56 protein-coding genes and 1 tRNA gene (1 of these 57 running past the window's edge) are annotated in these 57340 nt (G+C 56.5%); 21 read left to right on the top strand and 36 right to left on the bottom strand.

What is annotated here, in order from left to right:
* Positions 1 to 43: 43 nt before the first annotated feature.
* Positions 44 to 742: a glutathione S-transferase family protein gene (locus PH7735_RS19525; protein WP_058313114.1), complete on the top strand. Its 699-nt coding sequence runs from the start codon at positions 44 to 46 to the stop codon at positions 740 to 742.
* A gap of 21 nt (positions 743 to 763) precedes the next feature.
* Here PH7735_RS19525 and PH7735_RS19520 read toward each other — a convergent pair whose 3' ends face one another.
* The 4 genes from PH7735_RS19520 to pheT form a co-directional block, all read right to left on the bottom strand.
* Positions 764 to 1213 carry a YtoQ family protein gene (locus PH7735_RS19520; protein WP_058313113.1) on the bottom strand — a complete coding sequence of 150 codons (450 nt, stop codon included), beginning with the start codon at positions 1211 to 1213 and terminating at the stop codon, positions 764 to 766.
* A 94-nt stretch (positions 1214 to 1307) separates the two neighbouring features.
* On the bottom strand, positions 1308 to 1943 hold the full coding sequence (locus PH7735_RS19515; protein ID WP_058313112.1) for a class I SAM-dependent methyltransferase: 636 nt from the start codon (positions 1941 to 1943) through the stop codon (positions 1308 to 1310).
* Between the two features lie 103 nt (positions 1944 to 2046).
* A complete protein-coding gene (locus PH7735_RS19510) occupies positions 2047 to 2496 on the bottom strand; it encodes a GNAT family N-acetyltransferase (protein ID WP_145865384.1) in 450 nt (149 codons plus the stop codon).
* On the bottom strand, positions 2489 to 4888 hold the full coding sequence (gene pheT / locus PH7735_RS19505; RefSeq protein ID WP_058313110.1) for a phenylalanine--tRNA ligase subunit beta: 2400 nt from the start codon (positions 4886 to 4888) through the stop codon (positions 2489 to 2491). Before pheT ends, PH7735_RS19510 begins: the two co-directional genes overlap by 8 nt.
* A 267-nt stretch (positions 4889 to 5155) precedes the next feature.
* Between pheT and PH7735_RS19500 the strand changes: the two genes are divergently transcribed.
* On the top strand, positions 5156 to 6286 hold the full coding sequence (locus PH7735_RS19500) for a DUF2652 domain-containing protein (RefSeq protein ID WP_058313109.1): 1131 nt from the start codon (positions 5156 to 5158) through the stop codon (positions 6284 to 6286).
* 2 nt (positions 6287 to 6288) lie between these two features.
* On the opposite strand, the gene PH7735_RS19495 is transcribed toward PH7735_RS19500, so the two are convergent.
* From PH7735_RS19495 to pyk, 9 genes are all read right to left on the bottom strand, one after another.
* Complete coding sequence (locus tag PH7735_RS19495; protein ID WP_058313108.1) at positions 6289 to 7212, bottom strand: dimethylarginine dimethylaminohydrolase family protein; 924 nt, start codon at positions 7210 to 7212, stop codon at positions 6289 to 6291.
* A gap of 51 nt (positions 7213 to 7263) precedes the next feature.
* Positions 7264 to 8043, bottom strand: a complete 780-nt coding sequence (locus PH7735_RS19490) for a type 1 glutamine amidotransferase (RefSeq protein WP_058313107.1) — start codon at positions 8041 to 8043, stop codon at positions 7264 to 7266.
* Positions 8044 to 8118: 75 nt separating this feature from the next.
* Positions 8119 to 8820, bottom strand: coding sequence for a hypothetical protein (locus PH7735_RS19485; protein ID WP_145865383.1), 702 nt, complete (start codon positions 8818 to 8820; stop codon positions 8119 to 8121).
* Positions 8821 to 8837: 17 nt separating this feature from the next.
* Complete coding sequence (gene pheS, locus PH7735_RS19480) at positions 8838 to 9908, bottom strand: phenylalanine--tRNA ligase subunit alpha (RefSeq protein ID WP_058313105.1); 1071 nt, start codon at positions 9906 to 9908, stop codon at positions 8838 to 8840.
* Between the two features lie 71 nt (positions 9909 to 9979).
* The gene (locus PH7735_RS19475) at positions 9980 to 11050 is read right to left on the bottom strand and encodes a Hint domain-containing protein (RefSeq protein ID WP_058313104.1); all 1071 of its coding nucleotides are present in this window, start codon (positions 11048 to 11050) and stop codon (positions 9980 to 9982) included.
* Positions 11051 to 11285: 235 nt separating this feature from the next.
* Positions 11286 to 11651 (bottom strand): 50S ribosomal protein L20, encoded by a 366-nt coding sequence (rplT, locus tag PH7735_RS19470; RefSeq protein ID WP_058313103.1) that lies wholly within the window; start codon positions 11649 to 11651, stop codon positions 11286 to 11288.
* A gap of 14 nt (positions 11652 to 11665) precedes the next feature.
* A complete protein-coding gene (gene rpmI, locus PH7735_RS19465; protein ID WP_054000659.1) occupies positions 11666 to 11866 on the bottom strand; it encodes a 50S ribosomal protein L35 in 201 nt (66 codons plus the stop codon).
* A 107-nt stretch (positions 11867 to 11973) separates the two neighbouring features.
* Complete coding sequence (locus PH7735_RS19460) at positions 11974 to 12198, bottom strand: hypothetical protein (RefSeq protein WP_058313102.1); 225 nt, start codon at positions 12196 to 12198, stop codon at positions 11974 to 11976.
* A 29-nt stretch (positions 12199 to 12227) separates the two neighbouring features.
* On the bottom strand, positions 12228 to 13673 hold the full coding sequence (pyk, locus tag PH7735_RS19455) for a pyruvate kinase (protein WP_058313101.1): 1446 nt from the start codon (positions 13671 to 13673) through the stop codon (positions 12228 to 12230).
* 120 nt (positions 13674 to 13793) lie between these two features.
* Here pyk and PH7735_RS19450 point away from each other — a divergent pair, with 120 nt between their 5' ends.
* The 5 genes from PH7735_RS19450 (at position 13794) to PH7735_RS19430 (ending at position 16582) form a co-directional block, all read left to right on the top strand.
* On the top strand, positions 13794 to 14543 hold the full coding sequence (locus tag PH7735_RS19450) for an N-formylglutamate amidohydrolase (RefSeq protein WP_058313100.1): 750 nt from the start codon (positions 13794 to 13796) through the stop codon (positions 14541 to 14543).
* Between the two features lie 3 nt (positions 14544 to 14546).
* Positions 14547 to 14894, top strand: coding sequence for a 5-carboxymethyl-2-hydroxymuconate Delta-isomerase (locus PH7735_RS19445; protein WP_058313099.1), 348 nt, complete (start codon positions 14547 to 14549; stop codon positions 14892 to 14894).
* A gap of 120 nt (positions 14895 to 15014) precedes the next feature.
* Positions 15015 to 15257 carry a DUF6868 family protein gene (locus PH7735_RS19440; RefSeq protein WP_058313098.1) on the top strand — a complete coding sequence of 81 codons (243 nt, stop codon included), beginning with the start codon at positions 15015 to 15017 and terminating at the stop codon, positions 15255 to 15257.
* Between the two features lie 96 nt (positions 15258 to 15353).
* Complete coding sequence (locus PH7735_RS19435; RefSeq protein ID WP_058313202.1) at positions 15354 to 15671, top strand: DUF1244 domain-containing protein; 318 nt, start codon at positions 15354 to 15356, stop codon at positions 15669 to 15671.
* Positions 15672 to 15787: 116 nt separating this feature from the next.
* The gene (locus PH7735_RS19430) at positions 15788 to 16582 is read left to right on the top strand and encodes a DODA-type extradiol aromatic ring-opening family dioxygenase (RefSeq protein ID WP_058313097.1); all 795 of its coding nucleotides are present in this window, start codon (positions 15788 to 15790) and stop codon (positions 16580 to 16582) included.
* A gap of 51 nt (positions 16583 to 16633) precedes the next feature.
* Here the strand turns inward: PH7735_RS19430 and PH7735_RS19425 are convergent, their stop codons facing one another.
* The 4 genes from PH7735_RS19425 to dgcN all read right to left on the bottom strand — a co-directional run bounded on the left by PH7735_RS19425 (position 16634) and on the right by dgcN (position 20523).
* Positions 16634 to 17494, bottom strand: a complete 861-nt coding sequence (locus PH7735_RS19425) for a D-amino-acid transaminase (RefSeq protein WP_058313096.1) — start codon at positions 17492 to 17494, stop codon at positions 16634 to 16636.
* A gap of 64 nt (positions 17495 to 17558) precedes the next feature.
* Positions 17559 to 18386, bottom strand: coding sequence for a hypothetical protein (locus tag PH7735_RS19420; protein WP_145865382.1), 828 nt, complete (start codon positions 18384 to 18386; stop codon positions 17559 to 17561).
* Positions 18387 to 18478: 92 nt separating this feature from the next.
* Complete coding sequence (dgcA, locus tag PH7735_RS19415) at positions 18479 to 19444, bottom strand: N-acetyl-D-Glu racemase DgcA (RefSeq protein WP_058313094.1); 966 nt, start codon at positions 19442 to 19444, stop codon at positions 18479 to 18481.
* Between the two features lie 77 nt (positions 19445 to 19521).
* A complete protein-coding gene (gene dgcN / locus PH7735_RS19410; RefSeq protein WP_058313093.1) occupies positions 19522 to 20523 on the bottom strand; it encodes an N-acetyltransferase DgcN in 1002 nt (333 codons plus the stop codon).
* 514 nt (positions 20524 to 21037) lie between these two features.
* Here dgcN and PH7735_RS19405 point away from each other — a divergent pair.
* Together PH7735_RS19405 and PH7735_RS19400 are read left to right on the top strand one after the other, a co-directional pair.
* Positions 21038 to 22000, top strand: a complete 963-nt coding sequence (locus PH7735_RS19405) for an L-malyl-CoA/beta-methylmalyl-CoA lyase (RefSeq protein WP_058313092.1) — start codon at positions 21038 to 21040, stop codon at positions 21998 to 22000.
* 83 nt (positions 22001 to 22083) lie between these two features.
* The gene (locus tag PH7735_RS19400; protein WP_058313201.1) at positions 22084 to 22701 is read left to right on the top strand and encodes a hypothetical protein; all 618 of its coding nucleotides are present in this window, start codon (positions 22084 to 22086) and stop codon (positions 22699 to 22701) included.
* Positions 22702 to 22717: 16 nt separating this feature from the next.
* On the opposite strand, the gene PH7735_RS19395 is transcribed toward PH7735_RS19400, so the two are convergent.
* Positions 22718 to 23170: an Lrp/AsnC family transcriptional regulator gene (locus tag PH7735_RS19395; RefSeq protein WP_058313091.1), complete on the bottom strand. Its 453-nt coding sequence runs from the start codon at positions 23168 to 23170 to the stop codon at positions 22718 to 22720.
* Between the two features lie 73 nt (positions 23171 to 23243).
* On the opposite strand from PH7735_RS19395, the gene PH7735_RS19390 reads away from it, so the two are divergent.
* Positions 23244 to 23837 (top strand): LysE family translocator, encoded by a 594-nt coding sequence (locus tag PH7735_RS19390; protein WP_058313090.1) that lies wholly within the window; start codon positions 23244 to 23246, stop codon positions 23835 to 23837.
* Here the strand turns inward: PH7735_RS19390 and PH7735_RS19385 are convergent.
* On the bottom strand, positions 23816 to 24451 hold the full coding sequence (locus PH7735_RS19385) for a GyrI-like domain-containing protein (protein ID WP_058313089.1): 636 nt from the start codon (positions 24449 to 24451) through the stop codon (positions 23816 to 23818). The genes PH7735_RS19390 and PH7735_RS19385 overlap by 22 nt on opposite strands.
* Before the next feature lie 7 nt (positions 24452 to 24458).
* Positions 24459 to 25301, bottom strand: a complete 843-nt coding sequence (locus PH7735_RS19380; protein ID WP_306341236.1) for an AraC family transcriptional regulator — start codon at positions 25299 to 25301, stop codon at positions 24459 to 24461.
* A 153-nt stretch (positions 25302 to 25454) separates the two neighbouring features.
* On the opposite strand from PH7735_RS19380, the gene PH7735_RS19375 reads away from it, so the two are divergent.
* On the top strand, positions 25455 to 26417 hold the full coding sequence (locus PH7735_RS19375) for an acetyl-CoA carboxylase carboxyltransferase subunit alpha (RefSeq protein WP_058313088.1): 963 nt from the start codon (positions 25455 to 25457) through the stop codon (positions 26415 to 26417).
* Positions 26418 to 26528: 111 nt separating this feature from the next.
* Here PH7735_RS19375 and PH7735_RS19370 read toward each other — a convergent pair whose 3' ends face one another.
* Complete coding sequence (locus PH7735_RS19370) at positions 26529 to 27179, bottom strand: GntR family transcriptional regulator (RefSeq protein ID WP_058313087.1); 651 nt, start codon at positions 27177 to 27179, stop codon at positions 26529 to 26531.
* 30 nt (positions 27180 to 27209) lie between these two features.
* Complete coding sequence (locus PH7735_RS19365; RefSeq protein WP_058313086.1) at positions 27210 to 27902, bottom strand: M48 family metallopeptidase; 693 nt, start codon at positions 27900 to 27902, stop codon at positions 27210 to 27212.
* 109 nt (positions 27903 to 28011) lie between these two features.
* Here PH7735_RS19365 and PH7735_RS19360 point away from each other — a divergent pair, with 109 nt between their 5' ends.
* The 4 genes from PH7735_RS19360 (at position 28012) to PH7735_RS19350 (ending at position 30152) form a co-directional block, all read left to right on the top strand.
* Positions 28012 to 28338 carry a TIGR02300 family protein gene (locus tag PH7735_RS19360; protein WP_058313085.1) on the top strand — a complete coding sequence of 109 codons (327 nt, stop codon included), beginning with the start codon at positions 28012 to 28014 and terminating at the stop codon, positions 28336 to 28338.
* Between the two features lie 85 nt (positions 28339 to 28423).
* A tRNA-Ala gene (locus PH7735_RS19355) sits at positions 28424 to 28499 on the top strand.
* A 168-nt stretch (positions 28500 to 28667) separates the two neighbouring features.
* The gene (locus PH7735_RS20755; protein ID WP_158503275.1) at positions 28668 to 28811 is read left to right on the top strand and encodes a hypothetical protein; all 144 of its coding nucleotides are present in this window, start codon (positions 28668 to 28670) and stop codon (positions 28809 to 28811) included.
* Positions 28812 to 28829: 18 nt separating this feature from the next.
* Complete coding sequence (locus PH7735_RS19350; RefSeq protein WP_058313084.1) at positions 28830 to 30152, top strand: calcium-binding protein; 1323 nt, start codon at positions 28830 to 28832, stop codon at positions 30150 to 30152.
* Between the two features lie 12 nt (positions 30153 to 30164).
* On the opposite strand, the gene PH7735_RS19345 is transcribed toward PH7735_RS19350, so the two are convergent.
* From PH7735_RS19345 to PH7735_RS19310, 8 genes are all read right to left on the bottom strand, one after another.
* Positions 30165 to 30662: an RNA pyrophosphohydrolase gene (locus PH7735_RS19345; RefSeq protein ID WP_058313083.1), complete on the bottom strand. Its 498-nt coding sequence runs from the start codon at positions 30660 to 30662 to the stop codon at positions 30165 to 30167.
* A gap of 153 nt (positions 30663 to 30815) precedes the next feature.
* Positions 30816 to 32156, bottom strand: a complete 1341-nt coding sequence (locus PH7735_RS19340; RefSeq protein ID WP_058313082.1) for a S41 family peptidase — start codon at positions 32154 to 32156, stop codon at positions 30816 to 30818.
* 13 nt (positions 32157 to 32169) lie between these two features.
* Positions 32170 to 33297, bottom strand: coding sequence for a murein hydrolase activator EnvC family protein (locus tag PH7735_RS19335; RefSeq protein ID WP_058313081.1), 1128 nt, complete (start codon positions 33295 to 33297; stop codon positions 32170 to 32172).
* Positions 33294 to 34814 carry a 2,3-bisphosphoglycerate-independent phosphoglycerate mutase gene (gene gpmI / locus PH7735_RS19330; RefSeq protein ID WP_058313080.1) on the bottom strand — a complete coding sequence of 507 codons (1521 nt, stop codon included), beginning with the start codon at positions 34812 to 34814 and terminating at the stop codon, positions 33294 to 33296. The genes PH7735_RS19335 and gpmI overlap by 4 nt, the downstream gene beginning before the upstream one ends.
* Positions 34815 to 34967: 153 nt before the next feature.
* Positions 34968 to 37013 (bottom strand): hypothetical protein, encoded by a 2046-nt coding sequence (locus tag PH7735_RS19325; RefSeq protein ID WP_058313079.1) that lies wholly within the window; start codon positions 37011 to 37013, stop codon positions 34968 to 34970.
* Complete coding sequence (locus PH7735_RS19320; RefSeq protein WP_267885819.1) at positions 37010 to 39754, bottom strand: DUF4159 domain-containing protein; 2745 nt, start codon at positions 39752 to 39754, stop codon at positions 37010 to 37012. Before PH7735_RS19320 ends, PH7735_RS19325 begins: the two co-directional genes overlap by 4 nt.
* Positions 39751 to 40623, bottom strand: a complete 873-nt coding sequence (locus tag PH7735_RS19315; RefSeq protein WP_058313077.1) for a DUF58 domain-containing protein — start codon at positions 40621 to 40623, stop codon at positions 39751 to 39753. The genes PH7735_RS19320 and PH7735_RS19315 overlap by 4 nt, the downstream gene beginning before the upstream one ends.
* Positions 40620 to 41627 carry an AAA family ATPase gene (locus tag PH7735_RS19310; protein ID WP_058313076.1) on the bottom strand — a complete coding sequence of 336 codons (1008 nt, stop codon included), beginning with the start codon at positions 41625 to 41627 and terminating at the stop codon, positions 40620 to 40622. Before PH7735_RS19310 ends, PH7735_RS19315 begins: the two co-directional genes overlap by 4 nt.
* 68 nt (positions 41628 to 41695) lie before the next feature.
* On the opposite strand from PH7735_RS19310, the gene PH7735_RS19305 reads away from it, so the two are divergent.
* Both PH7735_RS19305 and PH7735_RS19300 read left to right on the top strand, forming a co-directional pair.
* On the top strand, positions 41696 to 42286 hold the full coding sequence (locus PH7735_RS19305; protein ID WP_058313075.1) for a DUF1285 domain-containing protein: 591 nt from the start codon (positions 41696 to 41698) through the stop codon (positions 42284 to 42286).
* Between the two features lie 131 nt (positions 42287 to 42417).
* Positions 42418 to 43176, top strand: a complete 759-nt coding sequence (locus PH7735_RS19300; RefSeq protein WP_058313074.1) for a hydroxypyruvate isomerase family protein — start codon at positions 42418 to 42420, stop codon at positions 43174 to 43176.
* Between the two features lie 27 nt (positions 43177 to 43203).
* Here PH7735_RS19300 and polA read toward each other — a convergent pair whose 3' ends face one another.
* The 3 genes from polA to deoC form a co-directional block, all read right to left on the bottom strand.
* The gene (gene polA / locus PH7735_RS19295; RefSeq protein ID WP_058313073.1) at positions 43204 to 46011 is read right to left on the bottom strand and encodes a DNA polymerase I; all 2808 of its coding nucleotides are present in this window, start codon (positions 46009 to 46011) and stop codon (positions 43204 to 43206) included.
* 86 nt (positions 46012 to 46097) lie between these two features.
* A complete protein-coding gene (locus PH7735_RS19290; protein WP_058313072.1) occupies positions 46098 to 48434 on the bottom strand; it encodes an aldehyde dehydrogenase family protein in 2337 nt (778 codons plus the stop codon).
* 13 nt (positions 48435 to 48447) lie between these two features.
* Complete coding sequence (deoC, locus tag PH7735_RS19285; protein WP_370737394.1) at positions 48448 to 49443, bottom strand: deoxyribose-phosphate aldolase; 996 nt, start codon at positions 49441 to 49443, stop codon at positions 48448 to 48450.
* Between the two features lie 184 nt (positions 49444 to 49627).
* Here deoC and PH7735_RS19280 point away from each other — a divergent pair, with 184 nt between their 5' ends.
* The 4 genes from PH7735_RS19280 to PH7735_RS19265 are packed head-to-tail and all read left to right on the top strand — an operon-like array spanning position 49628 to position 53548.
* On the top strand, positions 49628 to 50590 hold the full coding sequence (locus PH7735_RS19280) for a metal ABC transporter solute-binding protein, Zn/Mn family (protein WP_058313198.1): 963 nt from the start codon (positions 49628 to 49630) through the stop codon (positions 50588 to 50590).
* A gap of 10 nt (positions 50591 to 50600) precedes the next feature.
* On the top strand, positions 50601 to 51407 hold the full coding sequence (locus tag PH7735_RS19275; RefSeq protein WP_058313071.1) for a metal ABC transporter ATP-binding protein: 807 nt from the start codon (positions 50601 to 50603) through the stop codon (positions 51405 to 51407).
* Positions 51408 to 51419: 12 nt separating this feature from the next.
* Positions 51420 to 52625 carry a metal ABC transporter permease gene (locus PH7735_RS19270; protein WP_058313070.1) on the top strand — a complete coding sequence of 402 codons (1206 nt, stop codon included), beginning with the start codon at positions 51420 to 51422 and terminating at the stop codon, positions 52623 to 52625.
* Positions 52622 to 53548, top strand: a complete 927-nt coding sequence (locus tag PH7735_RS19265; RefSeq protein WP_058313069.1) for a metal ABC transporter permease — start codon at positions 52622 to 52624, stop codon at positions 53546 to 53548. Before PH7735_RS19270 ends, PH7735_RS19265 begins: the two co-directional genes overlap by 4 nt.
* 28 nt (positions 53549 to 53576) lie before the next feature.
* Here PH7735_RS19265 and PH7735_RS19260 read toward each other — a convergent pair whose 3' ends face one another.
* The 3 genes from PH7735_RS19260 to PH7735_RS19250 all read right to left on the bottom strand — a co-directional run.
* Complete coding sequence (locus tag PH7735_RS19260; protein WP_058313068.1) at positions 53577 to 55331, bottom strand: SulP family inorganic anion transporter; 1755 nt, start codon at positions 55329 to 55331, stop codon at positions 53577 to 53579.
* 227 nt (positions 55332 to 55558) lie between these two features.
* A complete protein-coding gene (locus PH7735_RS19255; RefSeq protein ID WP_058313067.1) occupies positions 55559 to 57232 on the bottom strand; it encodes a bifunctional protein tyrosine phosphatase family protein/NAD(P)/FAD-dependent oxidoreductase in 1674 nt (557 codons plus the stop codon).
* A 24-nt stretch (positions 57233 to 57256) separates the two neighbouring features.
* Positions 57257 to 57340, bottom strand: partial view of a YgaP family membrane protein gene (locus PH7735_RS19250; RefSeq protein ID WP_058313066.1) — the 3' portion only. Its footprint extends 129 nt past the window's final position; the window shows 84 of its 213 coding nt (coding positions 130-213); the start codon falls outside the window, past its right edge; it ends in the stop codon at positions 57257 to 57259.

The following is a 57340-nucleotide window of genomic DNA, read 5'->3' as shown; positions in this document are numbered from 1 at the left end:
AAAAAGTCTTAACTATCCCCTCAGACGCGATAGGAGATCAGCGATGAAGTCTGTAACAGAGCACCCCATCAATGGCCGTTGGCCCGCAGCGAACCCAGAGGTTCTGCAGCTCTATTCTTTCCCCACACCAAACGGGATCAAAGTGTCGATCATGCTGGAAGAAATCGGGTTGCCCTATGAGGCACACAAGGTGGGTTTGTCAGACGCGGATGTGAAAAGTCCGGAGTTCCTGTCCCTGAATCCTAACAACAAAATCCCCGCCATTTTCGACCCGAACGGCCCGGATGGATCACCTGTGGCGCTGTTCGAAAGTGGCGCGATCCTGCTTTATCTGGGGGAAAAGACCGGCAAGCTTGTTGGCTCTTCGGCTTCTGAAAAGGCAGTGATCACCCAATGGCTCATGTTCCAGATGGGCGGCGTGGGGCCGATGTTTGGACAGATGGGATTTTTCACCAAATTCGCGGGTTCCGAGATCGAAGATCCGCGTCCCCGAGAACGCTATATCGCGGAATCCAAGCGGCTTCTTGCGGTGATCGAAAAGCAGCTGGAAGGACAGGACTGGATCGCAGGCGAGTATTCCATTGCCGATATTGCAATCGCCCCGTGGCTCAAGGCGCTCGCGTTTTATGAAGCGGAAGAATTGCTTGGCCTGGACAGTTTGCCAAATGTCCAAGCCTATATCGCGCGTTTTTCGGCACGACCCGCTGTTCAAAAAGGGGCATCCATTCCCCCCAGAGACTAGGACCGACGGTCCGGCGCGTTTCTATTTCGGCAGCGCGCCGGTCAACACATATTGCAAGATTTCAACAACTTGTTGGGGTGTTTCCGTCACGGCCAAAGCGGCAGCATCGACTTCTTTCAAAGCGTGCTGATGATCGGCGCCATGCATAATGATCAAGGATTTGCCGAGCGCGGCGGCGTATCCCGCATCAAACGCAGCATTCCATTGTTTATACTTTTCGCCGAAACGCACCACGACCACATCCGCATCTGCCAAGCCCTTGCGGGTCCGGATCGCGTTCAGCTTGGCACCTTTGTTGTCATGCCAGAACTTGTCTGGTTCATCGCCCATGATCCGCACGCCGCAATCATCGCTGGACGCGTGATCTGTGACCGCGCTGTCAAACTGGACATCCAGATCTTTGGCGCCTGAGATGATCTGATCCCGCCAGTCGGTGTGAATTTCGCCGGAAAGATAAACCTTGAGTGTCATGATGTCGTTCCTTGTCCCTGTCGTCTTGTTGTAGCGGGTCGGGCCAGGCGTTCCAAGCCGCCCCGCCCAGTCCCGGCATTTGGATCAAATGGTTTTAGATTTTGCGCGCCACCAAATAGGATCGTGGCACGGTGCCACCAACATTGTCCGTCTCGAGAATTTCGAAACCCGCGTCGACAACGGCCTTCTCGACCTCTTCGATCCGCACGAAATCGACAAATGGTGCCTTTTTGAAAGCCTGCATGACGCGCACGGCGGCCCGCAAGGCCACCCGTTTGAAAAACGCGGTGCTGCCAAGGCTGGGCGTTTTTGCGATCAGAAGGCCACCCGGCTTGAGCAAATCGTGGCTGCGTCGAAACCCGGCCCCCATGTCATCCAGAAGGTGATAGAAATTCAGGCCCATCACCACATCATAGGTTTCAGTGGTCAGTTGAGGATCAAAGGGATCAATGCCCAGAAACGAGACGTTTTCGATCCCTTCTTCCGCGGCCTTGCGGTTGGCAATTCCGATCATCGCTGTCGAGAAATCCGTCGCGGTAATCTGCTGGACATTCTGGGCCAGCAACAAGGCGGTTGATCCTGTGCCGCATCCCAATTCAAGCACATGGTCGGTTGGCTTTAGATACCCGCGGGTGCGATCAAGAGATGCCTGATACCCCTCCATGTCGCGGATTGGAGACTTGGCATATTTTTCTGCGATGCCGTCCCAAAATTTTGCGTCGGGCTCCATCGGTTTCTCCTGAACTTGAACAAATTAAACTGTGCACGTGACGTTTGACATAGGCACGTGACAGCGGATGCACAATCGCGGCCCAGACAGATAGTTTTGCGGATCAAACGCAGGGGCGCGACATCCGGATGCGCAGGCCGTCCTGCCCCGTTATCTGCCAGCCAAATTTCTCATAAAGCGCAACGTTTTCTGGCATGCCCGTATGTGTTGCCAAAACGATGTTCTGACAGGCGGAGGCACGTGCAAGGTCAATCGCATGGCGGATCAGCGCCCCGCCGATCCCGCGACCACGGGCACTCTGCGCAACAGCCACGTTCATCAAATGTGCGGTTGGCGGGCGGGTGGACACAACAAGCACTCCCAGCAGGCCGGACGTGTCTTCCGCGATCCAGACATGCGCAGCAGCGATATCTTCCGAAAGGCCCGCGCTTACATCGGGCAGATCAAGACCGGCTTCCACAAAAGGGCGGTAGGCCGCATTGATCACTGCGGCCATCGCGGAAACGTCTTGCGCCGCCCCCCGACGCAAGACCCAATCCAGTGTTTTAGCCACGCAGCGTGCCGCCGGTTGCCTTGGTGACTTTTTCGACGATCTTGGCCGCGACCGCTTCGATGTCTGCTTCCTTCAAAGTCTTGTCCGTAGGTTGCAGACGCACGGTAAAGGCAATCGATTTTTTGTCTTCACCCAAGGACCCGCCGATGAATTCGTCAAAGACGCGCACGGCTTCGACAAGCGTTTTGTCAGCCCCGGAGGCGGCATTGACCAGGGTCAGCGCCTCGACGTTTTTGTCGATAACAAAGGCAAAGTCACGCTCGACCGCTTGCAGGTCACGCAGTTTCAATGCGGCACGGGTCGCATTCTTCTTGCGTGGCATCGGGATGTCTTCTGGATAGAGGGTAAAGGCAACCGCAGGTCCCTTGACGCCAAGCTGGTCAAGAACCTTGGGGTGCAACTCGCCAAAGACGCCCAGAACCTTTTTGGGGCCCAGACAGATTTTGCCGTGACGTCCCGGATGCCACCATCCTTCAGCGCCGCGCAGGATCTGGACCTTGGCAGGTGCACCAATCGCGGCCAGTACGGCCTCGGCATCCGCTTTCGCGTCATAAAGATCAACGCCGCGGCTTTCGCCATGCACGTCTTTCTCTACGGTTTTGCCAACCAGCAATCCGCTTACCTGCAAACGCTGTTCGCCCGGCTCGCCGCCCTGAAAGGCAGCGCCGCATTCGAACAGGGCCATATCCATGAACCCGCGTGCCTGATTGCGGGCAGCAGCCTGCAACAGACCTGGCAACAGGTCTGGGCGCATATGGCTCATCTCTGAGGAAATCGGGTTTTCCAGCATGGTTGCGTCGGACCCACCGTCGAACAATACGGCCGCGGCCTTGTCGATGAAGCTATAGGTGACGCATTCGTTATAGCCCAGCGACGCGGTGGTGCGGCGGGCGATCTGTTCGCGCTTTTGCATTGGCGACAGGATCATCTCGGGCAAACCGGCCTGAACACGTTCCATGGGTCGGCCTTGCAGTTTTGTCAGGGACGCAACGCGGGCCACTTCTTCGACCAGATCAGCCTCGCCCTGAACGTCCGGACGCCAGCTTGGCACCTGTGCCATATCGCCGTCCATGACAAAGCCAAGATCGGTCAGTGTCTTGATCTGTTGCTCGGCAGGAATCTCCATACCAACCAGCGACTGCACACGGTCGGTGTCGAGTTTGTAGGCGCGGCTGACGTCGGGGACTGTGCCTGCGACAACCACCTCGGATGGCTCGCCACCGCACAGGTCGATGATCATCTGGGTCGCCAGATCAACGGCTTCCATGTTGAAACTGGGATCAATGCCGCGCTCGTTGCGATAGCGCGCATCAGAGTTGATTTTCAGCGCACGGCCCGTGAACGCGATCTGGATATGATCCCAGACAGCGGCCTCGAGGAAGACATTGGTGGTCTCTTCGGTACAACCGGTGGCCAAGCCGCCCATGATGCCCGCAATGGATTCGATGTTTTCATCGTCCGAAATCACAACCTGTCCGTCCGAGAAGGTGTATTCCTTTTCGTCCAGACCAACGAGGGTTTCGCCACCTTTGGCGCGGTGTACACGCAGGTTGCCTTTGACCTTATCGGCATCAAAGACGTGCAGCGGGCGGTTGCGGTCGAAAGTGAAGAAGTTGGTGATGTCCACCAGCGCCGAAATCGGGCGCAGGCCAATGGCGCGCAAACGGTCTTGCAGCCACTCGGGGCTCGGGCCATTCTTGACGCCCTTGATCAGACGTCCGGCAAAGACGTGACAGCCTTTTTCAAGGGTGTCTTCGTCAATGGTCACCGAAATCGGGCTTGGGAAAGTCCCTTCAACCGAGGCGGTTTTGGCAGGCTTCATCGTGCCCAGGCCGCGCGCGGCCAGATCCAACGCAACCCCACGCACGCCCAGCGCATCAGGGCGGTTCGGTGTGATGGCGATATCAATGACAGCATCAACCTTGGCAGGATCGTTTTCGGCCAGCCAATCGACAAAACGGTCGCCAACCTCGCCAGAAGGCAATTCGATGATACCGTCATGTTCGTCCGACAGTTCCATCTCACGTTCCGACGCCATCATGCCATAGCTTTCGATGCCACGAATTTTGCCAACGCCAATGGTCGTGTCGATCCCGGGCACATAGACGCCCGGTTTTGCGACAACAACGGTGATGCCTTCGCGGGCATTGGGCGCGCCACAGATGATCTGCATCTCGCCTTCGTCCGTTGCCACCTTGCAAACGCGCAGTTTATCGGCATCGGGGTGCTTTTCCGCGTGCAACACTTTGCCAATGGTAAAGTCTTTGAGACGCTCGGCCGGATTGCTCACTTCTTCGACTTCGAGACCAAGGTCCGTCAGTGCGTAAAGGATCTCATCAAGGGTCGCCTCTGTTTCGAGGTGATCTTTCAGCCAGGACAGCGTGAATTTCATCGGTAGATTCCATCGGTCAAAATTCGGGTCATCAGGGCTTTAACGGATATGACACGAGGGGGAAAGACCGCATCATCGATTCCGCAGGTCTGTTGCCACGTTGAATACGCGTTATTCCCGACAGCGAAACGGCGGAAATGCCATTCGGTCACTGATATTTCTGGCAGCGCCGCAAAGTCCAAGCTTCCCTGAGGTAAACAAAAGGTTCGGTAAATCACAAAAACTGGTGTCTACTCGTTCCATTACGGGGGAGAGGGAGGACAAGACATGTCTGGTTCAGATATCAAGACTGCGTTTTTCGTTATTGCAGATATTTCCGGTTACACAGAGTTTATGTCAAAAACCGCGATTGAGCACGCCAAGGGCATACTTGAGGGGCTGTTTGGTGATCTTGTGCCCGCCATCCGCTCGCCGCTTGCGATTTCGGGATTACAGGGCGATGCGGTGTTTGCCTATGCCTTTGAAAGCGAAGTCATGAGCAAACAGTTCATTCTCGATTTTGCCGAACAGCTTTATTGCGTGTTCGCACGCAGCAAGGAAAAAATGGTGGTGAACACAGGGTGTACCTGTGATGCCTGCTCGAACATCAAGGCGCTTGAGTTAAAGATTGTTGTGCACCACGGCCAATGCGTGATGCAGGAAACCGGTGGTCGCGAAGAGCTTGCCGGACAGGACGTGATCACCGCATTCCGTCTTTTGAAAAACAGCGTAAAGGCCGACACCGGTCTGACGGCATATACACTCATCACCTGCGACGCGCTCAAGGCGATGGACATGGTCGATTACTTTGACGACTCGGAATTCTATACCGAAGATATCGAGCATATTGGTGCAGTCGAATACGTGGTGCGCGACATGCGGGCCGCATGGAACCGCCGTCGGAGCTCTCAACGCACATTTGTTGAAGCCTCGCAGAAACTGTTGATTGACGAGTGGATCATCCCCCTGCCCGTGTCCCCGGATGTGGCATTTACCATCTGCACTCGTCCCGACTTACGCGCCAGCTGGCTTGGGGCGGACCATGTTGAAATGTTCAACACCAACAACGGCAAGCTTGAGCCGGGATCGCTGTATCATTGCCATCACGGGGACGATATTTTCCCGTTTGAAATCGTCGACTGGAACCCCGGAGAGTACGCGACGGGGCTTTATAACCTGCCGATGGGCATCACCATGCATGAAACGGACGAGTTGGTGCAGGTCGGCGACGGAACAATGGTCAAAATCCGCTTTAGCATGCCGACCTCGCCCAAAATCATGGGCAAGCTCATGACCGGTGCGGTCAAGAAAAAGCTGTGCTCGATCATTCTTCCGGACAAGGAAAACCGCATCCGCAGAATGACCGAGCTGGCTCATAAAATGATCGCAAGCGATGCGACTCTGGATCTGGCCAGCTAAGATTAACCCGGGTCGCGGATCAGGCTTTGACACATACAGTGCACGCCTCCGCCGCCTTGGGTGATCATGTCCAGTTCGGGATCATAGATCGTGAAACCCAGCGCCTTGAGCTTTTCTTTCAGGGTCTTTGAGGCGGCGGGCAGCAACACGCGATCTTCGCCAAGGGCAACAACGTTACAGCCCAGCGCCATGGTTTCCTGAAACGGCACTTCGATGATTTCGATGTTCTTGGATTTGAGCCAATCCACGACTTTGGGATCGGTGCATTCGATACACACTGCGGCCAGTTTCGGGGCCAGCATCACCACCATCAGGTCGATGTGGACATAATAAGGGTCGATGTCCATCAACATCACTTCCCAGCCCTCGGCCTCCATCCAGGCACCGATCTGTTTGGCACCTTCCTCAGACGAACGCCCCTCGGGACCTTCCCAGCCTATTAGCACCGCGCCGGGTTCGATCACATTGAAATCGCCGCCTTCAAAGGTGCCAGCAGTCACATAATCGTAAATCGGGATACCGAGATCATGATAGGTTTCGATCGCGCGGAAGTTTTCTCCACGGCGCCACGGCTGTGCCATGTGGGTGATGATCGCGCCCATCGGGGTCATCACCGAACTGTCGCGGGCATAGACCTGATAGGGCAGATGCGGATCGGGTTTGTGGAAATTGACCTCGACATCCGCGGACCGGTAGGCGTCGACCATCTCGGCGTGCTGGGCCTGGGCCACCTTGGGGTCAAACTGTACCCCGCGACGCAGGGATTTTTTCGACAAGCTCGACGTCTTCAGCCATTTGTAATTCTCGATCGGTCCCAACAGAACAGACCGCAGCGTGCCATAGTCACTGTTGGCGCCCCAGTTGTTCAGAATCGGGGTGCCGCCACCTTCGCGACGCGCATTCAACGAAAATCCTTGTTCACCCATGTCATGCTCCCTTGGCTCTTTTCGTCACGGTCGGGGGGACCGGACCAAGTGTCAAGCGCAGTCTGCCCGCGTTTTGACGTGTTGGACCCAGTTGATCAGTTCACGGGCACGTTCCGGTGTTGTCAGCCCTTTGGGCGATGTTCCCAAACGTGCAGCGGCGTCCGAATCTGTCTCGGCAATCTCGAGGTCGGCAACCAGCGCATCTGTTTCTGCACCACGCCCGCGCAACCAATCGGCCATATCGCGGCTGTCGCATTCGGGGTGATACTGTACCCCCCAAAAATCAACACCGTCCTTGGCATAGGCAAAAGCCTGCACCGGAGAGTGGTCATTTCCCGCCAACAGAACCGCCCCTTCCGGCAGGTCTTGCACCTCGTCACGATGCACGCAGGGAGAAACAAAGCCAGATGCTTTTCCGGCCATCATTGGATGCGCAGCGCCGGCATCAGTCAGCTGAATATCGTGGGCCACGCCAACTTCAGACCCTTTGAGCGAAGCCCCCACCCTGCCGCCAAGGACGACGGCCGCCAATTGCATCCCGTTGCAAGACCCCCAAACCGGCAGCCCCGTCTCAAACACGATACGCATGGCCGCACGCAAGGGTTCCGCCTCGGGTTCTGCTGTGGACCACGCCACGCCAGAGCCGGTGAACACGACGCCGTCCACACCCTTCAGGTCATCCAGCGTGATATCGCGGGCATAAGGGTTGGCGACCCGCAACGACAACGACGGATCGACCGACATAAAGCATTTGGCAAATGGCAAAGCATCGGATTTGCCCGCCTCTACAAGCGCGGTCGCATTGCCTTCGAGAATGAGAAGAGTGGTCATAAGCGCGGCTCCTTTTCAGGGAAAAGGTTAGGCGCTCTCAGATCAGAAAACCAACATTTCGCGACATGGATTAGCTTAATTCGTCGCTTCGTCTGCCTTTACATTTTCGTCGGAAGGTAAAAGCCCTTGCGCTTCTAGTTCGTCCCTTACTTCTTTTCGGCGCTTTTTCTTTTCTTCCCTATCAGTAATCAAGGTCAGCCAAATAAATACAGCAACAAAAACAACAATTCCGAGTGCAACCCAAATTGCCGACAGAGAAACATGCTTTTTGCCGTCTGTCTTCTCTAAGTGTGACTTAAAGGTTTGGTCGATTTTTGAGCCATTGAACGAAACAATTGCTTCTCTCGAACCTGCTCCAACTACGATAACTACCACTTGCTCCCCAGCTTCAACTGAAGACAAAACTAACCGAGACAAATTTCCGGTTTCTTCTTCATGAAACTCTTTGGGAACATCAGTCTGCGCCAACACATTAAGTGGTTGTTTAGGGAAGAGTAGCGTAACGTCTTTTGCAGGTAGACTACCCTTATTCCCAACTAGATACAGACTCTGGTAAGCTGAATTAAACCTATCTTTAGTTTCCTTTTCGTAGTTCTCGGACTCAATATCGACTTCAAACGCATCTCGATACTTTTCGGGCAACTCATATGATGCCAACTCAAACCAATAGATCTCCGGTTCTTTCTCCAAAAACTGGATAAAGAACCATAGTAAAAGTCCTCCAAGCACTGTTGCTATTAGCCCAGCCAGCAAACCAGAAGCGAAAGAGTTATTCACAGACAAAAGCCTTTCCGCTACCTAGCCAAGCCGCCATGCAGGGTCGGCTGGTCCAGCGAGGCAAAGCCGTAGTGGCGCAGCCAGCGCAGGTCGCTGTCAAAGAAGGCGCGCAGGTCGGGGATGCCGTATTTCAGCATCGCCAGACGGTCGATGCCGATGCCAAAGGCGAAACCCTGATATTCGTTGGGATCGATGCCACCGGCCTCGAGCACTTTGGGGTGCACCATGCCGGACCCGAGAACCTCGAGCCAGTCATTGCCTTCACCAACCTTGACCTGTCCATCTTCCCAGCTGCACTGGATATCGACTTCGGCCGATGGTTCCGTGAACGGGAAGTGCGACGCGCGGAAACGGGTTTCCACATGCGTGCCAAAGAAGGCCGAGAAGAATTCTTCAAGAACCCATTTCAGGTTGGCCATGGAAATGTCTTTGCCAAGGGCCAGACCTTCGACCTGATGGAACATCGGTGTGTGTGTCTGGTCATAGTCGGCGCGATAGACGCGACCGGGGCAAATGATGCGAATCGGGGCGCCGGTTTTCTCCATCGTGCGGATTTGTACCGGCGACGTGTGCGTCCGCAGAACGTGGGGCGGGCGATTGTCGCCCTCTGCGCGATGGGTATAAAACGTGTCCATCTCGGCGCGAGCCGGGTGGTGGCCCGGAATGTTCAGGGCGTCAAAGTTGTACCAGTCCGTTTCGATCTGCGGGCCTTCGGCCACGGCAAACCCCATATCGGCAAAAATGGCGGTGACTTCTTCGGTCACCTGGCTGATTGGATGGATCGAGCCCTGACGACGCGTGCGGGACGGCAAGGTCACGTCGAGCCATTCTGTTTTCAACCGCGCATCAAGAGCAGCATCCGCCAAAGCGGCCTTTTTCGCAGCCAGCGCCGAGTTGATCTCGTCTTTCAACGCGTTCAGCTTGGGGCCCATCACCTGACGCTCTTCAGGGGTCATTTTGCCCAGTTCGCGCATTTTGAGGCTGATTTCGCCCTTTTTACCGACCGCTTGCACGCGCAATTCTTCCAGTGCGGCCTCGTCAGCGGCCCCTGATACGAGTTCAAGATACTTGTTGCGCAGATCTTCCATAGCGGACCCATTCCCGGCGTTCAGTTCGTTGCCAGTCTGCTAACGGTCAAGGGCCGCGATTGCAAGGTGCCTCAGACCAAAGCCGCGAGCGCGGTGCCTTCCTGCACTGTCATGGCGGGCCTGGCCATGTCGCCAAAGTCGGGACGCCCGCAGGCCAGTTCGGGGAAAAGGGCCAAAACCTCGTCACAGGTTTCTTTGGCAAAGCCTTTCATGCCTTGGTCGCCGGGATAGAAGCTTTCACTCTCTACACCATCGGCGGTGATGACCTGATGCTGGTCAAAGAGAAGATGGAAATAGGTAACGCTGGAGCGTGGCGCGACCGTAACAGCCCCGGAAGCCACCAGTGCCTTTGCGGGCACAAGCACCTCGTCTTCGCCAAACAGAAGTTCGGCTTGCCAGCCTGTGATCAGCATTCGGTGTTGCTGTGAAACATAGTGGTCTTGGGTTGCGCCCATCACGCCTTTTTCCACGCGGACCGGCGCAAACACGCCCTGCCCCTTGACTGTGCGATGGCCAATCCAGCGAATGGGCTGCGGGCCGTGATCGCGTGTGATGACCTGATCCCCTTCTTGCAGCAATTCGATCCTGCGCGGGCCACTGGGGGTGTTCACCATCGCGCCTTTGACAAAACACGCCAGCCCCGTGTCACCGGGACCTACCGTGCCATAGGTGAGCTCGAACGGGTCCGGCTGATTGAACTGAAGGGTTGTGGTGGTTGAATTCGGCCCCACCAAAACCGCGAGGTTGTCCGAAATTGCGCCTGCTGCTGCACCGTCAACCGCCACGATGTTCTGCGTCCCGCCACCGATGTCGTAAAAATCGATCACGTCATTCGTTGTGGTGTTGGTCAGCGCGTAGGCTTCGTAGTTGGTTGATCCACCGCCATCCGGATCAGTCAGCAGGATGTCGAAATCATCTGCCGAAATGACGTAGACCGTTTCGCCGTTATCGGGATCAACGCTTACCTGAATGTCGGGATGCGTCAGCGAAAGCTCGAGCCCGACCGTTCCATTGCTCTGATAAAAAGAAACAGTGAAATCGGCCGGGTCGTCCGAGGACGACAAAGCCACCTCGAGGAATTCATTTACCCCAGAGCTATTCGCATAGGCATTAGAATAATGAAGCTCACTTATTCGCGCCATTGAAGGCTCCAACTACTCGTTACGACAGGGGATGCATCACACACCAACTACTCACATCCCATTCAGGTACGGCATGAGTTCATCAAAAAAATGGAGAAAATTTGGCTTTTTGTACCCGCTGGTCTTTTGCGCGCCACAAACGCGGACACAATGCCCGGGTCAGGCGGGGTATATACGCAAAAACGCCGCCGATCTTGCGATCAGCGGCGCTTCATTTCCCAGTAAAGGGAATAGCTTAGGCGGCCAGCGCGCCTTTTGCTTGATCAACGATCGCAGCAAAAGCTTCTGGCTCGTGTACGGCCAGATCGGCCAACACTTTACGGTCCACTTCGATACCAGCCAGGTTCAGGCCGTTGATGAAGCGCGAATATGTCAGAGCCTCGTCGTGCGAACGCACAGCAGCGTTGATACGCTGGATCCACAGGGCACGGAAGTTACGCTTGCGCTGCTTCCGGTCACGTGTTGCGTACTGGTTCGCCTTGTCGACGGCCTGCGACGCTACCTTGAAGGTATTCTTGCGACGACCGTAGTAGCCTTTAGCGGCCTTAACGACTTTTTTGTGACGGGCGTGGGTGACTACACCACTTTTTACTCGGGACATCTCTCAAACTCCTCTTAGCGGTCGTAGGGCATGAAGCCCTTGACGATCTTTGCGTCGGGGGCCGACAGCGTGGTGGTTCCGCGAGCGTTGCGAATGAATTTGCGAGTACGTTTGATCATGCCGTGGCGTTTACCGGCCTGACCAGCCAGCACTTTACCAGTGGCAGTCACTTTAAAGCGCTTTTTAGCACTCGACTTTGTCTTCATCTTGGGCATTTCCGTCTCCTTAGATGATCGGTTCGAAACGCGACTCGGCATGCCTCTCGGGCCGGTCGCGCGCACAGAGGGGCCATATACGGCGCAATCCTCAGCAGAGCAAGGGGTTATTTGATGATATCTGCGATCACCGACACCACGACATTGGGAATATCCGCAGCATCGTATCCGCCCGGATGGCTCGCATAGGCATAAGCCATCAGTGCCATCGCCAGAATGAAGGCCGCCATTGAAAACCTTGGCGGCCGCAAATCAGCATAGGCCGACAACATGGCCGGGATGGAAAACAAACCAATTAACATTCCAATCGTCAACAAATAGTCGGTGTTCATGACCGCACGTCTCCCTGCTGACGGGGAAACTACTCTGTTTCCATGTTATAAATCAAACGCTCATCACACGGTGCGACACGAAGTATGTTCGTTGTGCCCGGAACATTGAACGGCAAGCCCGCTGTAACGACGATCTGGTCTTCGGGTCCTGCGTATCCATGTGCCGTTGCAGCCCGTGCAGCCGCGACCACGGCCCCTTTGAAGCGGTCCAGTTCGCTTGTCATGACGCAGTTCGTTCCCCATGACAAAGACAGGCGGCGTGCCGTGCCGCGCAGGGATGTCATCGCGATGATGGGCACACGCGGCCGTTCCCGCGCAATTTTCAGGGCTGTCGTACCCGATTCGGTAAAGCAGCAAATCGCTTTGACCTCGGTCGTTTCCGCAACTTCGCGCGCCGCGGCAACAATCGCATCGGCAACGCTTGAGCGTGGCGCAGTCCGCGAGGCTTCGATGATTTCGCGATAGGTCGGATCACTTTCGACCTCTTCCGCCACCGCGTTCATCGTCGAAATCGCCTCGATCGGGTAATGGCCCGCAGCAGATTCGGCAGACAGCATAATCGCATCCGCCCCTTCGTAGATCGCGTTCGAGACATCGGACACCTCGGCGCGGGTGGGCATCGGGCTGTCGATCATGCTTTCCAGCATTTGCGTGGCGACGATGACCGGCTTGGCCGCATACCGGCATTTGCGCACCAGCCTTTTCTGGATCGGCGGCACATGGCTTACCGGCAGTTCGACCCCGAGATCACCGCGTGCGACCATGATTCCGTCGGAGACGGCGAGAATGCTTTCAAATGCTTCGACCGCAGACGGTTTTTCGATTTTGGACAGGATCGCAGCCCGCCCCTGTGTCAGCTTGCGTGCTTCTTCGACATCCTCGGGACGCTGGACGAACGACAGGGCAAGCCAATCCACACCCAGACCGCAGGCAAATTCGAGATCATCGCGGTCTTTTTCGGACAAGGCCGCCAAAGGCAACAGCACATCCGGCACGTTCACACCTTTGCGATTCGAAATTTGACCGCCTGCAATAACGGTACAGTCGGCAAAATCTTCTCCGCAGGCGTCCACTTGCAACCGAATCTTGCCGTCATTCACCAGCAGTGTCGAACCGGGCTTGAGTGCTGCAAAAATTTCGGGATGCGGAAGGCAGACCCGCGCGGATGAGCCTTCTGCCGGATCAAGGTCCAACCGGAAACTGTCGCCATCGGCCAAGTCTTCGGCTTCGTTTGCGAATACGCCAACGCGCAATTTCGGGCCCTGCAAATCCGCCAGAATTGAAATCGGACTGTCCAGTTCCTTTTCGATCTGGCGAATGATCCGGTGCTTTTCACGAATTTCGTCGTGCGTGCCGTGGCTCATATTGAGTCGGAACACATCTGCTCCGGCCTCGAACAGGGCCTTGATCATCTCATAGGTTTCCGAAGCTGGACCCAGCGTCGCCACGATCTTTACGTTTCTCAGTCGTCTCATCTGCCAGTCTTTTCATATTTGCGGCAATTGTTACCGCTAACTTCTGCTTTGAGCCTTATCGCCCAATTCCATTCCAACAACAACTACCCTAAGTCTTTTGCGGAAGGAAATGACAGGCACATGACATACCACCCGTTTCAAATCTATGGCCGCGAGCGCAAATCACGCTGGCTCATCACCGTTGACCACGCATCCAACCACGTTCCGGTTGAAATAAACAATGGCGATCTGGGTCTCGCCCCGTCCGACATGGAGCGCCACATCGCCTATGACATCGGTGCGCTTGGAACCTCTCTACGGTTAGGAGAGCTTCTGGATGCTCCGGTTATTGCATCGAATTTTTCGCGTTTGGTGATTGACCCCAATCGCGGCGAGGATGATCCAACCCTCGTGATGCACCTTTATGACGGCACAATCATTCCGGCCAACCGCTATATCGACGAGGCCGAGATCGAGCGCCGCAAAGAGGCCTATTACCGCCCCTATCACAAAGCATATGGTGAACTGGTCGCAGAACGCGAAGACCCCATTATCATCGCCATGCACAGTTTTTCACCAAAGTTGAACGGCCGCGCCTCTCGTCCGTGGGAAATCGGCATCCTGCATGCGCCACAGGAAGACCGCTTCAGCCTTCCCTTTATCGAGCGGTTGCAGGAAGAAAGCGACCTGACCGTTGGGGACAATGAACCCTATGCCGGTCACCTGTTGGGCGATTCAATTGACAGTCACTGCTTTAGCAAGGACACGCCGCACCTCAATACGCTGATCGAGCTGCGCCACGACGAGATCGACACCGACCCCAAGCAAAACGCATGGGCCGAACGCCTTGCCCCAATGCTCAACGATGTTCTTGAACGGACAGGACTTTAAATTATGCCCCACCTTATCCTCGAACATTCATCCGAATTGTCGGAAAGCCACGACATCACCGCATTGATGGATGCGGTATTTGATCTGGCCTCTGCCCATCCGGTGTTTGCTGCGGCACCTGCCGCGGTCAAGGTCAGGTCGATTGCCTGCACAAATGTGCGGTCTGGCCTGACGCCCGAAACCTTTGCCCACCTCACGGTCAAAATGCTGTCCGGACGCTCGACCGAGGCCAAGGCCGGGCTGGCCGAAGATCTGTTGCGACTGCTTCACACACATCTGACAGGTGTTGGCAGCCTAAGCGTTGAACCCGTTGACATGGAGCGCGAGGTCTATCGCAAGCGGGCTCTGTAAAGCGCCATTACAGGTTCTTTTCCGGGCGGTTTCGCATGTGGGGTTTCTTGCAGAATGGCCTGACAATCCCCATATCTTTCTTGAAAGATATCGTGGACGCCACAGCGAAAGGAGCCTCTCATGACCGTTGAAACACTCACCACCTTTTTTGGCTGGATGACCGTTCTCAATTTCGGTTTTCTGGCGCTTGCGGGCGGGATGCTTCTTGTCACCTGCGACTGGGCGACAAACCTTCATGCCAATATGTTTGATATGGAACGGGCCGACGTCAAACGCGCCTATTTTAACTGGCTTGCGACGTACAAGGTTCTGGCACTGGTCTTTGCCTTTGTGCCTTGGCTTGCGCTCACCCTGATGGGGTGACGCACCCACCTGCGACCTGCGCTCTCTTGTTGCGACTGGCAAGGGCGCTTACAACAAGCCAACCCCATCTTTTCCGCAGGAGTCTCTGACATGGACATCGACAAGCAAACCCAGATCGAACTTGAAGCCGCAGCCTTTCGCACGTTGCGCGAGCACCTGATGGAAAAGCGCACAGATGTGCAAAACATCGACATGATGAATCTTGCCGGTTTTTGCCGCAACTGCCTCTCGCGGTGGTATCAGGAAGCCGCAAACGAGCGCGGCATCGAGATGGACAAGAACGAGGCCCGCGAAATCTACTACGGTATGACAATGGACGAGTGGAAAGCCAATTATCAGACCGACGCGAGCCCAGAAAAGCAAGCCGCGTTCAAAGTCGCGTTTGAAGAAAACGTCGGCACGGACAAAGGCTGAACCGAGCCAGCTCCCGATTATGGACGCACAAAACATGTGCGTCCATCGGCGTGTGATCGAGGCGCCGCATTCGCTAGTTTGATGATGTCGCATTCATAACGCTGCAAGGACATCAGATGACACGTATGCCCACCTATTTCATCTCTCACGGTGGTGGCCCCTGGCCATGGATGCCAAGCTGGCGTGACCAGTTTGCCCCCCTTGAGGAATCGTTACGGGACATGCCCCGACAGCTGCCTGCAAAGCCCAAAGCCATCCTCGTGGTGTCGGGACATTGGGAGCAGGACAGCTTTGCCGTCATGTCAGCGGCCAGACCGCCGATGGTTTATGACTACTCAGGTTTTCCAAGGGAAACCTATGATGTGGTCTATCCCGCACCGGGGGCGCCCGATCTTGCCAAAGAAACCGCAGCGTTGATTTCAAACGCGGACCTGCCAACGCGTCTTGATCCGGACATCGGATTTGACCACGGCACGTTTGTGCCCTTGGCGATCATGTATCCCGATGCAGATGTCCCGCTGTTTCAGGTCTCGATGCATCAAAACTATGATCCAGAATCCCACGTTGCCCTTGGGCGCGCCCTTGCCCCGCTTAGGGATCAGGGGGTTCTGATCATTGGATCGGGTCTCAGCTATCATAACCTGCGCCTGATGAATGAAACGGCGCGGGTCCCTTCCGAGGCTTTTGATGTCTGGCTGAACGCAACCCTTGATCTGCCCCCAGAAGAGCGCACGCAGGTGTTGCAGAACTGGGAACAGGCACCCCACGCGCGCACATGTCATGCCAAAGAAGACCACTTTGTTCCGATCTTCGCCGCACTGGGGGCTGCCGAAGACGATCCCGTCACCCGCATCTATCACCAGACCGATATTTTTGGTGGTGTGACGGCCTCGGGATTTCGGTTCGGATAAACAAAAAAGGCGGGGTCCCAGCCCCGCCTTTCCCAATCAGATGTGCCGCGATCAGATCGCTGCTTTGAGGCTTTCGTCGAGATAAATTTCGCGCAGACGTTTGGCGATCGGGCCCGGTGTTCCGTCGCCCAATGTCACGCCATCGATTTCGACTACCGGCATCACAAAAGCCGAAGCAGATGTTGTGAAAGCTTCATCCGCTTCCTTGGCTTCCTCAATCGTGAACAAACGTTCTTCGATTTCCATTTGGGCTTCCTGGGCCATGCGCAGCACAGCTTTGCGGGTGATCCCGTGCAGGATGTCATTGGACAAAGGACGGGTCACGATCTTGCCGTTCTTGACGAAATAGGCGTTGTTCGATGTGCCCTCGGTCACGTAACCGTCTTCGATCATCCACGCATCGTCGGCACCGGCTTTCTTGGCCATCATCTTGCCCATCGACGGATAGAGAAGCTGAACCGTTTTGATGTCACGACGACCCCAGCGGATGTCTTCGATCGAGATGATTTTTGCGCCTTTTTTGGAAGCAGGGCTGTCGGCCAGACCCGGCTTGTTCTGTGTGAAAAGAACGATGGTGGGTTTGGTGTCTTCGGACGGGAAAACGAAATCACGATCACCGTCCGACCCGCGTGTTACCTGCAAATAGATCAGGCCTTCGACGATATCGTTGGCTTCAACCAGCTTGCGGTGAATTTCCAGCAATTCCTCTTTGGTGCATGGCTCGGCCATGTCCAGTTCATCCAAAGACCGTTTGAGACGCACGGCATGGCCTTCAAAGTCGATCAGCTTGCCGTCCAGCACGCTGGTCACTTCATAGACCGCGTCCGCCATCAGGAACCCCCGGTCAAAGATCGAGATTTTCGCTTCGGTTTCTGGCAGGTACTCGCCATTTACATAAACGGTTCTGGTCATGGTTCTCTGTCTTCTCCGCTAAGTCATCTGCTTCGTTGTTGTTTCGGTGCATAAGGCCATTTTGTCAACGCACGGCGCCCCGACGGGCGTCCCCTGCGATGATCTGGCCCTTGCGCACTGTTGTTGTCCCGTGGCCCGATCCCGGCCATGAAAAATCCGCCGCGCCCTTGTTGATCTGATGAATGACCAGACAGCGCGTTCCGACGGCCTTGCCCGAATCCCAGACGCTGTCGAACATACAGACGAGACCGTCACGGGTGCCAAGCCAATCCCCGAAGTACATTTTCAGCGTCCCGTTATTGGACGCCGAGTACTGCGCGCCACGGCCCTTTTCGAACCAAATGGCAAAACCGCGTTTCTTGGTGTTCATAAAGCTGCGTTCGCGCAGCATGCCCTCTAGCGTCGCGTCACGGCGAAGATTGCTGCGGTGTGCCGGATTGGCCAAAAGGGCGGTCATGTCCGCCTCGGCCGCTTGCACATTCCCGACGAAATTGACATTCGCCCGACCGAAAATACCGGGAGCCGCCTTGCCGTCCACGGGCTTGTACACGGCCGATACTTTGCTTGTCTTGACCACAGGGTCCGCCACAACGAGTCCGTTCACGGAATACAGAACACAATCCCTAAGGCCCTTTTTCAGAAAAGCGCGGCAGTTTCCCAATGCCTCGGCCCCTGCCGCATCCGCAGAGCGCACGCCCCAACGTGTGCCCCAAGGACCATCAGGCGACACAGCCATGGCTGTGTGTGCCTTGGAAGACTTGAGCTCTTTCAGTTCTTTGGCTTGTTTCGACGTCAGCGTCACCGTCCAGGTGCCTTGCGCCGAGGCTGTTGCCGTGGACAGGAAAAACACTGCCAGACACAGCGATATCAGCTTGGAAACGGCAGCTTTCATAACGCGACACCCCTGAAAAACAGTCGTCTCGACCGTAAACAGATCATCCCGCCCTATCAACCGAGTGGCCAGGGCCGATTGCCCCGGCCGGATCATCCCCACAGCGCAGCCTTGGGCGGATGTACGCCCTCGGCATCAAACAACAAGGGCGTCTCGCGATCCTCGGCCAACAGCAACGGGCCGTCAAGATCCGTCACAACAGCGCCCTGTGCAACCAGTGTCGCAGGCGCCATCGCGAGCGACGAGCCAACCATACATCCGACCATGACATCATAGCCTTCAGCCAACGCCGCGTCCCGCAAAGCCAAGGCTTCTGTCAAGCCGCCGGTCTTATCAAGCTTGATGTTGACGACGTCGTATTTGCCTTTCAGCTTGGCAAGGCTGTTGCGGTCATGACAGCTTTCGTCCGCACAGACCGGCACGGGGCGGTCCATGCCCAGCAGGGCGTCATCATCACCAGCCGGCAAAGGCTGTTCAACCAGCGCCACGCCAAGCCGCACAAGATGGGGCGCCAGATCGGCATAAACCTCTGCGCTCCAGCCTTCGTTGGCGTCGACGATGATGGTTGAGTTCGGCGCACCGGCACGAACCGCTTCGAGGCGCGGCATATCGTCGGGCGTGCCCAGTTTGATTTTCAGCAAAGGACGAAAGGCGTTTTTCGCGGCTTGTTCCTGCATGCTTTTCGGCGTACCGAGCGACAATGTATACGCTGTCACCTCGGGACCCGGCGCCGACAGGCCGGCAAGCTCCCAAGCGGGTTTGCCTGCTTTCTTGGCCTCTAGATCCCAAAGCGCACAATCCACCGCGTTGCGCGCAGCTCCGGCTGGCAACAGATCATACAGCGCCATCCGGTCAAACTCGGCCGGCAGGCTCTCGATCTCGGCAGTTACACTTTCAAGCGTTTCATCGTAACGGGCATAGGGCACACATTCGCCCCACCCGGCAAAGTCGCCGTCCGTGATTTTCACGGTGAGCACTTTGGCTTCTGTCCGCGATCCTCGGGAAATCGTAAACACTTGCGCCAATTTAAACACGTCACGCGTAACTGAAATCTGCACCCGCTGGCCCCTTTTTCGTTTTGTGGTCGGTCGGGGGCCACCGACACGGCGCTGGCCCCTCGAAACTCAGGCGTAACTTACAGAGCGACGAGCGCATCCACCAGCTTGCCAGCGCCAAAACGATAGGGATCGGTTGCCGGCAAGCCCATGCTGTCTTCCAACTCGGCCAAATAGGCTTTGGCTGAATCTTCAGCCATGTGCTGGGTGTTGACGGAAATTCCGACGACCTGACAATCGGGGTTCCCGACTTTGGCCAAGGACAACGCCATATCGCGCAGGGCTTCCAGTGACGGTTGCTGATACTCGGGCAGGCCGCGCATGTGCTCGCGTGTCGGCTCGTGTGCAAGGATCAATGCGTCTGGCTGGCCGCCGTGGATCAATGCCATTGTCACACCGGAATAGGACACGTGGAACAAGCTGCCCTGACCTTCGATGTGATCCCAGTGATCGGAGTCGTTGTCAGGTGTCAGATATTCGACAGAGCCCGCCATAAAGTCGGCAATCACCGCGTCCAACGGCACACCGTCGCCTGTAATCAGGATGCCGGTCTGGCCTGTTGCGCGGAAGGTTGATTTCAAACCACGCTCGCGCATTTCTGCGTCCATTGCCAAAGCGGTATACATCTTGCCAACCGAACAGTCGGTTCCAACTGCCAGACAACGCTTGCCGGCACGCTTTTTGCCGTTTGCGATCGGGTATTCCACTTCGGGAACACGCACATCATGCAGAGCTTGGCCGGTTGCCTCGGCGACCGCAACCAGATCAGGTTCGTCGCGCAGCAGGTTGTGAAGTCCGGATGCAAGGTCGAAACCTTCTTCCAGCGCCATCACCAAAACTTTTTTCCATTCTTGCGAGATGACACCGCCACGGTTCGCAACACCAATAACCAGTGTCTTTGCACCGGCTTCTTTGGCTTCGAGAAGTGTCATGTCCGCCAGACCGACGTCAGCCTTGCAGCCTTCCATGCGGAACTGGCCTACAGCGTTTTCAGGACGCCAGTCTTTGATGCCTTGAGCAACTTTGGCAGCCAATTGGTCGGGCGCGTCACCCAAGAACAGCAGGTATGGAGTTTTGATCATGACGGGAATCCTTTTCTATCTTGGACGAGAGCTTCCCTTGTTTGTTCTGCAAAATCATACCTAATACGTGAACATTGCCGCCTTTCGTGCAAGTTCCTTTCATTCTTTTTAAATTTTATCGAATTTTCTTCCACTAGGTCACGACAACTGTCTCTTTTCTTCCCTTCCCCTCAGGAATCATCCGCTGATTCACTTTTTGAGTGGCAACGGGTTCGATCACGACATCCCGCGCGTGGATTTAGAGTTGGAGGAGGCGCATTGCCCGGGCCGGAACGGCGCCTGATTGTCATGAAACACAGGGCGGCAAAGCAAGCGAGCACCGCATTATGTCACAAATACTGACCCAAATTTCTTCCTTTCATGTGATCCTTCCCACCAAGACACATATTGGTGCCGGCGGCGCCGCAACGCAGCGTTGGAATTTCTGCAACCGCAAAATTCACTTGCACGCCGCGACGCAATTTAATAACGCTTTACCCAATTCTGACGAAATTTCCTTACCGAGAGGACCGACATGAGCTTTCGTATTCAGCCCGCCGCCCCCGCCCGCCCAAACCGCTGTCAGCTGTTTGGCCCAGGTTCGAACACCAAACTGTTTCCGAAAATGGCAGCCTCTGCCGCTGACGTGATCAATCTGGACCTCGAAGATTCGGTTGCCCCTTCTGACAAAGACGTCGCGCGCGCCAATGTCATCGAAGCACTGAACACGGTTGATTGGGGCAACAAATATATGTCTGTCCGCATCAACGGTCTAGACACGCCATACTGGTATCGTGACGTTGTGGACCTTCTCGAGCAGGCAGGCGACAGCCTTGACCAGATCATGATCCCCAAAGTGGGCTGTGCCGAAGACGTCTATGCCGTTGACGCGCTGGTTACGGCAATCGAAACCGCCAAAGGCCGGACAAAGCCGATTTCGTTCGAAGTCATCATCGAATCCGCTGCGGGTATCGCACATGTCGAAGCGATTGCTGCTTCGTCGCCACGTTTGCAGGCGATGAGCCTTGGTGCTGCTGACTTTGCCGCGTCGATGGGCATGCAAACCACAGGCATCGGTGGCACGCAGGAAAACTACTACATGCTGCGCGAAGGCGAAAAGCATTGGTCGGACCCCTGGCACTGGGCACAGACCGCAATCGTCGCAGCCTGCCGCACCCACGGCGTTCTGCCGGTCGACGGCCCGTTCGGCGACTTCTCGGATGATGATGGATATATCGCACAGGCGAAACGCTCGGCGACCCTTGGTATGGTTGGCAAATGGGCCATCCACCCCAAGCAGATCGCCCTCGCAAACGAAGTGTTCACACCGTCGGAAGAAGCTGTTTCCGAAGCACGCGAAATCCTTGCCGCGATGGAAACGGCAAAGGCCAATGGCGAAGGCGCAACCGTTTACAAAGGTCGTTTGGTTGACATCGCGTCTATCAAGCAGGCCGAAGTGATCGTGGCACAGGCCGAGTTGATCGCGCAAAACGGATAAGGTCCGCCGAGATCAAGTTAAGACGGGCGGTGCCGATGGCGCCGCCCGTTGTCTTTTGTCCGTTTGTTCACTTAAGTGTCGCCATGACCACAATCACACTGATTCATACATCCGGCGCGCATGTCCCGACGTTCAAAGCTTTGGCAGAACGCATCGCGCCCCAAGCCGACCTTATGCAACTTGTTCGGGAAGACTGGCTCAGGTCTGCACAGAAACATGGCCTGCGCACGGGTCTGCGTGACGAGATCGCGACCGCAATCAAAGCAGCAGAGGGCACGGTCATCTGCACCTGCACCACCATCGGAGAAGCCGCGACACAGGCGGGCGCCATTCGGATTGACGCCCCCATGATGGCCGAAGCCGCAGCAATCGGCGGTCCTATTCTTTTGGTCTATGCGCTGGACAGCACCGCGCAACCCTCGTTGCAGGCGCTGGAAGCGGCTCTTGCCGCCGCGAACACACCCGCAGAAGTCGCCCCCCTGAACCTCAGTGAATTCTGGCCCTTGTTCGAAGCCGGACAGTTCGAAGCCTTTGCCGCCTGTATGGCCGGTGGCGTACGGGACGCATTGGAACAACGCGACTTTGCCTGTGTGATCCTTGCCCAAGCCAGCATGGCCCAGGCAGCCCCCCTTTTGGCCGATTTGAAGACACCCGTGCTCACATCCCCCGAAGCGGCCCTTCGGGCAGCGATCAAGGGATAGGAATGGGCGCGTCTGTTCAGGCGCGTTCGTCTTTTGGAGAATCCATCACGACATAGGACGTGATGGCGTTCACATGCGGCACCGTGCCAAGAACATCCGTGTGAAATGCTTTGTATGCATTGAGATCTGCGGCCTCGACCCGCAAAATATACTCGAATGAACCGGTCACATTGTGACATTCTCGCACTTCGGGAGACAGCGCCATGGCGCGTTCGAACCCCAGCTGGGCCGATTTGGTATGTTCTTTCAAACCTACGGTGACATAGGCCGCAAACCCGACCCCCATCGCGGCACGATCCAGAACCGCGCGATACCCTTTGATCACGCCGGTGCGTTCCAACTCTTGCACCCGACGCAGGCACGCAGACGGCGAAAGGCCCACCCGCTCTGCCAGATCGAGATTGCTCATGCGCCCGTCAGCTGTCAGCGCTTGCAATATCTTTTCATTTATTTTGTCAATCTTGCTCATAAGTTGCAAAATTAAGTGAAAATCACACAAAAAGACAACCACTAACGCCCGTGAATTCCGCATAGTTGCTTGTATGACCTATAATATCCTCTCTGCCCTCGCGGTTTTCGCCTTTGTGTCCTCGATCACCCCCGGACCGAACAATCTTATGTTGATGGCTTCGGGTGCGAACTTTGGTTTCCGGCGCTCGATTCCCCATATGCTGGGCATTGGAATCGGCTTCACGCTTATGGTCGTGATGGTTGGGATCGGGCTGATGGGCGTCTTCGACACCTTTCCGGTTGCGCATACCATTCTCAAGGTTGCGAGCATCGTGTACTTGCTGTGGCTGGCGTGGAAAATCGCCAATGCCGGTTCACCCGACCAGGGCACGTCCAGCGGCACTCCGATGACGTTTTTACAAGCAGCGCTGTTTCAATGGGTCAATCCGAAGGCCTGGACAATGGCGCTCACCGCGATCACGCTCTATGCGCCTGACCGGTCATTGCTTGCCGTTGGGTTTGTGGCGGCTGTGTTCGGGGTAATCAACCTGCCCTGCGTCAGCAGCTGGACCATCATGGGGCAACAAATGAGGCGTTTGCTGAACAGCCCCGCCCGTCTAGCGATGTTTAACTGGACGATGGCGGGACTGCTAGTTGCCTCACTTTACCCTGTTGTGCTGGGCTGAACGGGTTGCCTCAAGAGTGTCTTGAGCTTTTGGGGATCTGTGCGTCTCGGGTCGCTTAGATAGATCTCGTGATGGGGGCCGTGAAAGGTCACCCCCAAGTCAGGCATCACCCTGTCATGCAGGTTGGCCAGCACGGGGGCTTCATCCGTGTATGGTCCGATGTGCAAGGTTTGCAGGCATCTCCCCTCGGATAACGTGGCCAGTCGCAACTCAGAGACCGCAGTAACATCCTGCTTCTTTTTCTCGAGCTTGGCCGCAGGCGCGCCCTGGCCACGTTCAAACGTATCGCGGCTCACGGTTTCAGGAACACGCAACATAACAGTCCATTGCCATTCATCCCGACGGTTTTGGGTAAAAGCATCGGGATTTTCTGCCCACCACAAGGCTTCGAGCGGGGGCACGACATAGTCATTACCGACGGCTTTGCTGGCGAACTTGATCGCATAGGCCACCGGATACAGCGCCGCGAGGGCACGGGCATAACTGTGCCCGTTTGGATTTCCCTGTCCGTCCACCATAATGAAAGACCACGCCGGAACATCGAGAATATCCCAAACCCCGGCCTTTCCGGTGTAGAACGCTTTGTCGACCTTTTTGAAATCAAGCTTCTCCACGACAGTGTCACCCCTCCAAAGCAAGGCAAATTTCGGTCACCAACTCTTGTTGCGTGGTATTGAGCGGGCAGTTCTGGCTCACCTCGAAACAGGGGGCATCTGCCGGCAATTCACCAGAGTTGGGAAGCCACTGACCAAACAAGGCATCATAGGCCAGCCCGAGACCTGCGTATGGCCCTTTGTAGGTCAAAACGGCATAGCGACCAGCAGGCAGATCAACCTGCTCCATTTCCGCCGGAGCGGTCGCCCCGCGCCATTCAGCCCCTGCAAGGCTGCGCAGCTCGCCCGCAGGCGTTTCATCGGGACTGTCGAAATACACGCCCACCATTTGGCCAAACTGTGGCCACAGGTCCCGCGACCGGCAGATGGTGCTGAACGCCTCGAATTTTTGGCCGATTTCATGATAGGGGCCGATGTGCTTGAGGCCCATAATTTTGCGGGCCGGCTCTTTTCGAATTTCAATGGGGTACACGGCAAACTCTCCTTCTTTCCGAGATAGCAAAGGAACGGTGTGACGTCCCTGTTTCTGGAACTCGGATGGGCTGAGGCCATAGTGCGCAGCAAACGCACGACCAAAGCTGCGTGGATTGTCGTATCCGACATGCGCGGCCATCTTTGCAGGGTCGATTTTCCCCTCAAGCAAGAGGTTCGCCGCCTTGTGCAGACGAACCCGTCGGACGGCCTGGGCACAGGTTTCCCCTGTCATGCCGCGAAATACGCGATGCCAGTGAAACCGCGACATCGCGGCCTCTTCTGCCAGACGGTCCAAAGACAAATCACCGGCCGGGTTGTCGTGAATGTATTGCAACACACGCAACATCCGTTTTTCATACTGCATCGACATATTCATTTCATCCAAGTTCCAGTATCCGTTTTGCCATCTCGAAGATGCACAAATCTTGCTGAATGTGTGCCATTGTCGCCTGCCTTGTGTTTGCAATCCATTGCATTTGGCGTGCCGCAGGGTCATATACCAATCCGCACCACTGAACCGGAGAGCGCCATGACCAATTACCTCGACTTCGAAAAGCCATTGGCCGAGATCGAAGGCAAAGCCGAAGAATTACGTGCGATGGCGCGCCAGAACGAGGAAATGGACGTTGCGGACGAAGCCGCAGCGCTTGACCGCAAGGCCGCTGAACTTCTGGACGATCTTTACAAGGATCTGACCCCTTGGCGCAAATGTCAGGTCGCGCGTCATCCGGAACGTCCACATTGCAAGAATTACATCGACGCTCTGTTCACCGAATACACACCCCTCGCAGGGGATCGCAATTTCGCTGACGACCATGCCGTCATGGGTGGATTGGCGCGTTTTGACGGCACTCCCGTCATGGTCATTGGCCATGAAAAGGGCAATGACACCAAGTCGCGTATTGAACGCAACTTCGGCATGGCCCGTCCGGAAGGGTATCGCAAAGCGATTCGCCTGATGGAGATGGCTGACAAATTTGGCTTGCCTGTTGTGACGCTTGTCGACACGCCCGGCGCCTATCCCGGCAAAGGTGCAGAAGAGCGCGGCCAATCCGAAGCCATTGCACGCTCGACCGAAAAATGTCTCCAGATTGGTGTGCCTCTCATCTCTGTCGTGATCGGCGAAGGTGGGTCCGGTGGCGCGGTGGCTTTTGCCACTGCCAACCGCGTGGCGATGCTCGAACATTCGGTGTACTCCGTGATCTCGCCAGAAGGCTGTGCGTCGATCTTGTGGAAAGACGCCGAGAAAATGCGCGAGGCGGCAGAGGCCCTGCGTTTGACAGCACAAGATCTGCAAAAACTCGGGGTAAATGATCGTATCATTTCCGAGCCAAAAGGCGGCGCCCACCGCGACAGTCAGGCCACTATCGAGGCCGTTGGTCGCGCGATTGGCGATATGCTGCGGGAGTTGGGCAACCTTACACCGGAACAGCTCGTCAAAGCCCGCAGAGAGAAGTTTCTACAGATGGGCAGCAAAGGTCTCGCCGCTTAACACGGGACGGGACGCTTCAAGTCACAAGCGGACGCCGCGCCTATGGCGCGGCACGGCCCAACGTTTTGGACCGCATCTGTGATGTGGTATCAAAAGGGCGGGAGCGGCGCGTTAGCGCGCCAGCATCTTGAGCCCTTGCGTGACGTCCGAGCGCACAGCCAGACGCAGGCCGGGCTCATCGCCCGCCTTCAGCGCCGCGATAATCAACCGATGAAAATGGGGCGGCTCTTTTTTGCGCAGCTTGCCGTAAAGCGCCCGCATCGTCGGGCCAAGTTGGAGCCAGACAGTTTCCGCCATCGCCAGCATCGCCGGGGCTTGCGCGCGCAAATAAAGGGTTCGGTGAAACTCAAGATTGGACCTGATATAACTGACGGCATCGCGGTTTTCGACAGCCTGCGCAACATTGCCGTTGATCGCTTGAAGGCGGTCAATCAGCGCCATATGCGCCCGAGGCAATGCGCGGCTGGCCAGCTCGACCTCAATCAGGGCCCGAAGCGCGGCCAGCTCTTCAATACGTTCGCTGGACAGCTCTGGCGTCGATACGCGACCCGAGTTTGACAAGAACAGCGCACCTTCGGCCACAAGACGTCGTACCGCCTCGCGTGCGGGTGTCATCGAGACTTCGTATTCCTTGCCGATCCCGCGCAGCGTCAACGCCTGCCCGGGTTCGATTTCGCCGTGCATGATCCGCGTGCGCAAACGACGGTAAACGCGTTCATGTGCCGAACTGGCCGAGTCTTGGGGGCGTGGTTGTGTCAACATGGGACAAATGTGATCACAAAAATTTCCAAGTCAATCGCCAAATCGATATCTGTGCAGAAACTCGCTGTTGTCCCGCAACCATTTGCGTTGTTCCATACAGGGGCCGTGGATGTCATCAACGGTGCCCCAAAAGGCGGACGAGTGGTTCATTTCTTTCAAATGGGCAACCTCATGCGCCGCGACATATTCAAGGACCGTCGCGGGCGCCAATATCAGGCGCCAACTGTACATAAGGGCCCCTGCGGACGAACACGACCCCCAGCGCGAGCGGGTATCCCGCATCGTGATTCGGCTGTAGGATTTTCCCAGACGCGCGGCATAGCGATCTGACGCCGCGGTCAGGCGATCCCGCGCCATTTCTTTTAGCCACCCTTGCAAGCGCGCCGCTGTGCGGTCCACCGAGCCGGGAACGCGCAACTCTCCTTGTGCGATATCCACTTTGCGCCCAGCGCCATGCGTGACCAACAAAGGGCGCCCTTCAAACGGTAGCTCAACCCCGATGCCCACCTGCACCTGATCCGGTTGCCGTGCAATCTGATGGCGCAGCCAATCCTGCTTTTGCCGCGCAAAATCCAGCGCCTCGGCCTCGCGCACGCCTTTGGGCAATGTCAGCGTGACCCGACCGTCAAGACGCGACACACGCAGGCTGATCCGTCGCGCTCTGGTTGAATGGCGCAGAATCACCTCTATCGGCGGATTTCCGGGAATGATATGTGGCTGCATGCACTCTCCTAGGCGGGTTAAAGCACTATACCCTTTGACACGGGACAACACTTATGGCAGTTGGCCCAAACCGTCGACATCACTTATGAGAATCTAAAGGGGATTTCCCATGCCCAAAGAAGAATGGGGCGTCAAGCGCCTGTGCCCGACCACCGGCAAACGTTTCTACGACCTGAACAAAAATCCGATCGTTTCACCTTACACCGGTGATGTGCTGGAATTTACTGCCGGTAAGACTCGCATGATCGAAGCGGATGCAGAAGACGCTGCGAACCTGAAGTCTAAAACGAACGTCGATGCAGAAGATGCTGATCTGCTGGATGACGATGCAGTAGATATCGAACTGGACGACGACGTTCTGGACGATGACGACGATGACGAAAACGTCTCGCTCGACGAAATCGCAGATGTTGCTGCGGACGACGAAGAAAATTAAATTGGAGGAGCGGGAATTTTTCACTTGAACCCGCTCCGACATACGCCTAATTAGTCGCGCACAGGCTGAGATGCCTGTTGGTTTTGGGGCCTTAGCTCAGCTGGGAGAGCGCTTCGCTGGCAGCGAAGAGGTCAGGAGTTCGATCCTCCTAGGCTCCACCAAACCAACCCTTTCCTGATCGTCATGATTTCCCATGTTTGGTAATGCAGATGCTGTTGCGTCGTGCGCCTTCATGTCCACAACGCCCGCCTGATGCAACCTGAGATTGCACCTCAAATCAGTTCAGTTATCCTTGTCGTTTCAGTGACAGATTGAGTGGCAGGGTATTGATGGGAACTTTGACTGGATGGAACGCAATTCCTGCGTTTCTTGACCGTTACGACAGCCACAGCATTTCCGGCTCGGACTATGACCAGTTCTGGGAAGGGGAGACGTACATCTTCGAAAAGACTTTCCGCTCGGGCCGTGGCTAAGTCTTTCAGCGCGCACGCTTGGAAATCGAAGGCGAGGCTCTCCTTGCCGGAGAAACCGGAGGCGTGACAGGCACCATTCAAACAATCCGCTTTTTCGGGTCGGGCGACACGCCAATGGCCATCGCGACCGGTTTAGAGCTTGATGCAGACCCTCTCGGATTTTTGATGCTGTGGGCATCTCGAAGCGACGACGCCGTCATCGAACAGGCGACAGCCTATTTCTCATCCCAGATTGATCGATTCGTTGAAACCGTAGACGACTATCGCTGGCTATATCTGGACGACTCGTTCAATCCGTCCGAAGTCATCCTTGGCGGCGCAGACCACGTTGTATTTCTGAAGACGCCTCCGTCTGAAGGGATCAATACGCTAGATGCAGGTTCGGGGTACGACGAGCTTCGGATCGGAGATGCAGGGGGGTATGGCCGCCCAAGCTTTGCGATGCCTTCCGGTACGGTGATTGACGTTTCTGACGGCAGTGTCGCCTTTATGGGCGGTACAGTTAATCTTGTGAGCATAGAGGCGGTCACCGTCTTTGGGGCCGGTGTCACCCTGATCGGCCATGATGCCGTCGACGATGTGCTACGGATCACGGGAACCAACAACGACTATACCGTTGCAGAACGCACGAATACGATTCATGGCCTGGGCGGGAATGACAAGCTTTTCGGTCAATCCAGTGAAGACAGGCTGCATGGCGGTGAGGGGAACGACACTCTTTGGGGTGCAAATGGCCGCGATACTCTCACGGGTGGCGATGGCGATGATCTGATCTTTGGTGGCTCAGGCGACCAATGGAGCCTGTTTGACCTTCAAGACATTGTTTGCGCCGGAGCCGGCAATGACACGGTGAACGGAGAATACGGAAATGATTCACTTCATGGAGATTCAGGCGACGACTTGCTCATCGGGGGCATTCGTGGCTCTGACACGCTGATCGGGGGCACGGGTCAAGACACCCTTAATGGGGGATCTTACGCGGATGTGCTGTTCGGAGGAGAGGGCGCTGACTTCTTGAACGGAGGTTTCGGCTTTGACCGGCTGAACGGCGGCGCAGGGTCAGACCGGTTTTATCACGCCGGAGTCAGGGGCCATGGCACCGATTGGGTTCAAGATTACCAAGCATCCGAAAATGACGTTCTGGTCTTTGCCGGCGATGCCGATGCCGCAGATTTCCATCTTGCCATCTCGACCACGCCGGGTGCCGGCAGCGACACGGTTGCCGAGGTCTTTGTCACCCATGTTCCCACGTTGCAGATACTCTGGGCGCTTGTGGACGGTGCAGCACAAGACACCCTCGTCATCCGCACGGATCAGGGCAATTTCGACCTTCCCCTGTAAGGGGCGACGCGATCAGTCTTTTTGTTGCGAGACCTTATCCTGAAACGCCTCGACAACTTTGACATACACTTCACGTTTGAAGGGCACGATATTGTCGACAAGCTGATCCACAGCCAACCAGCGCCATTCCGAAAACTCGGGGTGATCTGTCTGAATATTCACATCCGTGTCTTGCCCTGAAAAGCGCAGCAAAAACCACTTTTGTTCCTGACCTTTGTATCGCCCTTTCCAGATGCGCGGCACGATATCATGCGGCAAGTCATAGGCGATCCAGCCATCCGTTTCCGCCTCGACCGTCACCAAAGAGGTCGACACGCCGGTCTCTTCCTCAAGCTCGCGCAGGGCCGCTTCTTTTGGGGTTTCCCCCTTGTCGATCCCACCTTGGGGCATCTGCCACGCCGCAACTTCGCTGTCACGCCGTTGCCCGACAAAGGCCTCTCCAGACGCGTTGATAAGCATCACCCCGACATTGCGGCGGTATGGCAGTTTGGCAATCTCATCCGGTGTCATGGAAAACCCCTCTCACGTTTGGTTGACTGTTCCTAGAACAGACGCGGCCCTGCCGCAATTCGCGAATGGCAGAGTCGCCTTTGTCCGCCCCCAAAAGAAACGCGCACCCGGTTTTTCCGGATGCGCGCGTTCATCATTCAAGTTCGCAAGACGTTATTGCTTGGGACCCAAAGCCGACAGACCTTTGAGAATATCAATCGCATAGGCCAGTTGATAATCGTCTTCACGCAGCTTTGCCGCCTTGTCCGCCTTGGCGCGATCTTCTTCGATCTGGCGGATTTCGTCTTCGGTCAGGCTGTCGTTGTTGAGGCTACCGCGCAGGTCCGCTTCGGACCGGCTGCGACGTGTCGAGGTTTCTTCTTCTTCCTCTTCTGTCGCGGCATTCCGGCGGGGCTGTTCAACTACGATGTCTGGCGATACGCCCAGCGCCTGAATCGAGCGTCCCGACGGTGTGTAATACCGCGCGGTGGTCAGACGCATCGCGCCCTCGCCCCGCAGAGGCATCACGGTCTGCACCGAGCCTTTACCAAAGCTCTTGGTGCCCACAACGATGGCACGGCGATGGTCTTGCAACGCACCTGCCACGATTTCTGATGCCGACGCCGATCCACCATTGATCAGAACAACAATTGGCTTTCCACCTGCCAGATCACCGGGGGTCGCATTGTAACGATCTCCGTCCTCCGGGTTGCGGCCGCGTGTTGAAACAATCTCGCCTTTTTCAAGGAAGGCATCCGACACTTTGATCGCTTGCGTCAACAGACCGCCGGGGTTGTTACGCAGGTCCAGAACGATGCCGTTGATATTGTCCGCGCCGCCTGCCTCTTCGATCTGTTTTGCCAGACCGGATTGCAGGTTGGGATAGGTTTGATCGTTGAACGTGGTCACACGAAGGACAGCGGTGCTGCCTTCGGTACGTGCGCGCACGGCTGTCAGCTTGATCGTGTCGCGGATGATCGAAACGTCAAACGGCTCGTCCTCGCCTTCGCGTGCGACGGTGATGATAATTTCAGACCCAACAGGACCCCGCATCATATCGACCGCTTCGTCCAGTGTCAGACCCAGAACGCTTTCACCATCCACGTGGGTGATGAAATCACCTGCTTCGATACCGGCAGCGTCGGCAGGGGTGTCATCGATTGGCGACACAACTTTGACAAAGCCTTCTTCCTGGGTGACTTCGATCCCAAGACCGCCAAATTCACCTTTGGTTTGAACGCGCATGCTTTCTGCGTCATCCGGTGACAAATAGGACGAGTGCGGATCAAGTGATGTCAGCATGCCGTTGATGGCGGCTTCGATCAGCTCTCCCTCATCAACGTCTTCAACATACTGTGCGCGAATACGCTCGAAAATGTCCCCGAACAGATCCAGCTGCTCGTACAGGTTCGAGTTATGCGCGCTTTGCTCGGCCATCAGGGGACCGGCAATCTGTGTGGCTGCGACCACTCCGGCCAATGTGCCGCCAAAGGCGGCCGCGACGAATTTCTTCATAAAGTTTCCATCCTTATTCCGTGCGGAACCATTCGGCAGGGTCCACAGGGGTGTTATCCCGTCTGACTTCTATATAGAGCGTTTCTGGCCGCGTGTTTCCAGTGCCATCACTAGACTGTGAGAGAATTGCGCCCATTTCGGCCTCTTCTCCCCCCATTAGACCAATGGGTGAGCCTTCGGGAATGACCTGTCCATTGCCGCCATAGGCCGTTTTCATCCCCGCCAAGACAAACATCATGCCAGCCTGCGGTTCCAGAATCATCACGTTGTCATAGTTCAAAAGCGGTCCGACATATCGGATCGTTGCCGCCGTGGGCGCCACGACAAGCGCATTTGGTCGGGTTGCCAGCACAATCCCCGGTCGGCGAATACCGGCGGCGTCCGCCTCATTTGCCTTGCGCAGAACCCGCGCTTCGACCGGCAGCGGCAAATCACCTTTGCGGCTTGTGATGTCCGATGGCACGGCGGGGGCAATGTTGGGGTCCTGAATGTCGGTCAGCCCGCTTGCAAAACCTTCCAGCGTTTCGGTCGACGCGATCAGCAAAGCCGTCTTGACCGGATCTTCCAAAAACCGTTGCGGCAAATCCGTGCGGTCCGCGATGGCCTTGCTCAGCTCAGTTCTTGCCGTCTGAACCCCGGTCATCCCCTGTTGCAGCTTGTCTGCCGCGCCTTGCTGAAGGTCCCGAAGGATCGCGACCTCTTCCAGATCAGCACGCAGTCCGGCCGTGCGCGCTTCAAGAGCAGGGGCAATGTCGGCCAGGATCATTCCGGACCGCGCGGTGCCTGTCGGGCCTGAGGGATGCAGAAGCATGACAGGCGGGGGACCTGAACCCATGCTTTGTAACACCCCCAGCAATCTGGTGATCTCGTCTTCCTGCGCCCGAAGTTCCCTGCCGATCTGGGCTTCGCGGATCGCGGCACGGCGCAGCCCTTCTCGCAAAGCGGAAAGCCCAGCTTCATAAGCTTTGACCGTATCGGTCAACGCGGTAACGCGATCACGCGCGCTGCCTGCATCCTCCAGAGAAACCGAGGCCGCTTCGAGTTGCCCTGCGGCCGCACGTGCTGCTGTTGCCGGATCAGTCTCGGCATGGGTCAGGCCTGCACTCAGGCCCAAGATCATCAGCAGGATCGTGCGTTTCATTTTTGAATCAGACTCACTCCGGTCATTTCTTCTGGCTGTTCCAATCCCATGAGATCCAGCAGGGACGGCGCGAGATCAGCCAAACGCCCCGCATTCAATGTCGCGCCTTCCGGCCCGTTGAACAGGATCACCGGAACAAGGTTGGTTGTATGAGCCGTATGAGGCGCGCCGGTTTGAGGATTTACCATAACTTCGCAGTTGCCGTGATCTGCGGTCACAATCATCGTCCCGCCCACTTTGGTCAAGGCCTTGGTAACTTCACCAAGCCCTTTGTCCACGGCCTCGCAGGCGCGCATGGCAGCATTCAGGTCACCGGTGTGACCCACCATGTCCGGATTGGCATAGTTGGTGACAATCAAATCATAGCCGTCTTCAATCGCTGCCACGAAATGCTCGGTCACTTCCTCGGCGGACATCTCGGGTTGAAGATCATAGGTCGCCACCTTGGGAGACGCCGCCATATAGCGGTCTTCACCGGCTGCGGGTTCTTCTTTGCCGCCATTCAGGAAGAAGGTCACATGCGGATACTTTTCGGTTTCGGCCAAATGGAACTGGCGCAGACCTTTCTTGGCCACCCATTCTCCAAGAGTGTTTACGATTTCCTGCTTGGGATAGGCCGACGTCATATAGGTGCTGTGGTCTTCGGAATAATCGACCATCCCAAGAATCGCGGCCCATTCGGGACGCGTTCCCACGTCAAAGGAGTCAAAATCGGGCTTGCCGATGGCGGCAAGAATTTCGCGGGCACGGTCCGCGCGAAAGTTCAGGCAGAACAAACCGTCATTGTCTCTTGCACCGGCGTAATCGCCAATCACGGTGGCACTGATGAATTCATCTGTTTCCGAACGTTCATACGCGTTCGAGACCGCATCGTGTGAGGTTTCGGCAGAAAGCCCCTTGGCATGGATCCAAGCGTTGTAAGCCTCAGAAACACGTTCCCATCTGTTGTCGCGATCCATCGCGAAATACCGGCCCGTGATCGTGCCGATGCGTGCATTTTCCGGCATCCTGTCAGCCAGAACCTCGAGGTAGGTAAAAGCGGATTTCGGGGCCACATCCCGTCCGTCGGTCACTGCGTGCAACACAACAGGGACACCCGCATCGGTGACGGCTTTGGTCGCTGCCAGAATATGCTCGATATGTCCGTGCACACCACCATCCGAGATCATGCCCATAAGATGGGCGGTGCCACCGGTCTTCTTGAGGGTTGCGGTGAATTCCTTGATCGCGTCGTTTTCAAAAAAGGACCCGTCTTCAATCGCCAGATCAATTTGACCCAGGTCCATTGCGACAACCCGACCGGCCCCGATATTCGTGTGTCCTACTTCCGAATTGCCCATTTGCCCCGAAGGCAACCCGACATCCGGACCATGTGTGATCAAGGTGGAATTCGGGCAATCGGACATCATCGCGTCAAAGGTTGGCGTATTGGCCAGAGCGGGCGCATTAGCTTCGGTAGTATCGCTAAGGCCCCAGCCATCAAGAATGCAAAGAACAACAGGTTTGGGAGAGGTCATCTCATACGGCTCCGTAAGAATGTGCGCGCGTTCTAACTTGCCACGCGTCGGGGGGGAACCGGTTTTTGTGAAACTGCAGCGATATGACCGGAGATATCGGCGTGAATTGCACCGTGATGCCCATCTCCCCTTGAAAACCGGGTGTTCCGCGCGTCAGCGACGACCTTCGCGCAGCCATCCGCCAATCAATGTGGCCGAGACCAGCAACAGAACCAGCCACGCAGGCAACAATGCGACGCGCGCTACATCCGTGACCTCGAACGCTTCGCGCGGGGTGATCCCCATCCAGCCACGCCCCGCCGCAGGACGCCCGACGCGCACCGAACGCACGGTCGGCAATCCGTCTTCGATGGCAAAGCTGCCGCCACGCCGCTGTTCGATGGCAGCGGTCAGAATTTCATCCGTGGCAATGGTGCGTTCAAATTCACGCGGTGCCGCAGGTCCAAGCCCGATAACTGCAGATTTATCGCCATTGGTCAGGCGATACAGACCAATTTCATCACCAGTGTGGCGCGCCTCGAAATGACCCGGCTGGATCTCGTCGAAGTCTCTCACGAAAACCTCGCCAGAGGGACTTGTGACAGTGACAGAGCCAACACTTTCTTCAAGTGAGCGGCGAATGATGCGGATGTTTTGGCCGGTGGCTTCGGCCCAGAGCGCCTCTTCCTCGAGTTCGGGTTCTCCCATCATCCAGTGGGCCAGCCGCCGCAACAGTTCAAGTTGCGGTCCCCCGCCCTCGAACCCACGGGCCCAAAGCCACGCCTGATCTGACGCCAAGAGCGCAACACGCCCTTCTTCGACCCTATCCAGAACCAGCAGCGGGCGGTCATCCACGCCGGTCATGACAACGTCGCCACGTTCGACCTCGACCTCTATCTGGCGCATCCACCTGCCCCAGTTTCCGGCTTGGGGCAAATCAACCGTAACGGGGTGGCGTTCTCCCACATCTGACACGTTTGGCAGGAACGCCTCGTCCAGAACACGCGCCGTGGGACGCGCTGGCATGATCTGGGACAAGGGGGAGCGATAGATGCTGTCTGCACTGGCAAAGTCCGGTCCGGCAGACACTAGAACAGCGCCACCTTTGCGCACGTAAGCCGCGACATTTTCGAGATAGATCGCAGGCAAAATGCCCCGTCTTTTGTATCGGTCGAAAATGATCAGGTCGAAGTCTTCAATCTTTTCCAGAAACAACTCTCGTGTCGGAAACGCGATGAGGGACAATTCGCTGACCGGTACGCCGTCCTGTTTTTCAGGCGGCCTCAAAATCGTGAAATGCACGAGATCGACAGAGGCATCGGATTTCAAAAGGTTGCGCCACGTGCGCCCCCCCGGATGCGGTTCCCCGCTGACCAACAGGACACGCAACCGGTCGCGGACACCGTTTATCTGAACCAGCGCACTGTTGTTTCGGTCCGTCAGCTCGCCCTCGACCGCCTGAACCGAAAACTGCAAAACGTTGCGCCCGCCATGCGGCAAGGTCACGGGCAACTCGACATCCCGTCCGGTGGGGATGGAAAAGCTTTGAGGTTGTTCGCCATCGATCGAGACATCAACACGCACCTTGCCATCGGGAACGGCAGGAGCATTTCCGCTGTCTTCGACGCGCAGTGTCAGCAAGACCGGCTCGCCCAGAATAGCAAAGGCAGGCGCGTTCCGCACAACAAGACGCCGATCCCAATCTGTTTCAAGGCCGCTGTGCAAAAGATGGAAAGGCGCGGGCAGATCGGGCATTTGGTCCATGTCGTGGATGCGCCCGTCGCTTAGGGCAACGATACCGGCAATTCGTCCGCGCGGTTCACGTGACAGCGCATCCTCAAGAGCGGCCATCATCTCGGTTCCGGAATTGTCTTGCCCATCAGGAACGTCAATCCGGCGCAACTCCGTGTTTGTTCGCGCTTCTATCCGTGCCTCGACGGCTGCTGCTGCTGCTTCGGTGCGCGCGGCACGATCCGACAAGTCCTGGCTTGCGCTTTGATCCACCAACATCAAAACGATGTCTGACAAAGGCGCGCGGTTCTCGCGGTGCAATACCGGACCACAAACCGCGGCCAGAACAATCACGGCCGCCACAGCCCGCAGGGCCCAGCCAGAAAGCCCGCGCCAAAAGGCATAGATCACCGCGCATGTTGCCAGAGCAGCCAAGGCCGCAATGACCCAGACGGGCAATAAGGGATCAAAAAGAACGGTTGTGCTCATTGTCCCAACCTATCAAGCAAAGCCGGCACATGAACCTGATCGGATTTGTAGTTACCGGTCAGAACATGCATGACGAGGTTAACGCCAAACCGAAAGGCGAGTTCTCTTTGACGCTCGCCTGCGCGGCCGCGTCCCACGGGATAGAGTGCATTTCCGCGTCCATCCATTGCCCAGGCTGACGCCCAGTCGTTGCCACCAATGACCACTGGCGTCACCCCATCATTCAGGTTTCTGAACGGCATGCCCTCAATTTTTTCGGCGTCAGCCGGGGCCGCTTCGACCCAGACATCCCTGCTTGCATAGCGGCCCGGGAAATCCTGAAGCAGATAAAAGGTGCGCGTCAAAACATGGTCTTCTGGCAAGGGCTCTAACGGGGGAATATCAAGCGATGCAGCTATTCTCTGAAGTTTGCGCCCATTCGGACTTGCCGCGCCAAAGCGGGCGACATCGGCGTCCCGCGTGTCGAACAGGATCATGCCGCCGGAACGCAAGTAGTTGTTAAGCTTTGAATAGGCCTCATCTGACGGGATCGGTTGATCCGGTGTGATTGGCCAGAACAAGAAGGGATAGAACGAGATTTCGTCTGTTTCCAGATTGATCGGCGCTGGTTCGCTCGGCTCTACGGACGTCCGAAAAAACAACACTTCGGACAGCCCCCGCAGACCATCCTGCGCCAGCTGATCAATCCGATCATTGCCCGTCAACACATGCCCGAGTGCTATCTCGCGCGTATCTTGAATCGCCCTGCTCTCTTGGGCATCCGCCTGTGGCGCCATCAAAACCAATGCCAGCACAACAGTCGCAATCCGCGCGCCCCAAAGACGACCGGATACGGCCAAGGACGCAAAAATATCGATCATCATGATGCCAAGGGCCGCCGCGAGAAACCAGCCGCTGATATCTTTGACAGGTGCCGTAAGGTAACCTTCAATTCGGGTACCAAGAGGCCAGACAGCGGCCTCCATTGTGTCATCTGCCCGTAAAACATTTCGCGCAACCAACTTGTCCCCGCTTTGATAAAGCCCGGGGCGCAACTTGGGACCCAAGGCATTTTTGGCAAGCACATCACCTTCGACTCCGGGCAGGCTGTGCACTTCCTGAGAGCGGCCAAAGCCATCAAGCACCTGTACCGGCTGCCATGTCAGCCCCGAAAGACGTGTCTCGTCGTCAACACCCACAGCGCTGAGAATCGCAAGGCGATCCAACATCTGGACGAACAATCCGGACAGCGGCAAACCCGACCATTCCGTGTTTGCCGTGACGTGGAACAAAACGACCTGCCCTTGATCGATGGCTTTTCGCGTCACCATCGGGGTGCCATCTGTCAACTCGGCAATCACGCGGTCCGCAAGTGTTGGATCGGGCTGGGCCACAACTTGGGCAGTCACACGCACCTCATCAGGGACAGGCAATCCGAAAAAGGGGCTTCCTTCGGGAAAGGGCGCCACGGACTTTGGTTCGCCCCAACTCATCGCGCCCCCGACGCTGCGCCCACCAGAGCGCAGACGCACCGGCAACAGAGGATCTTCTTCACCAACACTCAACCCGCTTGCGGCCATCACCGGACCAGCGAAGCGCAAAAGCAATCCGCCCTGCGCGACCCATTCCAGCACTTCTTTTTCTTCTGCAGGAGACAGCACCGCGATGTCCGCCAGAACAACAACATCGGGGTTGGCTGGCAAAACGTCTTCCAAAGTGCCTTCGATCAGATCGGCATTGGGCTTCAGAGCTTGGCGCAAAAAGTGCAGCGGCGACAAAAGCTCGAGCCCTTCGCGGTCTTCGCGACCGGAAATGAGGGCCACTTCCCGGCGCTTGAGCGTGTCATCCGACAAGGTCACGGCACCGGCACCGTCTTGGCCCATTATCGAAAACCGCGAAATCCGGCTGCGCAATTCAGCGGGCAGGGACAACTCGGAACTGGCGCTGGTCTCGCCCGACAGAAAACGAACGGGCACCGTTGCCAAAATCCGCGGCGTTCCGGACGGGTCCAGACCATGTGCCTGAACCGTCAATGTTTCGGTGATTTCTGCCCGCGACCGCACCGCGGTGATCGTAAGCACCCCATCGTCGAAAACTGTTGGGGCGAGACCATGCACGCCCAAAGGGTCTTCGACGACGCGCACGCTTCCGCGCGCTTCCAGCGCACTCAACAGGTCATCACGACGCGCACCCTCGAGACCGTCAGACATCCAGATCGTATCAAATGCATCTTCGTCCAACATCTCCAGGACAGTCGCATAGGTCTCGGCGTCGGCCTGCCAAGGTTGGGGAACAACGCCGGGAAGACGGTTTTTGACGGAAGCCGCTGGTTGGAATTGTGGTTTTTCAGGTGCACCCAAATTGAGAAGGGCCGCACGTCGCCCTTGCCGTGCTGCCTCATCCAAAAGGCTCTCGACCATGGCGGTCTGTCGGCGCCAGTTTTTTGCAGCACCCCAGCTTCCGTCCAACAGCACAAGCACTGGCGCGTCACTTTTCGAGGGGGGAGTCGGGTTCAACAATGGCCCCGCCAGCCCGATGATCACCGCCGCCAACGCCAAAGAGCGCAACAGCAAAAGCCACCAGGGTGTTCGATCTGTGACGCTATCGTCGTCTTTCAGACCAAGCAGAAGAATGACACCCGGAAAACGGCGTTTGACGGGGGCCGGGGGAATGGCGCGCAGCAAGAACCAGATGACAGGCAGCGCCATCAGAGCCAGCAACACCCAAGGTGCCGCAAAACCGATAGGAAGTCCGCCGATCACAGGCGTTGCTCCAACGCACGATAGAGCCACAACAGCGCGGCCTGCGATGATTGCGATGTGTCATGCACACCGTATTGCCACCCTGTTGTGCGGCACAATTGTTTGAGACTGTCTTTGCGTTCGGCCAAACGCTCAAGATAGCGGTCCCGCAGGTCAGTGGCCTTGCGCGTTTCGTGCTGAATACCCTGCCCCATACTTTCGAAAATGGCACGGCCTTTAAAAGGAAAACTCTCTTCTGCGGGATCGAGTATATGATAGACGACGCCGCGAATGCCGCGATCCGCTGCCTTGAACAGGGCTGCCTCGGTCGCTTCGAAATCGCCGAAAAAGTCCGAGATGAAAACAGCGCGGGCATGGGGCAGCATCGCGCGCGCTTCAGGGGCGCCATAGTCCCCTTCATCAGACTTTAGAAACATCTCGGTCAGACGCAGGATTTGCCCCTCGCCGCGTCTTGGGGGCAAGGACGTCCCGGTCAAACCCACACGTTCGCCCGACCGGATCAACAAGATCGCGATCGCCAACGCCAAAACGCGGGCGCGGTCCCCTTTTGTCGGAGTATTCTCAGAGGACGAAAACCCCATCGACGGTGACTGATCGGCCCAAAGCATGACAGATTGTGCCACCTGCCATTCGCGTTGCCGGACAAATTGGCTGTCGCTGCGTGCGGAGCGTCTCCAATCGATCATGCGCAGACTGTCCCCCGGCTGAACCGGACGATACTGCCAAAAATCATCTCCCAACCCCGACCGGCGACGGCCGTGCTCTCCCAACAGGACCGTCCCCGCCAAATGCTCGGCTTGGGCCAGCAAAGGCGGCAAACGCGCGGCCTCGGCCTCTGCACGGGTGCGAAGTTGGGGGAAAGATATCACGCGGCGGCTCCGACTTCGCCAAACTCACGCACAGTTCGGGTAATCAGGTCATTCACAGTTTCGCCACGTGCCCGCGCCGCAAAAGTAAGCGCCATGCGGTGGCTAAGCACTGGCACGGCCATGGCCATCACGTCTTCTGCATTCGGGGCCAAACGCCCGTGCAACAAAGCCTGCGCCCGTGTGGTCATCATCAACGCCTGCGCCGCGCGGGGGCCGGGGCCCCACGACACGGTTTCGCGCACCGCTTCAGAGGCATTTGGGTTTTCGGGTCGGAAGGCCCGAACAAGGTCCAGAATCATTTCTACAACGCTTTCCCCAACGGGCATACGACGCAGAAGAGTTTGCGCCGCGATCAGGTCATCTGCATTAAACACCTGATGCGCCTCTTCTTCTTCAACGCCCGTGGTCGCCAAAAGAATGTCTCTTTCGGTATCCCGCGTTGGATACGGCACATCAATCTGCACCAGAAACCGGTCAAGCTGGGCCTCGGGAAGGGGATAGGTGCCTTCCTGTTCAATCGGGTTTTGTGTCGCCAGAACATGAAACGGCAAATCCAGCGGGCGATCTTCACCGGCGACGGTCACCGTGCGTTCCTGCATCGCTTGCAGCAGGGCAGACTGTGTTCTGGGGCTCGCGCGGTTGATTTCATCCGCCATAAGCAGCTGGCAAAATATCGGACCAGGTACAAAACGGAACGCGCGCGCGCCACCTTTTGCCTTTTCCAGAACTTCAGATCCGAGAATATCGGCTGGCATCAGATCCGGCGTGAATTGCACGCGGTTGCCATTCAGCCCCATCACCGTGGAAAGAGTGTCCACAAGACGGGTTTTTCCAAGCCCCGGCAGTCCGATCAAAAGTGCATGCCCACCACACAGCAAAGCGGCCAGTGTCAGATCGACAACCTTTTCCTGTCCGATGAAACGCTTTGTAATCGCGGCTTTCGCCTCACCAAGCTTTTCGCCCAGCGTCTCAATTTCTGAGACAAGATCGGTGTCTTCTGCCATGACAAATCTCCTGCTTGGTTTATATCCTTTGTGTAACCTTATCGCGCCCAGCAGAAATGGCAAAAACAATGAGCGGACAAATTCCCGTGAAACCCTCTGCCGAAGGCCTCGCGGCCTCGGCCAAAGCTGTTGCAAAGGAGCGCGGCCTGCCGCCTGTCCACCTTTGGAATCCGCCCTTTTTAGGCATCATAGACATACAAATCCTGCGAGATGGCACGTGGATCCACGAGGGCGGAGAAATCAAACGCCCTGAACTCGTTCGGCTTTTTTCTTCGATCCTGCGCAAAGATGGCGACTCCTATTTTCTTGTGACACCGGTAGAAAAAGTCGGAATCACAGTCGAGGATGCGCCCTTTGTGGCTGTTGATGTCGATTGCGCGGGCACCGGCGAAAACCAGATCCTGACATTCACCACCAACGTCGGCGACACCGTGACCGCCGGACCCGATGCCCCAATCCGTCTTGTGCAAGAGACGGCACAGGGTGAGCCTGCTCCTTACGTCATGGTGCGGGCAGGTCTGGAGGCGCGCCTTGATCGCAAAACGTTTTATCGCATGGTGGATCTGGGCACCCAACACATCGTCAATGATCAGGATTGGTTCGGGGTCTGGTCAGGCGGCGTGTTCTTTCCGCTGATCCTGTCGCAAGATCTCGGATAAACCAAACCTTCATACAAACACCAAGCAACAGTTGCATCGGCGGCTTCTGTCCTGTTTCGGGTGCGAATGGGAAATCACACCTTTTCGCCCAGAAATCTTTACGATAATGAGGTGACGCGAAAGGACGTCATATGCCTGTTTTTGCTGCTAACCTGAGCATGCTTTTTAAAGAGTACCCGTTTCTTGAACGCTTTGCCGCTGCGCGTAAGGCGGGTTTCCAGAATGTGGAAATCCTGTTTCCTTACGATATTTCCGCACGCGACATTCTTGTTGCGATGCGCGAGGCAAAGCTTGATCTTGCCCTGATCAACACGCCCCCGCCGAACTGGACCGGTGGCGACCGCGGCTTTGCTGCGATTCCGGGAGGAGAGGAGCGGTTCCGCCACGATTTCAAACGCGCCCTGCGATACGCCGATGTGCTTGGCGCGCAGATGATCCACGTCATGTCCGGTGTGGCCGATGGACCCGAAGCCAAAGAAACGCTCATCGAAAATCTGAATTGGGCGACACAGCTTGCGCCAAAACAGCATTTGACGATCGAGCCGATCAATACCACGGACATTCCGGGGTATTTCCTGAACTGCTTTGATCTGGCTGCAGACATTCTTGATGCCGTCGCGGCCCCGAATCTGGCGTTGCAGTTTGATGCGTATCACGCCCACATGATTACAGGCGACGTGTTGGGAACATGGGTCAAACATGGCCATCGTGCCGGTCATATCCAGATCGCGGGTGCCCCCGGACGACATGAACCTGATAACGGCGACATCGACTATCCTGCGTTTTTCAGACAGATCGAGGCCGATGGGTATCAGGGGCGCGTCAGCGCGGAATATCATCCCGCAAACGGAACCGCGAAAGGGTTAGGCTGGCTTAAGGCCGCGCAGTAACGCCTGTTCCTGCGCGCGCCCTTTGTTCTAGTGCGCTTCGGCCCAGTTCGCGCCTTGTCCAGCATCCACAACCAACGGTACGTCGAGCTTTAGAACAGGCTCGGCCGCCCCCTCCATCACACGCCGCGCGATCTCGGTTACCTCTTGGGCTGCGCTTTCCTCGACTTCGAAAATCAATTCATCGTGGACCTGCAAAAGCATCTTTGCCGGCAGGCCCGCAATTTCGGCGGGCATGCGGATCATCGCGCGCCGGATGATATCCGCCGCGGTGCCTTGGATCGGAGCGTTGATGGCCGCACGTTGCGCAAAACCGGCGCGTGGCCCCTTGGCGTTGATTTCCGGCATGTGGATTTTGCGACCGAACAGGGTTTGCACAAACAGGTTTTCTTTCGCGAATGCCTTGGTTTCATCCATATAGGTCCGGATGCCGGGGAATCTCTCGAAGTACCGATTGATAAAGTCTTGCGCCTCGCCGCGCGGGATACGCAGATTCCGCGCCAGACCAAATCCGGAAATGCCGTAGATCACACCAAAGTTGATAGCTTTGGCCCGACGGCGCACCTCTGAGGTCATCTCATCCATCGGGACGTCAAACATTTCCGAAGCCGTCATCGCGTGAATATCAAGCCCGTCACGGAACGCCTGTTTCAACGCTTCGATATCCGCCATCTGCGCAAGGATGCGCAATTCAATCTGGCTATAATCGAGCGAGATCAGCACCTTGCCTTCGTCCGCGACAAAGGCCTCGCGGATGCGGCGGCCCTCTTCGGTGCGCACAGGAATGTTTTGCAGGTTAGGATCGGTCGAGGCCAGACGCCCCGTGTTTGCACCAGTCTGAACATAAGACGTATGCACACGCCCCGTGTCTGGATTGATATGATCCTGAAGCGCATCTGTATAAGTCGATTTCAGTTTTGAAAGCTGCCGCCAGTCCAAAACTCGCGCGGGCAAATCGTGCCCTTGCGAGGCAAGATCCTCGAGCACGTCAGCGCCGGTGGCATAGGCACCTGTTTTGCCTTTCTTTCCGCCCTCGATCGCCATTTCATCGAACAGGATTTCGCCCAGTTGTTTGGGGCTGCCCACGTTAAAGCTGCGCCCGGCGAGTTCGTGAATCTCGGCCTCTAGTGCAGCCATTTTCTGGGCAAAGGCGTTGGACATACGGCTAAGAGTGTCGCGGTCGACTTTGATGCCGTGCATCTCCATCTGAGCAAGCACCGGAGACAACGGGCGTTCCAGCGTCTCGTAAACCGTTGTCACCTTTTCCTGATGCAGCTTTGGTTTGAATTTTTGCCAAAGGCGCAAGGTAATATCCGCGTCTTCCGCGGCATATTTGACCGCGTCGACAATTGGCACTCGATCAAAGGTAATCGCGGATTTGCCTGTTCCCAAAAGCGTTTTGATAGGGATCGGCTGGTGGTTGAGATAGCGTTCCGAAAGCGCATCCATCCCGTGATTGTGTATACCGGAATGCAAGGCATAGCTCAGAAGCATGGTGTCATCGATCGGCGCGACCGTGACGCCGTAACGTTTCAAAATCTTACAGTCGTATTTCGCGTTCTGGAAAATCTTGAGAACAGACTCGTTTTCCAGAACAGGTTTCAACACGTCCAGGACAACGTCCAAAGGCAACTGATTCTCGTCGAGCTCTTCGCTGCCAAACAGATCATCCGATGATCCCTTTTTGTGACCAACCGGAATATAGCAGGCCTCGCCAGCCTCGACCGAAAGGCAAACCCCCACCAGATCGACCACCATCTCGTCCAGCCCTGTGGTCTCGGTGTCGACTGCAACATAGCCTTTTGCAACCGCCTTGGCGGCCCACGCTTCGAGCGATGCACGGTCTTTGACCCACTCATAGGCCTCGGGATCAAAGGGCTGATCTGCTGGGGCTTCGGCAGAGGTTGGAACATTCACAGGCGCATCGGGGATGACGGGGGCCTCAATGCCGTTCTGCTCAGCGATCCGTTTGGTCAGCGTTCTGAATTCCATCTCGGCAAGGAAGTTCATCAGCGTTTCCGGCTCCGGATCTTTGACTTCGAGATCTTCGAGAGAGAAATCCAGCGTCATGTCACAATCCAGCTGCACTAGACGTTTTGACAGTTCGATCTGGTCGCGCTTTTCAATCAGCGTTTGACGGCGCTTGGGCTGTTTGATTTCTTCGGCACGGTCCAGCAAGCTTTCAAGATCACCATATTCATTGATCAGCAACGCAGCTGTCTTGATACCAATGCCCGGCGCTCCGGGGACGTTATCGACGCTGTCACCGGCCAAGGCCTGAACATCGACCACACGTTCGGGCCCTACCCCGAATTTCTCGATGACACCGTCGCGGTCGATCCGCTTGTTCTTCATCGCATCCAGCATCTCGACGCCGCCACCCACAAGCTGCATCAGGTCTTTGTCGGACGAAATGATGGTGACACGGCCACCCGCATCACGCGCCTGACAAGACAGGGTCGCAATGATGTCATCCGCCTCAAAACCTTCGACCTCTTTACAGGCGATGTTAAACGCCTTGGTGGCCACACGGGTCAGTGGGAATTGTGGCACAAGATCTTCTGGTGCCGGTGGACGGTTGGCCTTGTACTGATCATACATGGTATTGCGGAAACTTTTTCCGGAATAGTCAAAGATAACAGCCACATGCGTTGGCGCATCCGGTCCTGTATTTCCTTCAACATAGCGATGCAGCATGTTGCAGAACCCTGCAACAGCGCCAATCGGCAAACCGTCCGACTTACGAGTCAGAGGAGGCAGCGCATGGTAGGCGCGAAAAATGAAAGCTGATCCGTCGATCAGATGCAGATGGCATCCCTTGCCAAACCCGGTTTCCATATCGCGTCTCCTGTGCTGGGTTCCCCCGTTCTGCCACGGCCCGCGATATGGTACCACCCGGAAAAGGTCATCAGGCCCTCAAGACGTTATTCGCCGTAAGGGACCCAGATATTTTTCACGTCAGTCGCGGCCTCAAGGAAGGCGCGGCTGTGGTCTTCGAACCAGTCACGGCTTTGGGCGTTGTTGACCCATGTCCGTTTGAGGTTTCCGGCACTCGCCGCTTCGATCTCTTGGCCGAGATCAGTCGACGAGAAGCTCCAGACCGCATCAACGTCCAGATGGCTTGCCAGCGGTTTTGCCAATTCGGCGTGCGCCCCCGTCAGGATATTCACAACACCCGCAGGCACATCAGACGTATCCAGCACCTGATAAAAATCCGTTGCGGCCAGCGGGAAAGGCTCGGAAGCCGCCAGAACAACGCGATTGCCCATCGCAATTGCGGGCGCCATCACAGAGATCAGACCAAGCAGCGGATTCTCATCCGGACACAGTGCACCAATGACCCCCATAGGTTCGCGCATCGCCAGCGCGACGCCGCGAATGGGAACATTGTGGACCTGCCCATCATATTTGTCTGCCCAAGCCGCCGCGCTGAACAAACGTTCGATCGAGGCGTCGACTTCACGCTTGCCGTTGCGCGCATTGGTCAGCGCATTGATCCGCGCCGCAAATTCATCGCCACGCGCCGACAGGTTTTCCGCGATATAATACAGGATCTGGGCTCTCAGGTGCCCTGTTGTCTTGCTCCAGCCTTTGGCGGCCTGAGCCGCTTCGACGGCGTTGCGCACATCCTTGCGGTTCGCGATGGGCGCTTGTCCCAATAGCGTGCCTGCTTTGCTGTATACGTTGGTGGAATAGCCGCCATCAGGTCGGGCCTGCTTTCCTCCGACATAGAGTTTCGGGGTGCGGTCCAATGGATCGGTCGGGCCTTTGTCTCCTGTGAAACCCACGATCGACGACAAGGCTTTGGTGGTCACTTTGGGACGCGTATAGGCAGAAAGCCCTTCCCATCCGCCTTCGCGTCCAAAACCACTCTCGCGCATTCCGCCAAAACCGGCCGCTGCATCAAACAGGTTGGTTGCATTCACCCAGACGACACCGGCAACAAGTTTCGGAGCGATATCCAGCGCAAGGTTGACGTTCTCGGTCCACACACTTGCCGCCAGACCATAACGGGTGTTGTTGGCCACCTGAACCGCTTCGTCCGGTGTCCGGAACGTGGTCGAGACAAGAACCGGACCAAAAATCTCTTCCTGCATCAGATGGGATGACGGGGCGAGGCCCGTGATCAAGGTCGGCGGATAGAAACATCCCTCGGCAGGCATCTCGACATTTGCTGAGTAGGTTTCGCCCTCTTTGTTCGCTGCAACCATCTCGGTGATTGTATGCAATTGTACAGGGTCAACGACGGCCCCCACATCGATGCATTTGTCCAGCGGATTGCCCAATCGCAGCCCGTCCATGCGCGTCTTGAGCTTTTTGTGGAATCTGTCAGCGATGCCCTCTTGCACCAAAAGGCGGGAGCCCGCGCAACACACCTGCCCCTGATTAAACCAGATGGCATCGACCAGACCTTCAACGGCGCTGTCGATATCGGCATCATCGAACACGATGTAAGGCGACTTGCCCCCGAGTTCGAGCGTCAGGGATTTCCCGGAACCAGCGGTCGCCTTGCGGATCAACCGCCCCACCTCGGTGGAACCTGTGAAGGCGATTTTGTCCACATCAGACGCGACGATCATCTCTCCTACCGCGCCATCACCCGTCAGGATATTCACAACACCCTTGGGCAGCCCTGCTTGTTTGCAGATATCTGCAAACAACAAGGCCGTCAGGGAGGTATATTCAGCAGGCTTCAAAACAACCGTGTTGCCCATCGCCAAGGCGGGCGCGACTTTCCATGCCAGCATCAAAAGCGGGAAGTTCCACGGAACAATCTGGCCACAAACGCCCAGCGCCCCGCGATCCGGCAGTTCACTGTCCATCAGCTGGGCCATGCCCGCATGATAATAGAAATGGCGATGCACCAGCGGGACATCAATATCGCGGCTTTCGCGGATGGGTTTCCCGTTGTCCAAGGTTTCGAGTACCGCAAAAAGACGGGCGTGCTTCTGGATCAGACGCGCCAACGCATAGAGGTATTTGGCACGGCCATGACCGCCCAGCTTTTCCCATTTGCCTTGCGCTTTGCGTGCGGCGGACACAGCGGCCTGCACGTTGTCCTGTGTCGCCTGTGATAGTGTCGCCAGCGTTTCCCCGTTCGCGGGGTTGTGGCTTTCAAAATCACTGGTCGGCGACGTGAAGGACCCATCGATAAAGTGGCCAAACTTGGCCCCTTGATCAACAATCCAGGCCAGCGCATCAGCGGCGCTTTCGGGAGCGGGGCCATATTCCATTGTGTCGTAGATGTCTTTGACGGTCATTGAATCTGTCCTGTCAGCCGATTGCGTGGCGGTAAGAGGCGGAATAGGCGCCTGTAACGTGATGTTCGAGCTGGCGTTCGATATCGCCCAAAAGGGAAGAGGCCCCAAACCGGAACAGATCAGGTTGCAACCATCGATTGCCCAACTCGTCTTTCATAAGGGCGAGATAGGTCACGGCATCCTTGGCCTTTGAAATACCGCCCGCAGGTTTATAGCCAACCCGAAAGCCTGTTCGCTCGTAATAGTCGCGGATGGCGCGGATCATAACCAACGAGACGGGCAAGGTCGCATTGACGCTTTCTTTGCCAGTCGACGTCTTGATAAAATCAGCACCGGCCATCATGCAAACAAGCGAGGCCCGCGCAACATTGCGCAATGTTCCCAGTTCACCCGTGGCCAGAATGGCCTTTACATGGGCATCCCCACAGGCCTCTCGGAATGTCTTCATTTCATCATACAGCGCTTGCCAATTGCCTTGCAGCACATGCCGACGCGTGACCACGATATCGATCTCCGAGGCACCGGCCTCTACGCTTTCCTTGATTTCGGCAACACGCAGATGAAACGGGGACAGACCCGCCGGAAACCCTGTAGAAACGGCAGCAACCGGAATGCCGGTTCCGGCAAGCGCCTCTACTGCGGTTGGCACCATGTCGTGATACACACAAACGGCCCCCGTAGTCAGACCCTCCATGCCCAGCGCAGCCAAGAGGTCCACGCGCACGGGCTGATGTGCTTTTGCACAAAGACGTCGCACGCGGCCTTCGGTGTCATCGCCCGACAGAGTAGTCAAATCGATGCAGGAAATGGCACGACACAACCATGCCGCCTGATAGTCCTTCTTGACGGACCGGCGTCCGGGCAATGTTTTTGCGCGTCGCTCGATCGCAGACGTGTTGGCCTGCGCACGGCGCACCCAATCCAGATCCAGTTCAATACCGGGATTGCGCGGCTCCATCGCCTGCGGCAACTGATGTATGGAAGGAGTGACAGTCGGGGTTTGCATCATGTCGTTTCCCTAAGAAAATCCGAGATAACCGTGTCATGCTGCCGCAGCATTGGCAAGGCGGTGCGCCGCGCGCTGCCTAAATTTTGTCCACTTGATCAATTCCTTTTTGCAAACAATTCTCAATTGCATTGACTTTGTTGCGAATGGCTCTCATATTCATTTCAAACAACCCCTCGGAGGCAAAATGCGATTCTCGCGCCGTGATTTTATCGTGACCGGAACTTTGGGTGCTGCTGCATTGGCAACGCCCGCCTTCGCGCAAACCAAGCTGTCTGTTGTCGCCACCACCGGCATGATTGCCGATACCGTTCGGCGCGTTGGCCGCGACAATGTCGACGTCAAAGGATTGATGGGCGCCGGGGTTGACCCGCACTCTTACCGGCAAACCCGCACCGATATTCTTGCGATGACCCGCGCGGACCTGATCTTGTGGCACGGCCTGTTCCTCGAGGCGCAGATGGAAGAGGTGTTTCGCAAGCTGGAAACGCGCAAAGCCGTTTTCACCGTGACGGACACCATCCCGCAAGAGTTGCTGCGCGCGCATCCGGACTATGAAAACAAATTCGACCCGCACGTGTGGATGGTGCCGGCTTTGTGGACCCATGTCACCTTGCGTATCCGTGACATCCTGATCGAAGCACGCCCGGAGCTGACAGATGTTTTCACCGCGAATGCTGCTGAATTTCTGACAGATCTCGCGGCTATTCAAAACTATGCCGAAACCGCATTGCCAACCGTACCGCAAGAGGCGCGTATCCTTGTGACAGCGCACGACGCCTTTAGCTATTTCGGGCGTGACTACGGGTTCGAAGTAATGGGCATTCAGGGCATTTCAACCGATTCCGAAGCAGGCCTGAACCGCATCGGCGAATTGGTAGATATCTTGGTGGATCGCAAGGTGGGTGCCGTTTTTGTGGAGAGTTCGGTCAGCGACCGAAGCATTCGTGCACTGACCGAAGGGGCTGCCGCGCGTGGTCACAAGGTCATGGTTGGCGGAGAGCTTTTCTCTGACGCCATGGGCGCGCCAGACACCTACGAAGGCACCTATTTGGGTATGATTGACCATAATGTGACCGTTATAACCAATGCCCTCGGAGGCCAGGCCCCCGAGCGTGGCCTGAACGGCAAATTGTCTGCAGGATTTTGAGGACGCACTTATGACATTGGAACTTGCAGCAAACCAAGGGCACTCGCCAACCGCGGAACAGCTCGACAGCAGCCCGCTGGCCGTTCGTGGCATGACAGTTTCCTATGGGCAGAAACCTGTGGTCTTCTCGGTTGATATGACCATCGTCGAAGGCGCCATGACAGCCATCATCGGCCCCAACGGCGCGGGAAAGTCTACCCTGCTCAAGGCCGCATTGGGCATTGTGAAACCCTTGTCCGGCCAGTCATTGGTTTTCGGAAAACCACTGCGCAGCCAACGCCACCGCATTGCATATGTTCCACAACGGGCCAGCATCGACTGGGATTTCCCCACACGTGTGATTGATGTGGTGCTGATGGGTTTGTTCCGCGAATTGGGCCTGTTGCGCCGTGTGCGCCAGCGCCATCTCGACAAGGCACGCGCCTGTCTCGACCGCGTCGGCATGGGAGATTTTTCCGACCGTCAAATCGGGCAACTGTCGGGGGGACAACAGCAACGCGTCTTTCTGGCTCGAGCCCTGGCACAGGACGCGGACCTCTATCTTTTGGATGAACCCTTTGCAGGCGTAGATGCCGCCACCGAAAAGGCCATCATCGCGGTTCTAAAAAACCTGCGGGAAGAGGGCAAAACCGTTGTGTCTGTGCATCACGACCTGTCCACCGTGCCCGAGTATTTCGATCGCGTCTTTATGATCAACACGAGCAAGATCGCCGAAGGAACGGTTGCCGATGCTTTCACAGCAAAGAACCTCGATAAAACCTATGGCGGTCGTTTGGCCACCGCCCATGTGGATCAGCTGGATCTGGTCGCGGGATAAACGGGGACCGTCATGTTTTGGGACGCTATCTTTCTCCAGCTTGGCTATAACGCCACGCTGGTCACGATCGGTGCTTGCTTTCTCGGGATCGCAGCAGGGGTAACAGGGACCTTCCTGTTTCTGCGCAAACGCGCCCTTGTCAGCGACGCAATCAGCCACGCCACCCTGCCCGGTGTTGCGCTTGCCTTTATCATTATGGTGTCGTTTGGCCTGGATGGCCGGAACCTCATTGGCCTTCTCGCAGGGTCTGCGGTTTCGGCATGGTTCGGCCTTCTGTGCGTGAGCTGGCTCACACGTTTTACCCGCCTTGCCGAAGACGCGGCGATTGGGGCGGTTTTGTCCGTTTTCTTTGGCTTTGGCATCGTTCTTTTGACCGTCATTCAATCCATGTCTGCCGGACGCCAGGCCGGGCTCGAAGGGTTCTTGCTGGGATCTACGGCGGGGATGTTGTGGAATGACGCCATCATCATCGTTGTTGGCGGTGCGCTGACCCTCGCAATTGTTCTGGCCTATCGCCGTCCGATGGAAATGGTGTCCTTTGACCCTGAATTTGCGGCGGCCAGCGGTCTGAATGTTGCCCGTATCGATCTAATCATTATGTGGCTGGCCATGGCCGTGACAGTTGTCGGTCTAAAAATCGTCGGCCTTATCTTGATTGTCGCAATGCTGATTATCCCGCCGGTCACCGCCCGTTTCTGGACAGACCGCACCGATCGTGTGGCCCTGATTTCCGGAGGCGTCGGGGGGGCTGCCGGGTATCTTGGCGCTGCGCTGTCTGCCTCGGCGCCGTCTTTGCCCACGGGGCCGATTATTGTCCTTGTCAGTTTCGCTTTTTTTGCGGTGTCTTTGTTCTTTGCCCCCAATCGGGGGGTGCTCGCTGCCTTTTTGCGGCACCGCAGCTTTCAGCGTCGCGTGCACATGCGGCAAGGTCTTCTGGCCTTGGCACAGGGACAACCGATTTACGAGGCCCTCACCCTGAAGCTGTTGCGCAATGCCGACCTTGCGCGCGCCGACGGAGTTGCCACCGAGACCGGACGCGCCCGCGCCGCCAAGGCCTTGCGTGATGAAAAACGTTGGGAGATCGTGCGCGCCGACCAAGCCTTTGAAGGGGCGGCTGCGCTTTATGATGGATTACGCGAGATCGAAACCGTTCTGACATCGGACCAAATTCAGGAAATCGATCAACGCATCGGCGGCCCAAAGGGAGTGCTCTCATGAGCGGTGAAGAGTTTGTCCCCCTGTCATTGACGCCCCTGTTGATCGGCATGTTTGCGGCCGTGGCCTGCGCCCTGCCCGGTAATTTTCTGGTCCTGCGCCGTCAGGCCCTCATCGGAGACGCGATCAGCCACGTTGTTCTTCCCGGCATTGTCGTCGCTTTCCTGATAACCGGCATGGTGTCGACCTGGCCTATGATGCTCGGTGCGGCGGGGGCTGCGGTTCTTGCGGTTGTCCTTATCGAAGCGATCCGCAAATTGGGCCGGATCGAACCGGGCGCGGCCATGGGCGTGACCTTTACATCCATGTTTGCGGCGGGTGTTTTGCTGCTTGAGCAATCCAACACATCCAATGTGCACCTGGATGTTGAGCACGCGCTGTATGGCAACCTCGAAAGCCTGATCTGGCTGGATGCGATCGGCTGGCAAAGCCTGTTTGACCCTATCGCCCTCGCAGCTCTGCCGCACGAGCTTGTCCGGATGAGCGTCACACTTGTGGTGGTTTCGGTATTTATCTGGGTCTTCTGGCGCCCGCTAAAGCTGTCGACCTTTGACGAAGGGTTCGCGCGCACGTTGGGCATACCGACGGATCTTGTCGGGCTGGCTCTTGTGATCATTGCCGCGATTGCAGCAGTTGCCGCCTTTGACGCGGTTGGGTCGATCATCGTCATTGCGATGTTCATTTGCCCGCCTGCCGCCGCCCGCCTGATGACGAACCGGCTTGAGACACAGATCATGTGGAGCGTGATCTTCGCGCTGCTTTCCGCAATTCTGGGTTTCTTTATTGCGGGCTATGGCCCCCTTTGGATCGGGGCGGAAAATGCCGTGAGCGCGGCAGGTATGATCGCAACCGTATCGGGTCTCATTCTCGCGGCCACCGCGATATGGGGACCATGTCGCAAACGCGGCGGCGCGCCTGTGTCCTAAGGCAAAGGCCGGATACGGCACACGGTGACTAGACCGCTGCCGCCTCTTGTTCCTTTGGCGTCAAAGCGATCATCGCGTCATATTGCGACAGGAACACCCTTCCGCTCAATTCCTCAAGGAAATGACTGCGTTCAAGACGATCCATTACCGGCCCTTTCACTTCTGAAAGGTGCAGCGCAATGCCCATATCTTGCAATCGCTTGTTGATCTCCTCAAGGCTTTCCAGCGCGCTCATGTCGATCTCGTTCACGGCAGAACACATCAGAACAACATTCTCGATGGGTTCATCACAGACCACGCGCTCGAGAAGGTAATCTTCAAGGAACCGCGCATTGGCAAAATAGAGGCTTTCGTCGATCCGCAAGGTCACAAGACTCGGGTGGGTTTCAACGTTGTGGCGCAGAATATTGCGGAAGTGCTGCGTTCCCGGAACCTGTCCAACTTCGGCCACGTGCGGGCGGGATGTTTTGTAAAGAAACAGACCAAGCGACAGAAGAACACCAGCAGACACGCCGACCTCGACGCCAAAGCCAAGTGTCAGAAAAATGGTTGCGGCCACAGCCGAAAAATCGACCTTGGAATAGCTCCATGTTTTCGTCAGGATCGAGAAATCAACAAGGCTTAGGACCGCCACAATGATGGTCGCAGCCAAGGTCGCCTTGGGCAAGAAGAACAACAATGGCGTGAGCAAGAGCGCTGCAAAAGCGATTCCGATGGCGGTATAGGCCCCTGCGGCAGGTGTTTCTGCACCAGCATCAAAATTCACAACCGAACGTGCGAAACCACCGGTCACCGGATATCCTCCCGACAAAGCCGCGGCGATGTTTGATGTTCCCAAACCGACCAACTCCTGATCCGGGACAATCCGTTGGCGTTTCTTTGCTGCCAGGGTCTGCGCCACCGAAACCGATTCAACAAAACCAATGACCGAAATGAGCAAGGCAGAGACGAAGAGAGAGGACCAGATTTCTCCGGAAAAGCTGGGCAGTGACAGCGGCGGCAGACCCATTGGCACCTCTCCGACGATGCGCACGCCTTTCGCCTCGAGATCAAACAGCCAGACAGCAATCGTGGTCGCCGCAACGGCCACAACCGGACCGGCCTTGGCCAGAATGTCGGCAAGCCGTGGCGGCAGTCCTGTTGCCAACAACAGGGGTTTCAGCCCTTTTCGCACCCAAAACAAAAACGCAACCGACGTCACCCCGATCAGCAAAGTGATCATGTTGGTTTCTTGGATATGAGCATCAAGGGATCGCACAAGTTCATAGAGATTATGCCCATGTGCATCGACACCCAGAATATGTTTGAGCTGTGATGTGGCGATCAATACACCCGAAGCCGTTATGAAACCCGCGATCACGGGATGCGACAGGAAGTTGGCCAAAAAGCCCAGTCGGAACAGGCCCATAACAGTCAGGATCACACCAGACATGAAGGCCAGTGTTATCGCCGCAGCGGCGTATTCCGCAGTTCCCTGCAGCGCAAGATTGCCAACGGCCGCCGCTGTCATAAGCGAGATAACGGCCACGGGACCAACTGCCAATGCACGCGACGTCCCGAAAATAGCATAGGCCACCAAAGGCAGGATCGACGCATACAGGCCCATCTCGGCTGGCAAACCCGCCAACAAGGCATAGGCCAAAGATTGCGGGATCAGCATGATCGTTACAATCACCGCCGCAACGACATCCGATGTCAACGCATCCCGATCATAGCTTTTGGACCATTGCAAAATCGGCAAGTGGCGTTCGAGGTTTGCGCGGGATACTTTTGGAAAGGCCATGGAATCATCCTGTGTGGCGCATGCAGTTGATGCCTTATATATTCAGAATAATGAATAAGTGAAGGGCTGTTTTCGAAATTGGCGTGGCCCGCGTAAAATTGTCCGGCCCGGCCTAAGAAAACCGCACCTCCGGTTCATGATCGATTTAAACGCAAAATGCGCACCAAGACATGACGCGCATTCTGCAATATTTCAGGCTATCGGCATGGACACGTCCCATCGTGTTCTTAGCTTGCCGAGATTTTTTCAGGCTTGGCCATCCATTCTTTACCGCGCAGCATCGCCTTCCAATAGACGGGTGGCAGGATCTGCTCTTTCAAAATCCACGCCGCGCGTGTCGGCTTGGTTCCGTCAATCACCCATTTGGGGAAGCTGGGCAGCAGCGTGCCACCATATCCGAATTCTGCGAGCACAATCTTTCCGCGCTCAACGGTCAGTGGGCAAGACCCATACCCGTTATAGATCGCGGTTGGCGATTTGCCTTCGATATCATCCACAAGGTTTTCGGCCACAATGGGCGCCTGTACCCGCGCAGCCGCAGCCGTTTTCGCGTTTGGCGCATTCATCACATCGCCTAGAGACCAGATATTGTCGAACTCTTTATGGCGCAGTGTGCTTTGATCCACATCGATCCAGCCCGCAGCATCCGCAAGAGGCGACACGCGGATAAAGTCTGGCGCTGTTTGCGGCGGGCACACATGCATCATGTCAAAGTCGACCGTGACCGTGATTTTCTCTTCATCCGGCTTGGAGACTTCGAACGTGGCCTGTTTGGCCGGACCATCAACCGAGATCAGGTTGTGGAAGAAATTCAGATCCGCATCATACCGCTCAACATATTCCATAAGGGCCGGAACATAATCTTTGACGCCAAACAGGACACCACCGGCATTCATGAACTGAATATCCATGTCCTTGAGAACCCCCATGCGTTCCCAATTGCTTGCCGACAGATACATCGCCTTTTGCGGCGCGCCTGCGCATTTGATGGGCATGGGCGGCTGCGTGAACAAAGCACGGCCCTTTTTGACCTGATTGACCAATTCCCAAGTGTAAGGCGCCAAATCGTAACGATAGTTCGATGTCACACCGTTCTTACCCAGCGTTTCAACCAACCCTTCAACCTTGTTCCAGTCGAGCTTCAAACCCGGACAGACCACAAGGCGGTTGTATTTCACAACGCGACACCCATCGAGAATGACAGCGTTGTCTTTGGGTTCGAACGCAGCAACCGCAGATTTCAACCAATGCACGCCTTTTGGGATCAGCGAGCCCATCGTCTTGGCTGTTGTTTCGGCATCGAAAATCCCGCCGCCGACCATGGTCCAACCCGGCTGGTAGTAGTGAATATCGGCCGGATCAATCACCGCAATGTCGAGGCCCGGTTTACGTGAGACAAGCGAAGACGCCACCGCGATGCCAGCCGCACCGCCCCCAACAATCACCACATCAAAGGCGGCGTCCCCGCTGTCAGTCGGGGTCTTGCCGCCGTTTACGATGCGACGCACAACGCCGGCCATGTCATATCCCGCCGCCTTGGTCGCCGCGAGAATATCACTTGGCGCCATCGTCGCGGCCTGCGCCAGCGACCAAAGCGTTGCCGATCGTGTTCCGGTCCGGCAATAGGCGAACACCGGACCCGGCATTTCCATCAACGCCTGCCCAAATGCGACGGCATCTTCGTCCTGCACTTTGCCCGACACGACAGGCAGGTATGTGCATCCCAGACCCACGGCCTGTGCCGCGCTTTCTATTTCTTCAAAGGTTGGCTGATCCGCGCCTTCTCCGTCTGGACGATTGCACATGATCGAGCGAAACCCCATCGCTGCAATGGCTTTGACATCTTCGGGGGAGATTTGCGGCGAGACCGAAATCTGCTCGGAGATTTTCTTGGCTTCCATCAGTGCAATCCTTTCAAACGTTGATTAGCGACGGCAGGTTGAAACGCCCAGAATCCGGTATAGCGGGCAAAATTTCATGGCCGATGTCCCAGCAAGCACAAGCCCGAC

Source organism: Shimia thalassica (assembly GCF_001458215.1).
Lineage (GTDB): Bacteria > Pseudomonadota > Alphaproteobacteria > Rhodobacterales > Rhodobacteraceae > Shimia > Shimia thalassica.
The sequence above is the reverse complement of the archived record's forward strand: the minus strand, read 5'-3'. Positions and strand labels throughout refer to the sequence as shown.

Bases quoted from the DNA above. Each gene is read 5' to 3' on its own strand.
- PH7735_RS19290 (WP_058313072.1), bottom strand. From the start codon at position 48,434: ATGACCGTCAAAGACATCTACGACACAATGGAATATGGCCCCGCTCCC.
- PH7735_RS19400 (WP_058313201.1), top strand. From the start codon at position 22,084: ATGACCACAATCACACTGATTCATACATCCGGCGCGCATGTCCCGACG.
- PH7735_RS19395 (WP_058313091.1), bottom strand. From the start codon at position 23,170: ATGAGCAAGATTGACAAAATAAATGAAAAGATATTGCAAGCGCTGACA.
- rpmI (WP_054000659.1), bottom strand. From the start codon at position 11,866: ATGCCCAAGATGAAGACAAAGTCGAGTGCTAAAAAGCGCTTTAAAGTG.
- pheT (WP_058313110.1), bottom strand. From the start codon at position 4,888: ATGAAATTCACGCTGTCCTGGCTGAAAGATCACCTCGAAACAGAGGCG.
- pyk (WP_058313101.1), bottom strand. From the start codon at position 13,673: ATGAGACGACTGAGAAACGTAAAGATCGTGGCGACGCTGGGTCCAGCT.
- PH7735_RS19360 (WP_058313085.1), top strand. From the start codon at position 28,012: ATGCCCAAAGAAGAATGGGGCGTCAAGCGCCTGTGCCCGACCACCGGC.
- PH7735_RS19365 (WP_058313086.1), bottom strand. From the start codon at position 27,902: ATGCAGCCACATATCATTCCCGGAAATCCGCCGATAGAGGTGATTCTG.
- PH7735_RS19260 (WP_058313068.1), bottom strand. From the start codon at position 55,331: ATGGCCTTTCCAAAAGTATCCCGCGCAAACCTCGAACGCCACTTGCCG.
- PH7735_RS19340 (WP_058313082.1), bottom strand. From the start codon at position 32,156: ATGAAGAAATTCGTCGCGGCCGCCTTTGGCGGCACATTGGCCGGAGTG.
- rplT (WP_058313103.1), bottom strand. From the start codon at position 11,651: ATGTCCCGAGTAAAAAGTGGTGTAGTCACCCACGCCCGTCACAAAAAA.
- PH7735_RS19490 (WP_058313107.1), bottom strand. From the start codon at position 8,043: ATGACCACTCTTCTCATTCTCGAAGGCAATGCGACCGCGCTTGTAGAG.
- PH7735_RS19375 (WP_058313088.1), top strand. From the start codon at position 25,455: ATGACCAATTACCTCGACTTCGAAAAGCCATTGGCCGAGATCGAAGGC.
- PH7735_RS19500 (WP_058313109.1), top strand. From the start codon at position 5,156: ATGTCTGGTTCAGATATCAAGACTGCGTTTTTCGTTATTGCAGATATT.
- PH7735_RS19525 (WP_058313114.1), top strand. From the start codon at position 44: ATGAAGTCTGTAACAGAGCACCCCATCAATGGCCGTTGGCCCGCAGCG.
- PH7735_RS19310 (WP_058313076.1), bottom strand. From the start codon at position 41,627: ATGGCAGAAGACACCGATCTTGTCTCAGAAATTGAGACGCTGGGCGAA.
- PH7735_RS19420 (WP_145865382.1), bottom strand. From the start codon at position 18,386: ATGAAAGCTGCCGTTTCCAAGCTGATATCGCTGTGTCTGGCAGTGTTT.
- PH7735_RS19515 (WP_058313112.1), bottom strand. From the start codon at position 1,943: ATGGAGCCCGACGCAAAATTTTGGGACGGCATCGCAGAAAAATATGCC.
- PH7735_RS19390 (WP_058313090.1), top strand. From the start codon at position 23,244: ATGACCTATAATATCCTCTCTGCCCTCGCGGTTTTCGCCTTTGTGTCC.
- PH7735_RS19450 (WP_058313100.1), top strand. From the start codon at position 13,794: ATGACATACCACCCGTTTCAAATCTATGGCCGCGAGCGCAAATCACGC.
- PH7735_RS19405 (WP_058313092.1), top strand. From the start codon at position 21,038: ATGAGCTTTCGTATTCAGCCCGCCGCCCCCGCCCGCCCAAACCGCTGT.
- PH7735_RS19300 (WP_058313074.1), top strand. From the start codon at position 42,418: ATGCCTGTTTTTGCTGCTAACCTGAGCATGCTTTTTAAAGAGTACCCG.
- pheS (WP_058313105.1), bottom strand. From the start codon at position 9,908: ATGGAAGATCTGCGCAACAAGTATCTTGAACTCGTATCAGGGGCCGCT.
- PH7735_RS19255 (WP_058313067.1), bottom strand. From the start codon at position 57,232: ATGGAAGCCAAGAAAATCTCCGAGCAGATTTCGGTCTCGCCGCAAATC.
- polA (WP_058313073.1), bottom strand. From the start codon at position 46,011: ATGGAAACCGGGTTTGGCAAGGGATGCCATCTGCATCTGATCGACGGA.
- dgcN (WP_058313093.1), bottom strand. From the start codon at position 20,523: ATGATCAAAACTCCATACCTGCTGTTCTTGGGTGACGCGCCCGACCAA.
- PH7735_RS19305 (WP_058313075.1), top strand. From the start codon at position 41,696: ATGAGCGGACAAATTCCCGTGAAACCCTCTGCCGAAGGCCTCGCGGCC.
- PH7735_RS19425 (WP_058313096.1), bottom strand. From the start codon at position 17,494: ATGACCAGAACCGTTTATGTAAATGGCGAGTACCTGCCAGAAACCGAA.
- PH7735_RS19335 (WP_058313081.1), bottom strand. From the start codon at position 33,297: ATGAAACGCACGATCCTGCTGATGATCTTGGGCCTGAGTGCAGGCCTG.
- PH7735_RS20755 (WP_158503275.1), top strand. From the start codon at position 28,668: ATGGGAACTTTGACTGGATGGAACGCAATTCCTGCGTTTCTTGACCGT.
- gpmI (WP_058313080.1), bottom strand. From the start codon at position 34,814: ATGACCTCTCCCAAACCTGTTGTTCTTTGCATTCTTGATGGCTGGGGC.
- PH7735_RS19460 (WP_058313102.1), bottom strand. From the start codon at position 12,198: ATGAACACCGACTATTTGTTGACGATTGGAATGTTAATTGGTTTGTTT.
- PH7735_RS19495 (WP_058313108.1), bottom strand. From the start codon at position 7,212: ATGGGTGAACAAGGATTTTCGTTGAATGCGCGTCGCGAAGGTGGCGGC.
- PH7735_RS19270 (WP_058313070.1), top strand. From the start codon at position 51,420: ATGTTTTGGGACGCTATCTTTCTCCAGCTTGGCTATAACGCCACGCTG.
- PH7735_RS19275 (WP_058313071.1), top strand. From the start codon at position 50,601: ATGACATTGGAACTTGCAGCAAACCAAGGGCACTCGCCAACCGCGGAA.
- PH7735_RS19445 (WP_058313099.1), top strand. From the start codon at position 14,547: ATGCCCCACCTTATCCTCGAACATTCATCCGAATTGTCGGAAAGCCAC.
- PH7735_RS19265 (WP_058313069.1), top strand. From the start codon at position 52,622: ATGAGCGGTGAAGAGTTTGTCCCCCTGTCATTGACGCCCCTGTTGATC.
- PH7735_RS19440 (WP_058313098.1), top strand. From the start codon at position 15,015: ATGACCGTTGAAACACTCACCACCTTTTTTGGCTGGATGACCGTTCTC.
- deoC (WP_370737394.1), bottom strand. From the start codon at position 49,443: ATGATGCAAACCCCGACTGTCACTCCTTCCATACATCAGTTGCCGCAG.
- PH7735_RS19325 (WP_058313079.1), bottom strand. From the start codon at position 37,013: ATGAGCACAACCGTTCTTTTTGATCCCTTATTGCCCGTCTGGGTCATT.
- PH7735_RS19280 (WP_058313198.1), top strand. From the start codon at position 49,628: ATGCGATTCTCGCGCCGTGATTTTATCGTGACCGGAACTTTGGGTGCT.
- PH7735_RS19380 (WP_306341236.1), bottom strand. From the start codon at position 25,301: ATGAATATGTCGATGCAGTATGAAAAACGGATGTTGCGTGTGTTGCAA.
- PH7735_RS19520 (WP_058313113.1), bottom strand. From the start codon at position 1,213: ATGACACTCAAGGTTTATCTTTCCGGCGAAATTCACACCGACTGGCGG.
- PH7735_RS19345 (WP_058313083.1), bottom strand. From the start codon at position 30,662: ATGACACCGGATGAGATTGCCAAACTGCCATACCGCCGCAATGTCGGG.
- PH7735_RS19430 (WP_058313097.1), top strand. From the start codon at position 15,788: ATGACACGTATGCCCACCTATTTCATCTCTCACGGTGGTGGCCCCTGG.
- PH7735_RS19370 (WP_058313087.1), bottom strand. From the start codon at position 27,179: ATGTTGACACAACCACGCCCCCAAGACTCGGCCAGTTCGGCACATGAA.
- PH7735_RS19475 (WP_058313104.1), bottom strand. From the start codon at position 11,050: ATGGCGCGAATAAGTGAGCTTCATTATTCTAATGCCTATGCGAATAGC.